This is a genomic window from Enterobacter sp. 725m/11, assembly GCF_011683705.1.
GTDB lineage: Bacteria > Pseudomonadota > Gammaproteobacteria > Enterobacterales > Enterobacteriaceae > Enterobacter > Enterobacter bugandensis.
Map to the genome: position 1 here is coordinate 1 of NZ_JAAQOK010000019.1, position 57671 is coordinate 57671.

Genomic DNA, 57671 nt, shown 5'->3' on the forward strand with positions numbered 1-57671 from the left:
GGTGGGTCGTGCAGGATTCGAACCTGCGACCAATTGATTAAAAGTCAACTGCTCTACCAACTGAGCTAACGACCCGAAATGGTGGGCGATGACGGGCTCGAACCGCCGACCCCCTCCGTGTAAAGGAGATGCTCTACCAACTGAGCTAATCGCCCAATCTCAATTCTTATCTACACTGCGAGTCTACCGAAGTAGATGGTGGGTGATGACGGGCTCGAACCGCCGACCCCCTCCGTGTAAAGGAGATGCTCTACCAACTGAGCTAATCACCCCCGCTGTGTGGAGTCGCATTATAGGGAGAGTTGAAAATGAGTCAACGCATTTTCTAAAGTTTTTATTCGTTCGTCGTAAAATTAAACAAAACGATCGCAAAACGGGCGGTGGCGCATGATTTCTAAACAAAAACTGCAAACTCCGCCACGATAAAGGGATCGACATTGAGGAATCCCCCCACAGTGATAGAATATTGCCCATCGTTTTTTCCCCGGGATTTGCCGATTGCCGGCATCTTTATAACGTAAGGCCATTTCATGAAAATCAAAACTCGCTTCGCGCCGAGCCCGACAGGCTATCTGCACGTCGGTGGTGCTCGTACTGCTCTCTATTCCTGGCTTTTTGCACGCCACAACCAAGGTGAGTTCGTGCTGCGTATAGAAGATACCGATCTTGAGCGCTCCACGCCGGAAGCAATTGAAGCCATTATGGATGGTATGAACTGGCTGAACCTGCAGTGGGACGAAGGCCCGTATTTCCAGACCAAACGTTTTGACCGCTATAACGCTGTTATTGATGAGATGCTGGTCGCGGGCACGGCGTATAAGTGCTACTGCTCCAAAGAGCGTCTGGATGCGCTGCGTGAAGAGCAGATGGCGAACGGTGAAAAACCGCGTTATGACGGCCGCTGCCGCCACGACCACAGCGAGCATGCCGCTGATGAGCCATGCGTGGTGCGTTTTGCTAACCCGCAGGATGGCTCGGTGATTTTCGACGACCAGATCCGTGGCCCGATCGAATTCAGCAACCAGGAGCTGGACGATCTGATCATACGCCGTACTGACGGTTCCCCAACCTATAACTTCTGCGTCGTGGTTGATGACTGGGATATGGAAATTACCCACGTTATCCGTGGTGAAGACCATATCAACAATACCCCACGCCAGATCAACATCCTGAAAGCGCTGAATGCACCTGTTCCGGTCTATGCGCACGTCTCCATGATCAACGGCGACGACGGTAAAAAGCTGTCTAAACGTCACGGTGCGGTCAGCGTCATGCAGTATCGCGACGACGGCTATCTGCCGGAAGCGCTGCTGAACTATCTGGTGCGTCTGGGCTGGGCTCACGGCGATCAGGAGATCTTCAGCCGCGAAGAGATGATCGAACTGTTCTCTCTGAGCTCTGTGAGCAAATCTGCCAGCGCATTCAACACCGACAAGCTGCTGTGGCTCAACCATCACTACATCAATACCATGCCGCCGGAATATGTGGCGACTTACCTGCAGTGGCACATTGAGCAGGCAAACATTGATACCCGCACTGGCCCTGAGCTGGCGGACCTGGTAAAACTGCTCGGCGAGCGCTGCAAAACGCTGAAAGAAATTGCCGAAAGCTGCCGCTACTTCTATGAAGAGTTTGATGAGTTCGACGCTGACGCCGCGAAGAAGCACCTCCGACCGGTTGCGCGTCAGCCGCTGGAAGTGGTGCGCGACAAGCTGGCTGCGCTCACCGAGTGGACCGCTGAGAATGTGCATCACGCCATTCAGGCGACCGCAGACGAACTGGAAGTGGGCATGGGCAAAGTCGGTATGCCGCTGCGCGTTGCGGTGACCGGCGCGGGTCAGTCTCCGGCGCTGGATGTGACTGTCCATGCCATCGGCAAGTCACGCAGCGTTGCGCGCATCAACAAGGCGCTGGATTTTATTGCAGAACGTGAAAATCAGCAGTAATTAAGCCATCTATAAGAAAAACGGCAGGGTATCCTGCCGTTTTTTTTGACTTTTATTCGGCAATACCCAGACGAGCAAGAAAACCGCGTATGCCTTCGCGCTTCAGTAAGGTATCCAGACGCTGCTGTTCAAGCTCAGTCATACTCTCCAGCGTTTCGATAATGCCCGGACGCAGACGTGAAGGCTGTTCATTGTAGGATGAGGCCACCTCAGCCAGATGATAAACCGCCTGGCGGTTACGGATAGCCGGGAGGCTCATAATATGTTCCTTCACGCGTGCATCAACGTGAATGAGCCGCGCCCGACCGCCTTTTACGCCATTGAGTCCTTCGGTTTTCCACCCCTGCTGCCGTATCCAGCGATTTACCGTTTGTCTGGCAACACCCAAATTCTCCGCCAGCTCTTCCGTGGTCATTTTGCTACGTAGTCTTTTCATATTAATTCTGGTCGCGAATCCCTAAACGTTGCAACAAACCGGTAATCCCTTCCCGCAATAGCAGCGATGTCATCTGCTTCTGCTCTTCCGGCGTCATTTCATTAGCCAGCGTCAGGAGTAGGGTATGCAGCGAACCGTCAGTGCTGATGCCGTCAGGCACAGCGGATGTTTCCGTTGCCCGGCGTGCGCTGCGGATAAAGTCACGCACCTTTTCGTTCACATGCACCAGGCGCGCTTTACCCCCCTGGACACCGGGCTTGGGCGACGTTATCCAACCCTCTTTGCGTACCCATTTATTGATGGTCTGTCGGCTATAGCCAGTGAGCAGGGCTAACTCTTCCGGCGTCATTCGTTCCTTGATCATACAATTTCCTGAATATTCGTGGGGTTAATTAACGGCTCATTTTATAGCACCGTTTTACGTGAAAACGTGACAGGCTTAACTCATGACTGCGAGCAGGCTCGCAAAGTGATTCATTTGCATGATTTTTCGGCGATTGAACCGCGGCTATTGATTTTGCCGTTGACACTCCGCGGCGGAATTCATATTATGCCGCCCGTCAACATGACAGCTTTACGATGGGGCTATAGCTCAGCTGGGAGAGCGCCTGCATGGCATGCAGGAGGTCAGCGGTTCGATCCCGCTTAGCTCCACCAAACTCTGAACCCAACAGAGTGTGGTTAGTAAAGTCACATGTGGGGCTATAGCTCAGCTGGGAGAGCGCTTGCATGGCATGCAAGAGGTCAGCGGTTCGATCCCGCTTAGCTCCACCAAAATTTTAAACCCTCGTCAAAAGACGAGGGTTTTTTTTATGTTTTTGTAACACCCCTAAACGTATTTTGTTGCCAAAATGGTTTTTTTCCATATCCCACCTCAACCGAAATCAATAAATCAGTCTATAAATAGACTTCAACTTGATTCGCGTAATTAATAAACCTATTATCCATGCGGTCAATGATATGAATGGATAATAATCTCCCCAAGCTTAATGAATAGAAAATCGTATAATAATGTAAAGATATTTATAATTGCTCTGGCGATCTGTCTGATTGCGGTTCCTGTTTCCCGTTATCTCTCCCCGCGTGCAATTGTTAATGAACACGACGTTTATTTAGCGTGGCTCCCGTTAAGCGTTATGCTGGCGATTATGCTGTTATTGGGGCGCCGCGGTATTCTGCCTATTCTGATAAGTTTTATGGTTGCTAATATATTTAACGTTAATTTAGCGCCGCTACAATATTCAGTATTACTGTTCTGTCAGACTTTCTCCGTATTCGCTGCCTGCGGTGTTCTGCGCCTTCTGCTGGGCCGGCGCTGGCGCTACTGTATGCCCAACAGGCACATTGGGTTACGCATATTTTGGCTCGGCTTTATGGTGCCGATAGGCATTAAAATGTCGATGTATCTCGCTGGCTATTTCTTTGATTTTCCGGTCACAATCTCAACTTTCTTCGGCGAAGGTACGGTAATTTATAACGTTGTTGATATTCAAAGCCTGATATGTGCGGCGATGATTTTTACCATGATGTTCTATTATCCGTTAAGAATGATTATTAATCCTCGTTATGCCATCAAGTTCTGGCGGCGAAGTGTGAAGCCCGTGTTTTTACACAAGAAATCATTATATATATTCGTCTGGCTGATGCTGTTAATCGCCATCATCGCAATTTTATGTGCGCCTTTTGAGTCGCCTGTTATTGCGGGCTATTTGATGCCGATAATTTTCATTCTCTTTACGTTAGCGATTAGCCGTCTGAGCTACGCGCTTATCTCTCTGCTGTGGGCCACCTCTGCGCTTCTGCTGTTGACCTACAACTACAACTTTCTAAACGGAGTGGAGTCGGGCCATTCGCTCTCCTTTATCCTGTCGGTACTGATCTCATTTGCTATCTGCCTGCTTTATATGTCGCGTATCTATCAGCGAAGCGAATGGTTGAAGCAGGGCTGGCAGGACAGAGCGCTCACCGATCCGCTGACCGGATTACCCAACATTCGTGCGCTGGAAGATTTTCTCCTCGACCACCCGGATGCCAAAGTGTGTTGCCTGAGAATGGATAATCTGGAGTTTTTGAGCCGCCATTACGGCATTCTCATGCGGGTGCACTGCAAACGAATGATCACGTCCTCTCTCCAGCCGCTGTTGCAAAAAGATGAGACGCTTTTCCAGCTGCCGGGAAGCGAGCTGGTGCTGGTATTGCTTGGGCAGGGAACGGCCGAGCGCCTCCAGCATATGGTTGATCGGCTGAACAGCCGTAAGATTTTCTGGAACAATACCGGGCTGGATATCGAATTTGGCGCGTCCTGGGGAATGGTCGAAAACGGTGAGAAACTGCACCACACGCTGGGGCAACTGAGCTGGCTGGCCGAGCAATCCTGCGGAGCGCACAACGTTCTTGCGCTGACGAATAGCCTGGAAGCTGCATCAGGACAAACAACGGAGCGTGTCCTGATGCTGGCGCGGATTAAGCACGCCCTGGAGGCGGGACAGTTCCATTTGTATGCGCAGCCGATCCAGAAGGCGGACGGTAGCGGGTACTACGAAATTCTGGCGCGTATGGAGAGCGAGGGCGAGATCATCACCCCTGACCGCTTTATTCCGCTGATTGCCCAGTTCAACCTCAGCCACCGGTTTGATATGTGCGTCATGGAAAAATTACTGCTGTGGCTGCGCGATCACCCAGCGACGCAGGCTGGCACCCGTTTCTCTGTCAATCTGATGCCGCTTACGCTGATGCAAAATGAGGTGGCGACTGAGATTTGTGCGCTCTTTGAACGGTACGGCGTTGCGCCTCAGGCTGTCGTGATTGAGATCACCGAAGAGCAGGCCTTCTCCAATTCCGGCTGCAGCATCCACAATATTCAACAACTGCGGGATTACGGTTTCAGGATTGCCATCGATGATTTTGGTACCGGCTACGCCAACTACGAGCGTCTGAGACGCCTGCAGGCAGACATCATTAAAATTGACGGCTGCTTCGTGAAAGATATTTGTACTGATGATATGGACGCAATGATCGTCCAGTCGATATGTAATCTGGCGAAGACGAAATCACTGTGCGTGGTGGCAGAATATGTTGAGACGCCAGCGCAGCGGGAGATGCTGCTACGCTTCGGCGTGGACTATCTCCAGGGCTACCTGATAGGCAAACCCAAACCGCTGGAAGAATTGCGGGCATAAAAAAACCGGGAGCAAGTCTCCCGGTTTTTTTTACGGTAAACGTTACAGAACCAGCGCAGCAATAGAAGCAGACAGGACGCTCACCAGGGTGGAGCCGTAAACCAGTTTCAGGCCAAAGCGAGAAACCACGTTACCCTGTTCTTCGTTCAGGCCTTTAATCGCACCGGCGATAATACCGATGGACGAGAAGTTCGCGAAGGAGACCAGGAATACGGACAGAATGCCTTCCGCACGTGGAGAGAGCGTGCTGGCGATTTTCTGCAGATCCATCATCGCAACGAATTCGTTAGAAACCAGCTTGGTCGCCATGATACTGCCCACCTGCAGCGCTTCGTGAGCTGGAACACCCATCACCCATGCGACAGGGTAGAAGATGTAGCCCAGGATGCCCTGGAAGGAGATGCCCAGCACTGCGGCGAACAGGGCGTTCAGTGCGGAGATCAGGGCGATAAAGCCGATCAGCATCGCGGCAACGATAATCGCCACTTTGAAACCGGCCAGGATGTATTCACCCAGCATTTCGAAGAAGCTCTGACCTTCGTGCAGGTTAGACATCTGGATGTTCTCTTCGCTGGCGTCAACACGATACGGGTTGATCAGCGACAGAACGATAAAGGTGCTGAACATATTCAGAACCAGCGCTGCAACCACATATTTTGGCTCCAGCATGGTCATATATGCGCCCACGATAGACATGGAAACGGTAGACATCGCGGTTGCCGCCATGGTGTACATGCGGTTACGGGACATTTTGCCGAGGATATCTTTATACGCGATGAAGTTCTCAGACTGACCGAGGATCAGGGAACTTACGGCGTTGAAAGATTCCAGCTTGCCCATGCCGTTTACTTTGGATAACAGGAAACCAATGCCACGAATAACGAACGGCAGAACGCGGATGTGCTGCAGAATACCGATCAGCGCGGAGATGAAGACGATTGGGCACAGTACCTTCAGGAAGAAGAATGCCAGACCTTCGTCGTTCATTTTACCGAAGACAAAGTTTGTCCCTTCGTTGGCGAATCCGAGCAGTTTTTCGAACATTTCGGAGAAGCCTTTCACGAAGCCGAGGCCTACGTTGGAGTTCAGGAAGAACCACGCAAGTAAAACTTCAATGACCAGCAGCTGGACAACATAACGAATACGAATTTTTTTGCGGTCTGTGCTGACCAGCAATGCGAGTGCAGTAACGACAACAAGTGCCAGGACAAAATGAAGGACGCGGTCCATATTTGCTCCAAATATGAGGCAGGTTTAATTTTCGTGCACATTCTATGTAACAAGCGAAAAGAAAACGAGATCAGGGACACACTATAGTTACATCCTGTGACGAGTCTCAAAATTAGTGATCCACAATACATTTTTGTTATGTTAGGTAAATGAGTGAAAAGTTAAGTTTGTGTGCTACGCTTCACAAATGACCGCGCATTTTCACATTCTGTGATGTCGCACCACCTGCCCGTCTATTGTTCTTAGCTATCAGAGAAATCATTTTAAACTCTCTAAATGATCTTGATAATCATTCTCATTTTGATAGCATTAAACATAGCAAAGGCTATATTTCCAGAGGCAGATAATGACAAACAGTCGCGTAGAGGGTAGCAGTGGTAGAGCCGCGCGCAAGTTGCGGTTCGCATTAATGGGACCTGCTTTTATTGCTGCCATCGGCTATATCGATCCGGGTAATTTTGCGACCAATATTCAGGCCGGGGCCAGTTTCGGCTATAAGCTGCTGTGGGTGGTCGTCTGGGCAAACCTGATGGCGATGCTGATTCAGATGCTCTCTGCAAAACTGGGGATTGCCACGGGTAAAAACCTGGCGGAGCAAATTCGCGACCATTATCCTCGTCCGGCGGTGTGGCTCTACTGGGTTCAGGCGGAAATTATCGCCATGGCAACCGATCTCGCTGAATTTATCGGGGCAGCGATCGGCTTTAAGCTGATTCTGGGCGTGTCGCTGTTACAGGGAGCGGTGCTGACCGGGATTGCCACATTCCTGATCCTGATGTTACAGCGTCGGGGGCAAAAACCGCTGGAGAAGGTCATTGGTGGCCTGCTGCTGTTTGTTGCTGCGGCGTACATCGTCGAGCTGATTTTCTCACAGCCGAATCTGGCGCAGCTCGCGAAAGGCATGGTGATCCCAAGCCTGCCAACCTCGGAAGCGGTTTTCCTGGCCGCCGGGGTACTTGGGGCGACCATTATGCCGCATGTCATTTATTTGCACTCCTCGTTGACCCAGCATCTGCACGGCGGGACGCGTAAAGAACGCTACTCGGCAACCAAATGGGATGTGGCAATCGCCATGACCATCGCGGGTTTTGTGAATCTGGCGATGATGGCCACCGCAGCCGCCGCTTTCCACTTTAACGGTCATACTGGCGTCGCCGATCTCGACCAGGCTTACCTCACGCTCGAGCCGTTACTGAGCCATGCTGCTGCCACGATATTTGGTCTGAGCCTGGTTGCCGCTGGTCTCTCCTCCACGGTGGTGGGGACGCTGGCAGGGCAGGTGGTGATGCAGGGATTTGTTCGCTTCCATATTCCATTGTGGGTGCGTCGTTTTATCACCATGCTTCCGTCGTTTATCGTGATTCTGATGGGGCTCGATCCAACGCGAATTCTGGTGATGAGCCAGGTGCTGCTGAGCTTTGGTATTGCGCTGGCGCTGGTGCCGCTGCTGATTTTCACCAGCAATAAAACTCTGATGGGTGAGCTGGTTAATACGACGCTGGTGAAACGGGCCGGGTGGGCCATCGTGGTGGTCGTCGTAGCGCTAAATCTGTGGCTGTTGATTGGCACCGCGCTGGGGCTATAAAAGAAAAAGGAGCCGGGAGGCTCCTTTTTGCATTAATGATGACCGTGACCGTGACCGTGACCACCGCGTCCTTTTCCGCCGTGACCCCAGCCGCCGCGGCGGTCGTCACGATCTTTCCAGCCTTCGCGGTAGCCGCGCTCATAAGCGTTGTTTTTATACCAGCCGCGATGCAGGCCGTTATCGTGCCTGCGCCAGCGGTCACCCCGCCATTCATAATGACGGTGCCAGTAATCACGGTCGCGCCAGTAGCCACCGTCCCAGTATCTGCCGTAGTCGTCACGATCGCCAATTTGTAATTTTACTGATGGCAACAGGGTGATTTCGCCCGCAGTGGCGACGAGCGGGGCCGAAGCCAGTAATACCGCTGCAAGAATCAGTGACCTGAACATACTCTTTCTCCTTCACGATCGGGGCCTTCGTGGGGCCTGTTAACGCAATATTACGAGTTGGTAAAGGCTCGTTTCATCGCCTCAACTCCGAATTCCCGAGGGAGAGCACTTTTTGCTAAAAGTGGTTTTATTTTGAACTGCTCAGGATCTGGTCGATTAGAGAAAGTTCTTCTGCGGTAAACTGGCGGTTTTCCAGCATACCCACGGCATCATCAATCTGAGCCGTTTTGCTGGCACCGATCAGTACCGACGTGACCTCCTCATGGCGTAACACCCAGGCAAGCGCCATCTGCGAGAGTTTCTGGCCGCGGCTTTCTGCCAGGGCGTTTAGCTGGCGCACCTTCTCAAGCTTCTCTTCGGTGATCTGTTCCGGGTTAAGGAATTGACTGCCGCTTGCCGCACGGGAATCGGCGGGAATACCGTTAAGATACCGGTTGGTCAACTGTCCCCCTGCCAGCGGCGAGAAGGGAATACAGCCGACCCCTTTTTCCTGCAGAACATCCAGCAAACCCTCTTCCGGCGAACGTTCGAACATCGAGTATTTCGGCTGGTGGATCAGGCAGGGCGTGCCCAGGTCATTCAGGATATCAATCGCTTTTCGCGCCAGCTCGGCAGGATAGTTGGATAACCCGACATACAGGGCTTTGCCCTGGCGCACCAGATGGTCAAGCGCTTTCATGGTTTCCTGCAGCGGCGTTTCCGGGTCAGGACGGTGATGATAGAAGATATCGACATATTCCAGCCCCATGCGCTTCAGGCTTTGATCGAGGCTTGCCAGCAGATATTTACGCGATCCCCAGTCGCCGTAAGGGCCGTCCCACATGGTATATCCCGCTTTCGTGGAGACGATCAGCTCGTCGCGCCAGGGCAGGAAATCCTCCTGCAAAATACGGCCGAAATTACGCTCGGCAGACCCCGGCGGGGGACCATAGTTATTGGCAAGGTCGAAATGCGTAATACCCAGATCGAACGCGCGCTGTAAAAGTTGACGGCTATTTTCGATGAGCGTGGCGTCACCAAAGTTATGCCACAGCCCCAGCGAGACCGCGGGCAACCTGAGTCCGCTTCGCCCACAGCGGCGATACTCCATTGTCTGATAACGATTTTTGTCCGGCTGATAACCCATTCGTATGACCTCTCGTGCTGAAGAGAAAAATCAGTGTATACGTTTACATTAACGTGAAAAAAAGCAGCATAGCCCAGCATTTTTTGTAAAGCATTCTTTCCATAGCCTTCTTATCACCAATTCTGGACAGCCATCACGCTTATTTAATACTCAAAGTGAGGTCAACATCAGAAGGATACCTGTTTATGCGTACCCCGTACTGCGTCGCCGATTACCTGCTGGACCGTCTTACAGATTGTGGAGCCGATCATCTGTTTGGCGTGCCGGGCGACTATAACCTGCAGTTTCTCGACCACGTAATAGACAGCCCGGATATCTGCTGGGTGGGCTGTGCCAACGAGTTAAACGCCTCTTATGCCGCTGACGGATATGCCCGCTGTAAGGGCTTCGCCGCGCTGCTGACGACGTTTGGCGTCGGCGAATTAAGTGCCATGAACGGCATTGCGGGCAGCTATGCCGAGCACGTTCCGGTGCTGCATATTGTTGGCGCGCCGGGTATGGCGTCTCAACAAAGGGGGGAACTGCTGCACCATACGCTGGGCGATGGTGAGTTCCGTCATTTTTACCAAATGAGCGAGCCGATCACCGTTGCACAGGCGATCCTGACCGAACAAAACGCCTGTTATGAAATCGACCGGGTACTGACGACGATGCTCCGGGAACGTCGCCCCGGCTATTTGATGTTACCTGCCGATGTGGCAAAAAAAGCCGCTACGCCGCCTGTAAACGCTCTCACGCTTCGGCATTCCCATGCCGATAGCGCCTGCCTGAAAGCGTTCCGGGATGCTGCGGAGCGTCAACTGGCAGCGAGTAAGCGTACCGCGCTGTTAGCGGATTTTCTTGTCCTGCGCCATGGGCTGAAGCACGCGCTGCAGAAGTGGGTGAAGGATGTGCCGATGGCGCATGCCACGATGCTGATGGGCAAAGGCATATTCGACGAACGTAACGCCGGTTTTTACGGCACCTACAGCGGTTCAGCCAGTGCCGGTCCGGTAAAAGAGGCGATAGAGGGAGCGGATACGGTGCTGTGCATCGGCACGCGTTTTACCGATACTCTGACGGCCGGGTTTACCCATCAGTTAACGCCTGCACAGACGATAGAAGTCCAGCCTCATGCCGCCCGCGTCGGCGATATCTGGTTTACCGGCATCCCGATGGCCCAGGCCATTGAAGCGCTGCTGGAGCTGTGCAAACAGCATATTCACGATAAGCCTGTTCCGGCATCGCACAGCGCGATGAATTTCCCTCAGCCGGACGGCTCACTTACGCAGGAGAATTTCTGGCAAACGCTGCAAACGTTTATTCGCCCGGGAGACATCATCCTGGCCGATCAGGGCACCTCGGCCTTCGGCGCGATTGACCTGCGTTTGCCTGCCGACGTGAATTTTATCGTCCAGCCGCTGTGGGGCTCGATCGGCTACACCCTGGCCGCGGCGTTCGGTGCGCAAACGGCATGCCCGAACCGGCGGGTGATTGTGCTGACGGGGGATGGCGCGGCACAGCTGACCATTCAGGAGCTCGGGTCAATGTTGCGTGATAAACAACACCCCATCATTCTGGTGCTCAACAACGAAGGATACACGGTTGAAAGGGCAATTCACGGGCCGGAACAGCGTTACAATGACATTGCGCTATGGAACTGGACGCAAATCCCGCAGGCCCTGAGCCTCGATCCTCAGGCTCAGTGCTGGCAAGTCAGTGAAGCGGAGCAGCTGGCGGACGTGCTGGAAAAAGTGGCGCACCACGAGCGGCTCTCGCTAATTGAGGTGATGCTGCCAAAAGCGGATATCCCGCCGCTGCTGGGGGCGATTACAAAAGCGCTGGAAGCGCGCAATAGCGCCTGATTATTTGTCGTTTCGCCAGGCCATCATCATCGGTTTGCCCGCCAGCAGGAGCCAGGCGGGCAACATCACGATGCAGAGCAGCGGGAACAGCGTCGAATCCGGCACCACCACCGCCGCCATAAACAGGCTCAGCCATGCATCGCGCGTCACCACCAGTACCAGCCCCAGAATAGAGCAGGATACGGTAATCGCCGCCGGAACCGCGTCGACATGCTCGTGCAGCATCAGCCCCAGCGCCACGCCGACAAACACCGCCGGGAAGATACGCCCGCCGCGGAAACCGCACGCTGCAGCAACGACAAGCGCCGCCAGCTTGATGACGGCAAACAACAGGTAATCGGACACGCTAAACACCTGGCTGAAGGCCAGCTGCTGCATCTCGTCCAGACCTTTGAACAGGGTCACCGTTCCGCCAATTGCCCCTAAAACACCGAGGATTAACCCACCTGTTCCCAGAATCAATACCGGATGTTTGAGTTTATGCACCAGCCGGTGCAGGCGCGGAAGACACCATACCGCCACCATGCCCAGCGCGATGGCGATCGCGACGACGATGGCGCCGCTGAATATATCTGCAATCCGCATCTCTCCGTAGTGCGGCAGAGAGAGGGAAAAATGGGGATGGAAAAACAGGCTTGTCGTCAGCGCGCCGGCAGCCGCGGCCATCAGTGGAGCGAACAGCTTATCCCAGAGCGGGACGTCGTTATCACTGGCCAACGTCTGAGAAAAGATCAGGGCAGCAGCGACAGGCGTGCCAAAAAGCGCCCCGATGGTGCCTGCGGAGGCGAGGATGGTCCAGTCCAGCGCGCCGACGCGAGGCAGAATGCGTGCGCCGAGGAACACCGCCAGGCCAATATTCACCGCCATAATCGGATGCTCGGGACCCAGGCTAACGCCGCCCGCCAGGCCCACGATCAACGCGACGATCAGCCCCGGCAGTGCAGAGGGGGGAACCGGAGCGCCAATCAGGGGTTCCAGCGCCGGGTCCGGTCCGGCGTGGCCGGGACTGAAACGGATCGCCAGACCCACCGCAATACCGGTTAACGTCAGCATCAGGATGATCCACGCCGAAGAATCCGCGGTGACCCCCAGTTTTGCCGGAAGCGCTGTCCATAAGAGAGTTTGCAGCACCGACGCGATTTTCATCACGACGATAAGGACCAGGCTTGAGGCCACGCCAATGATCAGCGCCGGAATTGCCAGCAACAGCATGGTTCTGGCTCGCGGGTGGAGCATGATGATTTCCTTGTACAAAATGCAATGACGTTACTTTGCATATTAAGCCTTATGGCAATAGTGCAAAAGGTGCTGAAACGGTAAAGTTATTCTGTGACGAAGATCGATAATCCACGGGCATTCACCTTCCGGTCGTTGTTGTTATCACGCCTTGAATTTACAGTGTCCGAAAGATTTATTCTGACTTTAGCGGAGCAGTAGAAGAATGACAAAGTATGCTTTGGTAGGCGATGTGGGCGGCACGAACGCGCGTCTCGCATTATGCGATGTAAGTAGCGGTGAAATTTCCCGGGCGAAAACCTACTCAGGGCTGGATTACCCAAGCCTTGAGGCCGTTGTTCGCGTCTATCTGGAAGAGCATCAGGTGAGCGTCGAAGACGGCTGCATCGCCATTGCCTGCCCGATAACCGGCGACTGGGTCGCAATGACCAACCATACCTGGGCATTCTCCATCGCAGAGATGAAAAAGAATCTCGGTTTTGCGCATCTGGAAATCATCAATGACTTCACCGCGGTGTCCATGGCGATCCCGATGCTGAAGCCGGAGCACCTGATTCAGTTTGGCGGCGCTGAACCGGTCGAAGGCAAGCCGATTGCGGTTTACGGCGCCGGTACCGGCCTGGGCGTGTCGCACCTGGTGCATGTTGCTCAGCGCTGGGTGAGCCTGCCGGGTGAAGGCGGCCATGTGGACTTTGCGCCAAACAGCGAAGAAGAGGGCATTATCCTCGAAGAGTTGCGCGCGGAGATCGGCCACGTTTCCGCCGAGCGCGTCCTGTCAGGACCGGGGCTGGTGAACCTGTATCGTGCGATTGTGAAATCGGACGGTCGTCTGCCGGAAAATCTGCAGCCGAAAGACGTCACTGAACGCGCGCTGGCGGACAGCTGCATCGACTGCCGTCGCGCTCTTTCGCTGTTCTGCGTCATTATGGGACGGTTCGGCGGCAACCTGGCGCTGACGCTGGGCACCTTTGGCGGGGTCTATATTGCGGGCGGGATCGTGCCGCGCTTCCTCGACTTCTTTAAAGCCTCCGGTTTCCGCGGCGGGTTTGAAGATAAAGGGCGTTTCAGAAGCTACGTACAGGACATTCCCGTTTATCTCATCGTGCATGATAACCCAGGCCTGCTGGGTTCGGGTGCCCATCTGCGTCAGGTTCTCGGCCAAATCCTCTGATGCATCATTACCCTCTCCTGCGGGAGAGGGCTCTTTTGTTACAGGTGCATCAGCTGGCGGAATTCTTTCACTTTGCTGCGGCTCACCGGCACCTGAAAATCCAAATCCTTCAGGCGCAAAATATAGGTGTTGTTAAACCACGGTTCGATCTCGCGGATCTTGTTTAAATTGACGCAAAACGAACGGTGGCAGCGGAAAAAGTGGGCTGCCGGAAGCTTGCTGCAGAATTCGGTAATGTTCATCGCCATGACATACGATTCCCGCCGCGTATAGACAAACGTCATCTTTTCGTGCGCTTCGGCGTAGTAGATATCGTTGACCGGGGTCACGATGATGCGCTCATCTTTGACCAGATTAATGGTGTCGTTTTCCCGTATCGTCGGGCTGGCGGTAGCCGGAGCGCTCTGTTGCTGCCATGCGGCCTCCAGCTTTTGCAGCATGCTGACAATTCGCGACTCCTGGTAAGGCTTCAGAATATAGTCAAATGCCTCCAGCTCGAAGGCTTCCACGGCATGCTCTTTCCATGCGGTAACGAACACAATAAACGGCTTATGGGCAAACTGATTGATATTTTGCGCCAGCAGCACGCCGTCCAGCGAGGGAATATTGATATCCAGAAAAATCGCGTCAACCCGGTTATGCTGCAGAAACTTCAGCACGTCCAGACCATCATCAAACGTACCCACAATCTCCATCTGGCTGTGGGTTTTGATAAGCCAGGTTAGTTCCTGTTGAGCCAGGAATTCATCTTCAACGATGATGACTTTCATATTACTCACCCTGAGGTAATAAAGATGTCGCCGCATGAACAGGGGAGCGCTCATTCGGGACGTAAAAAGCGATTTCAGTGCCTGGTTCAAGACGATGAATATGCAGCCCGTCGCCGTAGAGAAGCTTGACTCTGTGGTGCACGTTCAGCAGCCCGATTTTATTCCCGGGCATCTCGTTAGACTCCACGCGCTCAATGACTTTTGGGTCAATCCCGTGGCCGGTATCGCGTACCGCAATTCGCACCCGGTTGCCGCTTTCGGTGATGCTGATGGTGACCACCCCTTTGCCTTTACAGGGCTGAATACCGTGAACAATCGCGTTTTCAACCAGCGGCTGGATCAGCAGGCTCGGGATCACGCAGTTGACCTCTTCATCAATATCGTAAATCACCGTGAGCTTGTCGCCAAAGCGCGCCTGCTCAATCGCGATATAGTCTTTGATCTGATAAAGCTCTTTTTTAATGTCGATCTGCTCGTCATCTTTCAGTTCGATGTTGTAGCGCAGATAGCGCGACAGGTTAAAAATCAACTGGCGCGCGGTGTCCGGATTCAAACGAATGGAAGAGGAGATAGCGTTGAGCGCGTTAAACAGGAAATGGGGATTAATTTTGCTCTGCAGCGCGCGCAGCTCTGCCTTATTTGCCATCTCACGCAGCTGTTCTGCCCGGGAGACCTCAAGCTGAGTAGAGATAATCTGCGACAGGCCAATGGCCATCTCCTGCAGCGTGGAGGTGATCTGATGCGCGTGGCAGTAATAAATTTTCAGCGTGCCCGTCACAACGCCTTTTTCCCATAGCGGGATCACCAGCATCGAGTGAATTTCCGGCGTTCGGTGAGCTTCATCATTGTTTTTAATAATGATTTTGCCGTAGTTAATCGCCTGTCTGGTGGTCGGACTAATGGTGTCGTCTCTGTCGCGATAGTTGTGCTCCCCGACGCCTACGTAGGCCAGCACGTGGTCGATATTGGTGATGGCGACGGCGTCAGCGTGAATGTCGTGGCGGATGATCTCGCAGACCTGGCGCAGCGACTCCGCGTTAACGTGGCGAAAGAGCGGCAGCGTTTTGTTGGCAATATCCAGCGCCAGCTTGGCCTGACGGGCGGCGCTGGCTTCTTTTTCCCCTTCAACGCTCTGCACCAGCAGCACGATAAAACCGATGCAGACGCTGCCCAGGATCATGGGAATACCGATTTTCGAGACGATATCCAGCCCCAGCGCGGTGGTGGGGGCCCAGACGACGACCAGGATCATGGTCAGCGTTTCGCACACCATGCCCGCAGCAATCCCGGCGCGCCAGCGCTGTTTTTTGGGGATCTTGCGGCCGATCCAGCCGGAAAGCACCCCGGCGATAATGCTGGTGATAAAGCATGGCACTGCCGTTACGCCACCGATATCAATCAGGTAGCGATGGGTCCCGGCAATCACGCCGGTGATGACACCCACCCACGGGCCAAACAAAATTCCGCCGGACATGACGGCGATAATGCGCACGTTAACCAGCGAACCCTCTACCGGCACCCCGGACCAGGTGCTGAACAGTGCGAACAGGGAAAAGATGGCGGTAACCGCCAGCAGCTCTTTCGGCGAGTGTGCGGATTTATGCAAAAGCTCGCGAAACAGGCGAATGCGAATCAGGAAGAACAGGCAAATCAGCATTAATGCCGCACGGTCAAAAACCGCCAGCAGCATAGTGAATATCTCGTGCACGGAGCAGACCTGGGCAAACGGGAAAGAACCATGATAAAAAACCTGGGGCGTATTGACCAGCTATCCGTCGGGTTTATCAAATGAGGAAAAACCATAGTTTACAAAGGGGATTGTCAGGTGAGGATTGATGCTACCCGATTTTTTCTCAGCGCCAAATCACCAGGTAACTGTTTTGATATCATTGTGTTAAATAACGGCTAACGGAAAGCCAATATCAGAACCCTGCTTTAACTTTCATGTATTGCAGTGTTCCGGTTTTCACGCGGGCGCTTTTTTTTCATTTCCCTCTCGACAGCGTGATTTTTTTCAGGTTATTTTCTAAGCACGCCACATCGGTGGCAGCGTCGCTCGGACGGTCCGGGCGCTAACGTTAATCTGAGGAATCTATGGCTGAATTCAGTCCTGAACGCCGTTTTACGCGTATCGATCGTCTCCCCCCTTATGTTTTCAATATCACTGCTGAACTGAAGATGGCTGCGCGTCGGCGCGGCGAAGATATTATCGATTTCAGCATGGGTAACCCTGACGGCCCAACGCCACCGCATATCGTTGAAAAGCTCTGCACGGTTGCCCAGCGTCCGGATACGCACGGCTACTCAACCTCGCGCGGTATTCCCAGGTTACGTCGCGCGATCTCGCGCTGGTATCAGGATCGTTATCAGGTTGATATCGATCCTGAAAGTGAGGCGATTGTCACCATCGGCTCGAAAGAAGGGCTGGCACATCTGATGCTGGCCACGCTGGATCACGGTGATACGGTGCTGGTACCCAATCCAAGTTACCCAATCCATATCTACGGCGCGGTGATTGCCGGGGCGCAGGTGCGCTCTGTTCCGCTGGTGGAAGGTGTCGATTTCTTTAACGAACTGGAACGTGCCATTCGCGAAAGCTACCCGAAACCCAAGATGATGATCCTCGGTTTCCCGTCGAACCCAACGGCGCAGTGCGTGGAGCTTGATTTCTTCGAAAAAGTTGTCGCTCTGGCCAAGCGTTATGACGTGCTGGTGGTTCATGATTTAGCCTACGCCGATATCGTCTATGACGGCTGGAAAGCCCCGTCGATAATGCAGGTTCCGGGCGCGCGTGACGTGGCGGTGGAGTTCTTTACCCTGTCGAAAAGCTACAACATGGCGGGCTGGCGTATTGGCTTTATGGTGGGTAACAAAACGCTGGTAAGTGCACTGGCGCGCATCAAGAGTTACCACGATTACGGTACCTTCACGCCGCTGCAGGTTGCCGCTATTGCCGCTCTGGAGGGCGATCAGCAGTGCGTTCACGACATTGCTGCTCAGTATAAACGTCGCCGCGACGTACTCGTAAAAGGGTTACATGAGGCTGGCTGGATGGTGGAGATGCCGAAAGCGTCCATGTACGTCTGGGCGAAAATTCCGGAACCGTACGCAGCGATGGGTTCGCTGGAGTTTGCTAAAAAGCTGCTGCAGGACGCGAAGGTGTGTGTGTCCCCGGGCATCGGCTTTGGTGATTATGGCGACACCCACGTGCGCTTTGCTTTAATCGAAAACAGCGACCGTATTCGTCAGGCGGTGAGGGGCATCAAGAGTATGTTCCGTGCCGATGGCCTGCTCTCAGCAAAGAGCGTTGCTGAAAACCCCGTGTCCTCATGACAAAAAAACAGGAGCCAAATGGCTCCTGTTTTTTTGACTGCATGTTCTCACTAGATCATCAGGGCAAAGGTTCCGGCCCAGACTAAAACGATCACCGAAATGCCCATAAAGAAATATTTCACGTTTCATCGCTCCGCGTATCTTGTGGTACGCATTTAAAAACAGAGTCCAACTGATTATAGAGAACTGAAATCCCGGCTAAACAGAAATGAGAATTTTCCCGTTACGGCGATGACTCCCGCTCAGAATTCTGTGCTTTCCTGGTGCCAGACGGCGCTAATGTACGCTTAAAAATGAGGGGTGACAAGAGGGATTTTTTTAAATAATTTCCGCCACTTACGAGTGTCGTGGAACGGCGACAGTTTGATTTCACAGCGCAATAAATTCACTTTGGGCGACGCCATCAAAGACGGTTTTGCAGTGAGATGACAGGTGATTGAAAAGGCTAGTTTCTTAGCGAAACTAACCTTCATGCAGGGCTTAAATATAGAGGGAGGCTTCGCCAAGAGGACGCGTTTTGAAACGGCGATGCATCCAGAGATATTGCTCCGGTGCGCGCATGATTTCAGTTTCGATGACCTTATTGATAAACGCTGCCGCTTCACACTCGTTTTCCGGATAGTTAGCCATTTCCGGAGAGATGTGCAGACGGTAGCCTGACTTATCCGCTTTTCTCACCATCGTCACGGTCAGCATGGAGGCACCTGACAAACGCGAAATGACGAAAGTCCCGTTGGTCGTCGCTACATCCTTCACGGCAAAGAAGGGGGCAAAGCTGCTGCCTTTGCGTCCGTAATCCTGGTCAGGAGCGAACCAGACGGCCTCACCTTTCTTCAGGGCGCCAACCATACCGCGCAGGTTGTTACGGCTGATCATCGCTTTATTGGAACGCATGCGGCCTCGCGTCTGAACCCACTCCATCAGTGCACTATTGTGCGGTCTGTAGGTTGCCATCATTGGCTGACAAAGGCCCATCACGCGCCCGCCAAGCTCCAGGGACATAAAGTGCACGCCAACAACCATCACGCCGCGTTTTTGCAGCTGAGCGCGTTTAAGGTTGTCCAGTCCTTCTACATCAAACCATTTGCGGACGCGTTCATCCGGCCAGAACCAGGCCATGCCGGTTTCAAGCAGCGCCATGCCGATGGATTTAAAGTTTTCAGAGATCAGTTTTTCGCGCTCTTCAGCATTGTACTGAGGAAAGCAAAGCTCGATGTTTTTACGCGCGATAGATTCGCGACGCTTCAGGAAATAGCGGGATGCGCTGCCCAGTTTCGACCCCAGCATACGCAGCACAGGGTAGGGGAGTTGTACCAGCAGCCAGAGAACGCCAAGACCAAACCATGTAAACCAGTAACGCGGGTGTAAAAACGCGCGTTGAAATTTGGATTGAGACAAAATAGAGAAACCTATGTAGAGCCGGTGAAAGTAACGCTTAGTGCGATACCACGTGCCTATTAGACCGTAGTACAAGGTCATGGTTGCAGGCTTTACCGATCTTTACGGCGTTACCTGGCCATAGCTGACGTTGGGTGGGCGGTATAATGTAACACCGTTATACGATATGTGCTATTACTCGTTTTTGATTAAAAAAGCGACGATCCAGGAGGTGTTTGATTTTACAGATTTTATAAACAGCCGCATTGAGAGCATCCTTCCTTCTTGCGCGGCGAGCAGAAGCCTCTGCGCAAGGATAAAGTCAATTCACGAGCAAGCACGGTATTAATGATTGACGACTCGTTAAGTATCCGGAAATGAATTTTTTACTACATATAATAAATAAGAATTTTCATAAGGAAAAATCTTATATATTATTCATGCCATCAATAAAATATTCACTTTTCATAATTTTTCGTTTCTTCTTTTTTTGCGTTCCTCAATAGCTTCTTTCAGTTAATTCATGCTTTTTTGACAAAGTGTCGTGATGCAAATCAAAATAAGTTGTTTTTATTAGTATCTCACTGGTTGCGATCCTTTTAACGATATAAATATTTGGTTTGCGCGAAAAGAGTAGTTTCTTTTTCTGCCTTAGCAGGGCATTACACAATAATAGTTTAGCAGAAAATTCTTAAGAAATTTCTCATTTCGGGTTAATGATCTGCGTATTTGATTTTGTGTCGATCATTATTCTATGATTGCGCATCAACGCGATACCGTGAAGTTGGCATAGCAAAACCAAAGAGGGATGATGAGATGGCTGACAGTTTTCAGAATGAAGTGCCTAAGGCACGTATTAACCTAAAGCTTGACCTGCATACTGGCGGAGCAAGCAAGAAAATGGAATTACCATTGAAATTGCTTGTTGCGGGTGATTTTAGTAATGGGCAGGACACAGCGCCAATATTTGAGCGCGAAAAGGTTAATATCACGAAGAACAATTTTGATAGCGTTCTTTCCGAGTATTCCCCAAAAGTTAATCTGACCGTTAAAAATACGCTGGCTGATGATGGCGGTGAGGACAACATTCAGCTGACTTTCCAGAGCATGAAAGATTTCACGCCAGAGCAGGTGGCTGCTCAGATACCGCAACTGAAGGCGATGCTGGCGATGCGCAACTTGCTCCGTGATTTGAAAGCCAACCTTTTGGATAACCAGACTTTCCGAAAAGAGCTGGAAAAAATCGTTCTTGACCAGTCGCTTAGCGCTGAGTTGCGAAATGAATTATCCGCACTGGCGTCAAAAAAATCCTAACCATCAGGCTGTTTTAACGGATTAATCAAGGAATGCTCATGTCTGTACAAAATAATATTACTGGCGGTGAAAGCGTGGTGCTGGAGCGCCCAGCAGCGGGTGGGGTTTACGCTTCCCTGTTTGAGAAAATCAATCTGAGCCCGGTCTCTGAGCTGAGCGCGCTGGATATCTGGCAAGATGCGCAGGCGATGTCGGATGCCACCGCCGATGAACGTCTGACTGCAGGTATGCAGGTCTTTCTGGAGTGTCTGACCAAAGCAGGCTCGAAAGTCGAAAAACTGGATAAAAGCCTGATTGATCACCATATCGCTGAGCTTGATTTTCAGATCAGCCGCCAGCTGGACGCTGTAATGCACCATGATGAATTTCAGGCGGTTGAGAGCCTGTGGCGTGGGGTGAAGTCGCTGGTGGATAAAACCGATTTTCGCCAGAACGTGAAAATTGAGCTTCTGAGTATGTCTAAAGAAGACCTGCGCCAGGACTTTGAAGACTGTCCGGAGGTGATCCAGAGTGGTCTGTATAAACACACCTACATCGACGAATATGATACCCCGGGCGGCGAGCCGATTGCGGCGCTGATTTCCGCTTACGAGTTCGACGCTTCAGCGCAGGATGTCGCTCTGCTGCGCAATATCTCTAAAGTCTCTGCTGCGGCACATATGCCGTTTATTGGCTCGGCAGGCCCGAAATTCTTCCTCAAGGAGTCAATGGAAGATGTCGCGGCGATTAAAGATATTGGCAACTATTTCGATCGCGCGGAGTACATCAAGTGGAAATCGTTCCGTGATACCGACGACGCGCGCTACATCGGTCTGGTGATGCCCCGCGTACTGGGACGTTTGCCGTATGGCCCGGATACCGTTCCGGTTCGCAGCTTCAATTATGTCGAAGAGGTCAAAGGTCCGGATCACGACAAATACCTGTGGACCAACGCATCGTTTGCTTTTGCGTCCAACATGGTGCGCAGCTTTATCAATAATGGCTGGTGTGTACAGATCCGTGGGCCACAGGCTGGTGGTGCGGTTCAGGACCTGCCTATCCATCTGTACGATCTCGGTACTGGCAATCAGGTAAAAATCCCGAGCGAAGTGATGATTCCTGAAACCCGTGAATTCGAATTCGCGAATCTGGGCTTCATTCCTTTGTCCTACTACAAAAACCGCGACTACGCCTGCTTCTTCTCGGCTAACTCCACGCAGAAACCGGCGCTGTATGACACCGCAGATGCAACGGCGAACAGCCGCATCAATGCGCGTCTTCCGTACATCTTCCTGCTGTCGCGTATCGCCCACTACCTGAAGCTGATTCAGCGCGAAAACATTGGCACCACTAAGGATCGCCGACTGCTTGAGCTGGAACTGAATACCTGGGTCCGCAGTCTGGTGACCGAAATGACCGATCCGGGCGATGAACTTCAGGCGTCTCACCCACTGCGTGACGCGAAAGTGGTGGTGGAAGATATTGAGGATAACCCGGGCTTCTTCCGCGTGAAATTGTACGCTATCCCGCACTTCCAGGTGGAAGGGATGGACGTCAATTTGTCGCTTGTTTCACAGATGCCGAAAGCGAAAGCGTAAAAACAGGCAGGAAGCCGATGAAAACGGAACAACCGTTATGGGGTAGGGGCATTATGGTTTCTCCCCAGCATTTTCAGCAACAGGTCGCGTATGCGGCCTGGTCTGCCGAATGTATTGCCCGGCTGGGACTCATCTCACCCTGGGGGGTCATTGACGCCACTTTCGAACCGGAATCTCTCAAGCTTGGACGTCTCCAGGCCCGTCATCTGCATGTCCGTTTTCAGGACGGAACGCTGATTGATACAGACAATGCAGATTCTCTGCCGCCTGTGTTGTCGCTTGAAAGTGAATCGCAGGAGGTGACGGTGATGCTGGCGCTTCCGCTACTGCGGGCGAATGGCGGTAACTGCCTTAAACCCGATGAAGTGGCCGAGCGCCCGGTGCGTTATCGCCAGCGCTGGCGGGATGTGCGCAATGCGTATGGAGAAGACACCCGTCAGATTGCGGTAATGCAGCCGGAACTGACCCTGCGTTTTGCGCATCAGAACAACAGCGATTACCTGACTTGTCCAGTCGCCCGGCTGGAGCAAGATTCGCAGGGTGCATGGCAATTAGATGAGACGTTTCTCCCCCCTCTGTTGGCCATTCAAGGCAGCCGCTGGCTGGTGACGCAACTGGAACAGTTGATGACCCAGTTACGGGCCCGACTCTGTCGTCTGATGGCAATGCGGCGCGAAAGCAATGAGCGTATGGCTGACTTTGCCGTGGCTGATGTCTCTCTGTTCTGGCTGCTCAACGCGCTGAATAGCGCTGAGCCCGTACTGGGTCAGTTCCAGCGTAATCTGCAAAGCCCGCCGGAACGTCTGTATCCGGAGCTTTCTCGCCTGGCGGGGAGCTTGCTGACATTTTCTCTGGAGCACCAGGTGAACGCCATTCCGGTCTGGCATCATGAGCAACTCAACGCGGTATTTCCGCCGTTGTTTGATTTACTTAGCGATCTGCTTGAAGCCAGTCTGCCGTCCCGCGTGGTGGCTCTGACGCTCGACTATGACCCACGACTGCACTTCTGGCAGGCTCGCCTGCATGACCCGCGTCTGCGCGAAGGAGCGGATTACTATCTTTCTGTACGGTCGCCGATACCGGTGGCGCAGTTGCAGGAACAGTTCCCGCGCCAGTGTAAGGTCGGCAGTCCTGACCATGTGCGTGGGATCGTCAACTCATCCCGCGTGGGTGTACCGCTGATGCCGCTGCGTCATGTGCCAGCCGCCATTCCGCTGCGCCTGGAAAATCAGTATTTCAGTCTCGACCTCTCGCATCCTTTGGCAGCCGAAATGCTCCAGAGCGGGATATGCATGTTTTACGTCCCGGGCATGCTTGGTGAGCCTGAACTTGAACTCTTTGCGGTACTGAGAACATGAGTGAGCGTAAACGCGGCGTTGCCGTGCCTGTTGATATTGACGCACTGCTGCAGGATACCTGGCTTCAGGTCATCAGCCTTCGCCATGGCCCGCTGTTTCAGGAAGGTGAAGGTCGGGTCTTATGGGAACGCTGTATCGCTGATGTAGAGCGCGTTCAGCGTGAACTAAAAGCGAGTGAACTCGATGAAGCCAGCTGTAGGCATATCCTCACTGCACAATGTGCATTGCTTGATGAAGCGGTAAAAGGCCGCGGTGTAGAGGATGATGCCTGTGTGCAGTGGTATGACATTCCTTTGCAGGGACACTTCCTCGGCACGATGGACGCCGGTGACACCTTGTGTGACAGGATGCGCGATGTGCTGCGTGAACCTGCACCAGACAATGCCGTACTGACCTGCTTTCAGCGGGTAATGATGCTCGGTTTTCTGGGTAGTTACCGCTCGCTAAGCGATCCTGAGCGTCAGAAGCTGGTCAGCGCCCTCAATGAACGTGTTACGCCGTTCAGCTATCCGCAGACTCACCCTGTTCTGGCAGAGAGTCGCACCGGACGGGGGACGGGAGGCTGGCTGGCGTCATGGCCCGCTCGTATCGGCCTGAGCGTGATTGTTCTTGCCGCGCTCTGGTGGGGACTGGATCAATGGCTCGATCAGATGCTGCTGACCCTGTTGCCGGGAGTCATAAAATGAGTCCTGTACAACAGCGCGGGCTTGCGCTGTGGGCCGCCCTGCTGAGTGCTGTGGTATGCCTGGCTTTTTTGCCGTTATCCCGGCTGGCTTCAGTGCCCGTTCTGCTGGCGATGATCGGGGTTATCGTCGCGTTCTGGTATATCGCCAGACCTCGTGCGGAGCATGACGCCAGCCTGCGTCTGGATGACCTTCCTGAAACCACTTACCGTCAACCTGTGGTGCTGGTTTGTGGTGATATGCCTCTGACCTGGCCGCAACAGTCACCGGTACTGACCGTCACGCAGGGATGCTGGATCCGCGTTGAGGATCATCAGGATCTGGAGCAGGTTGCCCGTCAGGTACTGTTGCAGCGCCCGGACTGGGGGCGTCAGCTGTCGGTGATGGTCAGTGTCTGTCCGCAGAAACACGTCGACAGCGAAGCCCTGACAAGTCGTCTGTTGGCTTTGCGCTGGCAAATTAGTCAGTTGCGTAAAGAAACGGGACATTCTGTGCCATTGATTCTGAATGGTCAGATAGGCAGTGCGATGACGGATGACATGCTCTGGCAGGCCGCTATTCCGGGTGAAGGGTGGACTGTCTGGCGTGAGTCGAATGCGCCTTGTTCAATTGCCGCATGGGTCACCACCGGCGGTGCGCCTGTGATGCAGCAGCAGGTGCTGATGAATAGCCTGATGAGTTGGTTCCATCAGCATGTCCAGGCGGTATTCATCGATGATAATCCTGATGTTCCGGCCATTGCACCTGCAGCAATGCTGGGGGGAATGGGGCCGATTCTTGCCGGAAGCCTTGCGTCATCGGCCTGGACGGCGTGGTTGTCGCGTCATACCGCCATGCAGCAGGTGTCTGGCTGGCACCCGGTGGGAACGGACAGTACGGTGATCTCCCCACTTCCGGATTTCATCCTGCCACAGCTACCGGAAGGGGGAGGACTCACTCCCCGTGCCCGGACCTGGCGCTGCGTCCTTGGCATTTTCACCCTGGCTGCTATTACCGCGCTGCTTTGTAGTGGCTGGAATAATCGCCAGCTATTGCATCGCGTGAGCTTCGATATTGTCCGTTACGATCGCATTTCTATGGATGACTACGGTCCGAAAGCCGACGCCGTTGCCGTCCTGCACAAGGATGCGGCATTGCTGGATGACCAGGCGCGTAACGGCGTACCGGCCCGATTAGGCCTGGGGCTTTATCAGGGGGAGCGACTCCGGATGCCGGTGCTGGAGGCCATCCGTTCGTATGTTCCTCCGCCCCCCAAACCTCAGCCGCAGCCCAAACCAGTACCGAAAATTGTGCGCCTCGACAGCATGTCGCTGTTCGATACCGGCAGATACGACCTTAAACCCGGTTCGACGAAGCTGCTGGTCAATTCCCTGGTCGGTATCAAAGCAAAACCGGGCTGGCTGATTGTTGTGTCAGGGCATACCGATAACACCGGCAATCCACAACTGAACCAGACGCTGTCCCTGAAACGTGCCGAAGCGGTACGCAACTGGATGCGTGACACCGGCGACGTGCCGGAAAGCTGTTTTGCGGTACAGGGCTATGGCGAAAGCCGTCCTGCCGCAACCAACGACACTCCGGAAGGGCGGGCGCTCAACCGTCGTGTCGAAATCAGTCTGGTACCGCAGGCCAATGCCTGTCAGATACCCGGCAAACACCCGGCGTCATCGCAGGATGATGGCGTCTCAGAAAATAAAACGGAGTAATTAACATGGCAATTCCTGTTTATCTTTGGCTGAAGGACGACGGCGGCGCGGACATTAAAGGGTCTGTGGACGTTCAGGATCGTGAAGGCAGCATCGAAGTGGTGGCACAGCAGCACAACCTGTACATCCCTACCGATAACAACACCGGCAAGCTGACCGGGACCCGTATCCACACGCCGTTCCTGTTCACTAAGGAAATCGACTCCTCCAGCCCGTACCTGTACAAGGCGGTGACCACGGGTCAGACCCTGAAATCCGCTGAGTTCAAGTGGTACAAAATCAACGATGCGGGCCAGGAAGTGGAGTACTTCAACACCAAACTTGAAAACGTCAAGGTGGTGAAAGTGAACCCGGTAATGCACGACATCAAGGATCCTTCTTTCGAGAAGCATAACCACCTTGAGCAGATCGAGCTGCGTTACGAAAAAATCACCTGGACCTACAAAGACGGCAACATCATTCATTCCGATTCCTGGAACGAACGCGCCACCGCGTAATCCTGATGCGGGCAGTTTTTTCCTGCCCGCAGTTTTTTGCTGAGCGCCTGAGACGCGGGTGCTCAGCAAAGAAAACACAACCTGCCTGCCTGACCTTATGCGCTTTGGTGAACAGCGAGGGGCGGTAGCGTGTCCAGGAACCGACAAAGAGAGAATCTCATGGAAAATCCAGCCATCCTGTTACGTCGTCTGAACCCTTACTGCGCCCGCGCGATGGAAGGGGCGGCATCGCTCTGCCAGACCCGTGCCCATGCCGAAATTCTGCCGGAGCACTGGCTGCTGAAGCTGCTGGAGCAAGGCGAGGGGGATCTCACTGTGCTGGCACGCCGCTACGAGTGGGATATGGATGGCATCTGGCAGGATCTGCTCGGCTGGCTGGATAAACAACCTCGCTCCGTGCGCCATCGGCCCCAGCTCTCAGAAGACATCCAGACTCTGATGCAGCAAGCCTGGCTACTGGCCTCACTCAATGGTGAAGAGCACATTCGCAGCGTCCATCTGCTGATGGCGCTGGTGGAAAAACCAAAACTGGCTCGTTGTGACGGCCTCTGGCCGTTGTTAACGCTTGGCCAGAGCCAGCTGGAGCGCCTGAGACCGTTGCTGGATGCGCAATCGGATGAGCGTCCGGAAATACAGCGCGAAGCTGAGCTGGCACAGAACCACGGCGGTGAAGTGGAGTTTGTCGGGCGTCCGGCTGGTGAGGAAATGGAAGAGGGGGAACTGAGTCCTGCACTGCAGAACGCGCTGGACAAATTCACCCTCGATGTCACCGCCAAAGCGAAGGAAGGGAAGATCGATCCTGTGTTTGGCCGTGACACAGAAATCCGCCAGATGGTGGACATCCTTTCTCGTCGCCGCAAAAACAACCCGATTCTGGTCGGCGAGCCGGGCGTGGGGAAAACCGCACTGGTTGAAGGTCTGGCGCTGCGTATTGCCGAGGGCAATGTGCCTGAATCCCTGAAAACGGTCACTCTGCGTACCCTCGACCTGGGCCTGCTACAGGCCGGCGCGGGCGTGAAAGGCGAGTTCGAACAGCGGCTAAAAAACGTCATCGATGCGGTGCAGCAATCACCGTCCCCGGTCCTGCTGTTTATTGATGAAGCGCATACCATCATCGGCGCGGGCAATCAGGCGGGCGGCGCCGATGCAGCGAACCTGCTAAAACCGGCGCTGGCGCGTGGCGAACTGCGTACCATTGCGGCCACCACCTGGTCTGAATACAAACAATATTTCGAGCGCGACGCGGCCCTGGAGCGTCGTTTCCAGATGGTAAAAGTAGATGAGCCTGATGACGACACCGCCTGTCTGATGCTCCGTGGTCTGAAGTCCCGCTACGCCGAGCACCATAACGTGCACATTACCGACGATGCGGTACGCGCGGCAGTTACGCTTTCTCGCCGCTATCTGACGGGCCGCCAGCTGCCGGACAAGGCGGTTGACCTGCTCGACACCGCCGCAGCACGCGTCCGCATGAGCCTCGACACCGTGCCGGAGCAGCTGACCTGCATTCGCTCGCAGATCACCTCTCTTGAAATGGAGAAGCAGGCATTGCTGGAAGATATTGCTGTCGGCAATCAGAGCCATGGTGAACGCCTGACCGTCATTGAGCAGGAAGAGAACGATCTTATCGTTGCTCTCGACGAGCTTGAAACTCAATACGGGCAGGAACTGAAACTCACCGAACAACTGCTGGAAAGCCGCCAGGACATCTCCCGTCAGAGCGAGACGCACGCGCTGCAGCAGGAACTGCACGGCATGCAGCACAGCAACCCGCTGCTCTCGCTAGATGTGGATGTGCGCACCGTTGCCAATGTGATTGCTGACTGGACAGGCGTTCCGCTGTCATCGCTGATGAAAGATGAGCAGACCGAACTGCTTACCCTGGAAGATGAAATTGGCAAACGTGTGGTCGGGCAGGATGTGGCGCTCGCGGCCATCGCGCAGCGCCTGCGTGCGGCAAAAACGGGTCTTACATCTGAGAATGGCCCTCAGGGCGTATTTCTGCTGGTGGGCCCGAGTGGGGTGGGGAAAACCGAAACCGCCCTGGCTCTGGCGGACGTGATGTACGGCGGTGAAAAATCACTGATTACCATCAACTTGTCCGAGTACCAGGAGCCTCATACTGTTTCCCAGCTGAAGGGCTCCCCTCCGGGCTACGTTGGCTACGGTCAGGGCGGTATTCTCACCGAAGCCGTGCGTAAGCGACCGTACAGCGTGGTGCTGCTCGATGAAGTCGAAAAAGCGCACCGCGACGTGATGAACCTGTTCTACCAGGTGTTCGACCGTGGCTTTATGCGCGACGGTGAAGGTCGTGAAATCGACTTCCGCAACACCGTTATTCTGATGACCTCCAACCTCGGCAGCGACCATCTGATGCAGCTGCTGGACGAACAACCTGAATCCACCGAAGGCGATCTGCACGAACTACTGCGTCCGATCCTGCGTGACCACTTCCAGCCCGCGTTGCTGGCCCGCTTCCAGACCGTGATTTACCGTCCGCTGGCGGAAGCGGCCATGCGTACCATCGTGGAAATGAAGCTGTTACAGGTTAGCAAGCGCTTGCATCGCCACTACGGCCTGACCACGCAGATTAATGAGAGCCTGTATGACGCCCTGACCGCCGCCTGCCTGCTGCCGGATACCGGGGCGCGCAATATCGACAGCCTGCTGAGTCAACAAATTCTGCCGGTGCTGAGCCAGCAGTTGCTGACCCGTATGGCCGACAGACAAAAACCATGGTCGTTACATCTGAGCTGGAGCGAAGAAGAGGGCATTGGCCTGGAATTTGACGTTCAGGAGGGAGTGGACGCATGAGTAATAATCCTCCGTTAAGGTTCAGCCATAACCACCACCTGCTGGCGGTGAAAGGCTGTGAGTCCGCGCTCGACGTGCTGGCGTTTGAAGGCGATGAAGCCCTGAGCACGCCGTTCCGCTACCGTATTGAATTCACCAGCGGTGACCACGCCATCAGTAAAGAGATGATGCTGATGAAAGGGGCTTCCCTGACGCTGCAGGCCCCGGCAGACCAGGGTTACGGCATCAGAGTGCAGCAGGCCGTGCGCACCCTTCAGGGGGTGGTGACCGGCTTTGAACGCCTCGGCACATCAAAAGATGAAACCCGTTATGCCCTGACGCTCCGGCCACGCCTGGCGCTGCTCGACCGCTCGCACCAGAACGCCATTTACCAGGACATGTCGGTCCCGCAAATCGTGGAAAAAATCCTGCGCGAACGTCACGGCATGCGCGGCCAGGATTTTCTGTTCTCGCTCACTAAAGAGTATCCGCGCCGTGAGCAGGTGATGCAGTACGGCGAGAATGACCTGCACTTCATCACCCGCCTGCTGGGTGAGGTCGGTATCTGGTTCCGCTTCACCACCGATACGCGCCTTAACATCGACGTGGTGGAGTTTTACGACAGCCAGCAGGGGTACGAGAAAGGCCTGACGCTGCCGTCGGTGCCGCCGTCAGGCCAGCACTCGCAGGGCGTGGATTCGGTGTGGGGGATGGAGAGCCATCACAACGTGGTGCAGAAGCAGGTCAGCACCCGGGACTACAACTACCGTCAGGCCACGCAGGACATGAACACCGTGGTGGATGCGACCCGCGGGGATGTCACCACGTACGGGGATGCCTACCACTGGGCGGATAACTACCTGACGCCGGGCAGCGCGCATGAACGTAACCCGGCGCCCGAGTCCGGGGCGTTTTATGCCCGGATCCGGCACGAGCGCTACCTGAACGGCCAGACGCGGACCCGGGCCATCACCAGCAGTCCGGCGCTCTCTCCGGGGATGCTGCTCAATGTCACCGGCGGGTATGAAGTGGCGGAGGTGTTTGCGCAGGGCGTGGTCATCACGGCGATGCAGACCCACGCGCGGCGGGATGAAGACTTCAGCCTTCGCTTTGACGGTATTCCGGACAGCCCGGATTTCAGCTTCCGCCCCGAGCCGGGAGAACGTCCGGTGATGGCCGGTACGCTGCCGGCCCGCGTCACCAGTACCACTGAAAATGACACCTACGGGCATATTGATAAAGACGGCCGTTACCGCGTCAACATGCTGTTCGACCGTGATAACTGGGAGACCGGGTTCGAAAGCCTGTGGGTGCGCCAGTCCCGCCCGTACGCCGGCGACACGTATGGCCTGCACCTGCCGCTGCTGGCGGGCACAGAAGTGGCGATTGGCTTTGAGGACGGTAACCCGGACCGGCCGTACATTACCGGCGTGCTGCATGACTCGGCGCACGGCGACCACGTCACCATCCGGAACTACAAACGCAACGTCCTGCGCACCCCGGCGAACAACAAAATCCGCCTTGATGACGAGCGCGGAAAAGAGCACATCAAGGTCAGCACGGAATACGGCGGCAAGAGCCAGCTGAACCTCGGGCACCTGGTCGACAGCGGAAAACAGCAGCGCGGCGAGGGCTTTGAGCTCAGGACGGACAGCTGGGGGGCGATACGGGCGCAGAAAGGGATTTTTATCTCGGCGGACGGGCAGGCCAGGGCGCAGGGCCGGGTGCTTGAGATGCAGGCGGCGGTCAGCAATCTGGGGGATGCGCGGGCGCAGATGCAGGCGATATCGGATGATGCACAGACGGCGACGGCGAACCCGGCAGACCTTCAGGCGCAAATTACGCTGCTGGAGCAGCAGCTGACGGACCTGAAAAAATCGGTGCTGCTGATGAGCGCCCCGGACGGTGTGGCACTGACCAGCGGACAGCATCTTCAGGTATCGGCCGGCCAGAACCTGATTGCCACGGCCGGTAAAAATGCAGACGTCAGCGTGGTGAAAAATCTGTTCATCGGGGTGGGCAATGCCCTGAGCGTGTTTGTCCGCAAGCTGGGTATCAGGCTTATCGCGAACCAGGGGCCGGTGCAGGTACAGGCGCAGAACGATCTGATGGCACTGCTGGCACGCAAGGAAATCAGCATTGTCAGTACGGAAGATGAAATCAAAATCATCGCGAAGAAGAAGATCACGCTGAACGGTGGCGGGAGTTATATCACGCTGGATGCGAATGCGATTGAAGCGGCGACGCTCGGGGATTACCGGACACGGGCGGGATTTTATGACCGGCAGCAGAAGGCTTCAGCGAAACCTTCATTTTTAACGTTCCCCGTACTGGATGCGTCAGAGCCCGGCACAGACCACGGTAAATCAGATACAGACGAACAGGGAAGCGGAAAGGAACAGCCTGATAATCACCAACATCAACAACCCGAGGCTGGAAAACAAAGTTTGCGTTTTGCATTCCCTGGTGCCGATAGTGTAAGCCAAAGTATGGACTGGATGACAAATCAGCCGTACAACATTACTGACAGTAATGGGAAAATCCTGTCGACTGGCACGGTAGATAGTTCAGGTCGCTTCCCGAAAATAGTACTTCCTGAAAGCGATACATTAAATTTAATCATTGGGCGAGAAACCTGGAGTAAAGAAGACCTTTCTGTTTCATCAACTGAAGACGAAAGTATGGTTTTTTTGGGAGATGAAGAAACTGATGCCGATTTTTATTTAAGTGAAGTGGATTCTGAAGGTGATAGAGCATCAGCATTGACTGAATCAATGATTGCAACTTTATTAAATTTAACAAAGGCTAGTTGATAATGTTAAGTATGCTTAAGAAAATTATATTGAGTATGGCTATCTTATTTTATAACTCCGGTGCAAATGCTGCATGTCTGAAAGAGGGGGATAAGGTTGTACTCTCAGGAGTGATGAAAGAAGAGTTGTTTTACGGTCCCCCTAATTGGGGAGAAGATAGGGAACATGACGAAAAATTACTTTACTGGATCCTGCATTTAGATAGCCCGCTAAAGTGCGTGATTGATGCTAATACAGAGCAAAAAGGTTGGGACAGCAATGTTCAGCTCATTATTATCGGTGACGATTATAAAACCAAGCGCAATTTACTAAATCAGCATGTCACTGTAGATGGAAATGTTATGCTTGCTGTCACAGGCTATCACATGACTTCAGTTTTACTAAAAGACAGCAGTTTTAAACCAACGGAAAAAAATAAAAAGGATGATGTATGAGATTTGTAAAAGCGACATACCATCTTGAAACCAAGACGGTTGAGTACGAAGCTGGTGATGGAACACGTTTGCTAAAAACTGCAGGGACATTAAATTGGAGATTTAACAACCCCGGGAATATTATGGCATTACCTGATGCAGGTAAGCAAAAAGGGCGGATAGGTGCTGGGACTGTATATAACCCGAAAGAAAATACATTTGCGATTTTTTCTAGCATGGAAGTAGGGGAGCGTGAAAAATGTGCATTATTGAAGGGAAAATATCGAGACAATACTATATCAGAGATGATGTCGCAGTATGCACCAGAAGCTGCAGGCAATGATCCCGTAGCTTATGCCAATTTTATAAGCTCAGAGAGTGGAATTGCAAAAGATAAAAAAATATCTGATTTGAATGATAATGAATTCGGCAAAGTTGTGGATGCAATCAGTAAAAAAGAAGGTGGCCTGAAGCCCGGAACTGAAAAATGGGTGTATGTGACAAATGTGACTGTTTCTGATGGCTCCCGACCAGTTGCAGATGTGCCATTTAAAGTGACACTAGGAAGCACTACCTACGATTGGAAAACAGATGCTTATGGTAAGCTCAAGACAATCATCCATACGAAACAAGGAATGGCTATTGTCCTCAAATATACTAATTCTGCAGGAAAAGAGGATGTTGTTTATTCAGCTGTTGCTGGGGATGAAACGAAAAATATACTGCTCACAAGAAACTTTTCACAATTCGCTGCAAAAACACTAGCCGAAAGCCCAAAAGTTCCACGAGAGAAGAGTACTCAGGAGCCGATAGAGTACATAGTTATGTCAGGAGACACCCTCTCGAAAATTGCCGAACGTTATAAGACAAGTACTGATGAAATGGCTAAAAATAATAATATAAAAGATGTAAGTAAGATCTTCCCCGGCCAGCACTTGACGATTTATGGTGTCAATACTAGTGGCCCTTCAGTATATATAGTTTCACCGGGTGATACACTGGCAATAATAGCGGCGAAAAACGGTGTGAGTGTAGATGATATCGCACGACAGAATAATATATCGGACCCTAATAAAATATACCCGGGGCAATCCCTTTCTATTAGCACAAATGGCAGTAATGCTGCTGGTGAGACTGAGAAACCAGCAGTCAGTTCTCCAGCATCAAAATCAGTGAATAAAAGACGAAAAAATAGCGGTATAAATACCAATAAAAAAACGCTAGAATCGGTTGGGGGAAAGAATTCTGGAAATCCAATAGCTCTACTTCCTCATGACCAGAGAGAGGCTCCGTGGATGAATATTGCACTGAGTGAGGCCAGGAAATGGCATGGAACTAAAGAAGACTCTATTACCAGCAATTATCATGCATTAATAGGTCATAAATGGATAAAAAATCTAGTTGGGACATTAAATGCCTGGTGTTCGTCTTTTGTGAATTATTGTTTTCAAGAAAGTGGGTATCATAAAACAGTTCCAGATCCATATCGTGCCATTTCGTTTTTTAAAGATAGCAATAACTTTTTTGAAATCAAAAAACCTATCTATGGATGTGCCGCATCATCAGGACATCACGCAACCTTTGTATATGGTCAGTCTAAATCTGGAAAATTAATTTGTTTGGGTGGGAATCAGGGGGATACAATAAAATTTTCATCCTATAATGATTTGAGGTTTTTTTTACCGGTGGCATATAAAGGATATTACGAGTCAACTGTACAAAAAGAATTAGAGATCTTTGATGTAGATGAACTCAATGAAATGATTGGTATTAATTATAAAACAACTGGACGTGAGAGTACAAGATGATTCTAACAAACAAAATAAGACTAGCATTATTTCTGATAACTTTACCCGTAATTAATAGTTTTGCATCTACTTTTACCAAGGAGTTTGATCGAATTGATGGTGTCCATAAGGTGAGAATCGATATTCAAGAAGAAAATATTGGGGGCATTAAAAGTTCAAAAATAACCGCTTCGGAATATGTGAACAACAAAAAAATATGGAGTCTTGTAGATTATGTAAACAAATGCCAGCTTGATATAAATATGGCGTTGATTAAGGACTCATTCGAGATTAAGAAAATTAATGACTCATTAGATACAGTATTGTTTGCTTATACCATAGGTTGTGTGGGCGGCCTCGATCCAGTTGCTGTAAAATATTTTGCTTATGAAAATGGTGTGAAGCATTCTCTTCGAGGAGAAGAACGGATGATTACGCCTGTTGGGGTAATTGATGATAATGTTAGACCACTACCAGATACTAATTTGAAAAATAATATTCTATTGCATAAATACATGCTCAACAATTGGTGTAAAGCATCAACAGTTGTTCTGAAATAGATATGTTTTGATTAAATATTTAATAAATCTAGTGGGCCAAATGAAATTAGTGACAGTGGTGAAGTGGAAACTAATTGTTGCTTTTAAATTTGTATTATTCCAAACAGTTATGGGGTTTTATTTCCACAACTAAAGTAAATTAGAATCTTATTATTTCTAGCCTAAGTCTGCGAAAGATGAAGAAGGTGGGGCATGAACAATTTTAGAATTATAATTGTGTTACTGTTGCTGTCATCTTGAGTGCTTGCAGGGTACCCCGGTGGAATATCCTTACGTGAGAAAATGAATGTCATATACACTTAAACATCTGCCAGAACGCTATCCCAGACCTAATTCTCTGAATTTCTCTCGTTGGCTTATTGCTCTGGTTGCCATGCTTTCGGTCAGTGTTATCTTAATGCGTATATTTGGGCGTTATGTTGAAAATCTGTATTTTTGGAAATTGGCTATAGGTTTACCTGTTGCTTTATGGAGTGTCTTGTTTTTTTCTCGTTTGCTTCTTTGGGCTTTACAGGATAGTAAAGCAAACGCTTTTGACAAACAGCGAGAGCAGTGGATCCTCCAGGAAACCCGTAAGGCACGGCGTGTACTACAGGTGCTGAATGCAGCATTTATTACCGGCCACTCATCAGTTAATCAGAAAGATGCGGCTATTGCTATGCAAAACAACGATAGCATTATTGTTTCACAGGTCGACCGAGATGGTAATGAAAGCACAAGAATGAGCCAGGTTGCTTCCAGCCCACATGACTTGCCAGAATTCGTGATAACTAACATTTTTTCGCAGTTGATTGCTGACATTCCTTTTGCACAAATTCCTGAGAAAGTCCCACTGGTTGTTTTTTTTGATATAACAACATCTCTGCCCCTTGGGAATATTCGTCATTACTGGGACGAGGCCTGGCAAAAGAATAATATTCCCCATCCTGTTGAATATGGTGAAGGGAGTGGACTCAGCGTAATTGACCGCTGGTTGAATATACGTATTACAGATAATGCAATGCTATTGATTGTGGGGCTCCAGTTTAATCCTTCCGATTCTGACAATACAGCTGAGGCCGGTGTAGCACTGCTTTTGGGCAACCGCCTGACACAGGATGCACTCGACCCTCTCGCGTTGCTGCACCGTCCAGATGCTTCCCCTCCAGGTGAACTGAGCGAGGGGATGAACATGGCCGCCTGGAACGTCCCGCTCAAAGGAAATATCGTGAAAAATTTATGGCTTGCCGGGCTGACGGGTGGGCAGCATGCAGAAGTGATCGCGTGCCAGAATGCACATCCTGCGCAGTCTGTAGCGGACGACTCCGTCATTTCACTCGACAGGTCTATGGGACATGCCGGTGCCGCAGCCCCCTGGCTGGCCATCGCGGCCGCCACTGAAATAGCCCGACAGACACAGTCTCCACAGATGATTATCTGCGGTGATACGACACAGAATGTGCTGTGGAGCACGCTTATTACTCCGATTGCTTCCCGACAGGAGATGGATCCGTGAAGCTACCTTTTTCTTTTGCACCAAAGACTACGGAAGGCCGCTATCTTTCTGTCGTATTTATTCTCTTTTTACTTTTTGCCGTAATGACGTTTATGGTCTGGAAGCATCCAGATATGGCAGGGCTGGAAGACGGTAGCCAGCAGCAGATTTACTGGCTTATTGGCGGGGGCTGCACTACCGGATGCATATCTGCCATGCTGGTTTTACTCCTGTTGCAGGCTCTCAGTGGTGGCAAAAAGGAATTTGATGCTCTCATCAACAAAACTAAGGGTGATGACGAGAAGAAACGGGAGAGTGAAAAAGCTCCTGTATCTCCGGCAGTGCTGATGTCTGCCAGGATACGTGCTCATCTGCGTACGCGTATCGGTCTTTACTGGCGTGGCAAAGCCCACCTGTTGTTGATAACCGGCGACGAAGCCGCGATAGAGCAACTGGTTCCCGGCCTGCAGCAAAACCAGTGGCTTGAAGGCAACCGTACCGTTCTGATTTATGGCGGGAGCCTGACGACTGAACCGGACAAGGAAAAATACACCGCGTTGCGTAAGCTGCGTCGTGGACGCCCGCTGGACGCGATTGTCCGCATCATGCCGCCGTCGCTTAACCTGACCCCACAAATCAGTGACAACGATTTACGCGGGCTGGAAAAAATCAGCGAACTTCTCTGTTATTCCGTACCGGTCTGGCTGTGGCAACTCTGCGACAGCAAATGGTCACAGGCCACACGTCCTGAGCAGCCAGTGGGGGCAAGCTTTTCACTGCGCGCAAAAGAAGACGATGTTATCCGCCAGCTTGAGCTGATGCTGCCGGCCCTGCGGGCGCAGGGGATGAGTCAGGTCGCGGAAAACAACCGCCACGACTTCCTGCTGCGTCTGGGCCAGCATCTCAAAGACGGCGGTATCGCCCGCTGGGCTCAGCAACTGCTGCCATGGCTCTCTGTCTCTCAGCAGCGCGTTCCACTGCGGGGCCTGATGTTCAGCCTGCCGGGGAAGCAACCCGCGGAGACGTCAGAGGAAACTGCCGGAACGGAGAAATATATCCCGGAATCACAACGCCATACCCTGACCCTGCCGGTGACATGGCAGGGTATCGTTGACGACTGCACCCGTGTGCGTGGCCGCCGTGTCGGTATGGCGTGGGAAAGAACGCTCGCCTGGACGCTAATGGCGATGATTGGCGTCTGGGGGGCGGGAACGCTGCTGTCGTTTGCGGTTAACCGGTCACAGATAGTCTCAGTTGCGCAACAAGCCCGTGCCCTGGTGGAACACCCTTCCGTATCGGACTACCAACTGACGGCACTCCATGACCTGCGAAACGACGCCGGTCGCCTGCTGCATAATGTTGAGGAGGGCACGCCATGGTATCAGCGCTTCGGGATTGACCATAACCAGCAACTGCTCAGTGCGATGCTGCCCTGGTATGGTGTGGCGAACAACCGCCTGATACGCGACCCGGCGAACGCCGCCCTGGCGCAAAAGCTTACAGCGCTGGTCAGTTCAGCGCCAAACAGCGACCAGCGGGCGCAGCTGGCGAAACCGGGCTATGACCAGCTGAAAGCCTGGCTGATGATGGTTCGTCCGGATAAAGCCGACGGTGCATTTTACGCGCAAGCGATGAAAACCGTGCAGCCGACGCGTATGGGCATCTCAACCGGGCTATGGCAGAGTCTGTCGCCGGATTTATGGGCTTTCTACATTAACGAATTGCCAAAGCAGCCACAGTGGAAAATCACCCCGGACGCGCAGTTGGTCAGCCAGAGCCGTCAGGTGCTGTTGCAGCAAATTGGCCACCGCAATGCAGAAAGTACCCTGTATGAGAACATGCTCAAATCCGTACGCCGTAATTTCGCCGATGTGTCTTTGGAGGACATGACCAGCGGTACCGATGCCCGTCGGCTGTTCACCACCGAAGAAGTGGTGCCGGGTATGTTTACCCGACAGGCCTGGGAAGGCGGTATCCAGCAGGCCATTGAGAAGGCGGCAACCTCGCGCAAGGATGAAATTGACTGGGTATTGAGCGATTCCCGCAAAGCCGTATCGGCGGATCTCTCCCCGGAAGCGCTCAAAGCGCGCCTGACAGAGCGTTACTTTACTGACTTTGCCGGCAGCTGGCTGAACTTCCTCAACAGCCTGCGATTAAATCCAACAAACAATATTGCCGATGTCACCGACCAACTGACGCTGATGAGCGATGTCCGCCAGTCGCCGCTGATTGCCCTGATGAATACACTCGCCTGGCAGGGGCAGACCGGCCAGAAAAGCGAAGGCCTCTCAGACTCAATCATCAAATCGGCTAAAGACCTCGTAGGCGGGAAAGACAAACCTGCGATTGACCAGTCAGCGTCAGGCCCACAGGGACCTCTGGATGAAACCTTCGGCCCGCTGCTTCAGCTTCTGGGTAAAAACAACGGCAGTAACGTCATGTCGGCTGACAACTCTCTGAGCCTGCAGACCTATCTGACCCGTATCACCCGCGTGCGCCTGCGCCTGCAGCAGGTGGCCAGCGCCTCAGACCCGCAGGAGATGATGCAGACCCTGGCGCAAACCGTATTCCAGGGCAAAAGTGTGGATCTGACCGACACCCAGCAGTACGGCAGCCTCATTTCGGCAAGCCTTGGCGAAGAGTGGAGCGGTTTTGGCAGCACTATGTTTGTGCAGCCTTTGACCCAGGCCTGGGAGACCGTGCTTCAGCCGTCGGCAGCAAGTCTGAATGACAAATGGAGTCGCTCAGTTGTGGCTAACTGGCATACGGCATTTGACGGGCGCTTCCCGTTCGCCGCGAGCAAGAGTGATGCCTCTTTGCCCATGCTGGCCGAATTTATACGTAAGGACAGCGGGCGTATTGAACGCTTCCTGACGACTGAACTCAGCGGTGTGCTGCATAAAGAGGGCAGTCAGTGGGTGCCGGATAAGATTAACAGCCAGGGGTTGAGCTTTAACCCAACGTTCCTGCGGGCGATTAATCAACTGAGCGGGCTGTCAGACATTCTGTTTACCGATGGCAGTCAGGGCATTAGCTTCGAGCTGCAGGCGCGCCCGGCACCGCAGGTAGTGGAAACTCAGTTGACCATTGATGGTCAAAAGCTGCACTACTTTAACCAGATGGCCGACTGGCAGTCCTTCCGCTGGCCGGGAGACACATACAAACCAGGAACAATGCTGACCTGGACCTCGGTCAACGCCGGAGCGCGTCTGTTTGGGGATTACAGCGGGACCTGGGGCTTTATTCGCTGGCTGGATCAGGGCAAGCGGCAGCAGCTTGACCGCAGCCAGTGGATGGTAAGTTTCACCGCCCCGGATGGTCGTACTCTGCAATGGGTACTGCGTTCACAGCTGGGCAGCGGGCCGCTGGCATTACTGGCACTGCACGGCTTCACGCTGCCGGATCAGATCTTCAGCGTTGACAGCGCGGCCACGGCTCAGGCGCTGATGGCCAACACGGAAAATAGTGACATGGATGGAATCGAATAATGAGCACTCTTCAGAATCTGGTTGCCGCCTGTCAGGCGGACGAAATTGAACTACGACAGCAGGCGCAGGTACGAACAGAAAGCTGGCGGCCCTGGCTTGCCCCTGTCAGCGACACCAATCCTACAGGGGAAGATCCGGGTTATGACGATGATTTCCAGCGTATCAGAGAGGAGGTGAATAAACTCTCCGGCATCGATACCGGGCTGATTTGTACGCTTGCCGAAAAATTGCTGACCACTACCGCCAAAGATATCCGGATTGCCACCTATTACTGCTGGGCGCGTTTGCACCAGGACGGGGAAACCGGCTTTGCCGAAGGGCTTGAACTGCTGGCAGGATTGCTGCAGCGCTACGGAGTTCAGCTTCATCCGCAGCGGGAGCGAAGCCGTAAGCCGGCGCTGGAGTGGCTCGCAGGCTCTCGTCTGCTCGACAGCCTCTCCCTCTGGCCGGAAGTAGTGCGCAGCGATGCTCAGCGCACTGCCGGTGCGCTGTTGCTCATCCGCGACAGTCTGGAGACAGAGCCGGAAACGTCACGGCCAGAACTGAATGCGCTGTTCAGCGCGCTGGAATCCCGCCTGATGAAGGCTGGTGGCGTAGATGCTTTGGTTCCTCAGAACGCCAGTGACTCGTCTCAGCCACAGATCTTATCGCACGTGACAGAACCTGATGCGCCCGTCCTGAGCCGCATTACGTCCGGTCAGGATTTACTGGCCCAGGCCCGGACCCTGACGGGTTATCTGCGTGAGCAGCCCGATGGATGGCTTGCCGCACACCGGCTGATGAAAAGCCTGCGTCATGACACGCTGAGCGCTATCCCGGCTCCTGATGCAGAAGGGAAAACGCGCATCGAACCACCGCGGGCTGACCAGCGGACCATGCTCAAACGTCTGTACCTGCAGCAGAGCTGGCTGGAGATACTGGAGCACGCGGACAGCACTTTCTCCCGTGGCGCCAACCACCTCTGGCTGGATTTGCAGTGGTATATCCACCAGGCCCTGATGAAATTGGGGCAGGATGTACTGGCTGATATCATCGCCGCTGACCTGAAAGGATTGCTACGCCGCCTCACCGGGCTTGAAACGCTGGCCTTTAATGACGGTACGCCGTTTGCTGATGAGGTCACGCTGAACTGGATAAATCAGAGCGTGCTGGACGATATGTCCGGCTGGCGTGATGAGCGAGTCAGTACTGCCAGTGAGACGGACAACGATATTCTGACCCTCGAGCAGGAAGCGCTTGAGAAGGCGGACACGGATGGCCTGGATGCCACACTTCACTGGCTGCAGACTCTCCCGGGCAACGACTCCACGAAAGACAAATGGCTGCTGCGCTTGCTAATGGCCCGCGTGGCGGAGCAGAAGGGCAAAAATGAACTGGCCCTGCATCTGCTGGGGGAACTCGATGGCGCTGCACAGTCCATCACCCTCACGCAGTGGACCCCAGCGCTGCTATTTGAAGTCAAATCGCGCCGTCTCAGACTGCTGCGCATGAAAGCCACCCGCAGCGAAACCGATAAATCTCGGCTTCAGCCCGAGATGGATCAGCTTCTGGCCGGTCTGATTGCGCTTGACCCGGCAGGCAGTGCGGTGCTTTGCGGGTAACCAGGACTGAATTCAGCGAAAAGGAAAACGTATGCCAGTAAAAGGCTTTTATCTGGTGCAGGGTGACAAAACAACCTGTGGCGGGAGAATTATCACGGGCGCAGAAGATCACACTCTGTTTGGTAAACCTGTTGCCCGGGAACAGGACGGCGTGACCTGCGGTAAATTTGTAGGAATTTACAAGGTAGCCGGTGGCATCGATAACGATATCATTCACGGCAGACGAATGGCCGGGACTCTCGACAGCTACAGTTCATGCCCCTGTAAGGCAAAGTTTATTCCGTCGATGATGGATGATACGTACGAGAAGAGTTCGGCTGGTGCAATTTCAACTGCAGGAGGCGCTGGAAAGACATCGTATCTGGCTGGCTCACGGGCTGATACGATGTTTGCTCCTGGCAATGATAGTAGCCAGTCTGGTCAAAATGACCTTGCGGGAGTGTGTATTGCAGAACCGAATGAACTGAGTGATGGCGTTTTCCTCTGGACAGAAACCCAAGGTGCAGGACATGTTTTCGTTTCAATACACATTAATAATATGATCCATGTGTTCACCTATGGAAGATATGATCAGGAAGGATTTAGTCCTGTAGGTGAAGGCGTGTTGATTAAATATTCCGGCGAAAGAGCGGTAGGGTTTTACATAAAAGAACTTTATCGGATGAGGGCGTCAGTTTTTAAAATACTGGACGTCGATGAATCCAACACGCTATCAATATTTAATGCTTTATGGGCATCCAGCAGCGTTCACCCTGATGGAAAAAATACTAGTGCGGAAATAAAAGAAGATGGACGCGTTATTGATAGATATAACCTGGCAGTGAACAACTGTACTACAACATCAGTAACGGGACTTAAAAAAGCAGGTACAGGAATATTTGACGTGAGACTGCTATACTCTTTGGGTTATAGTGAAGACTTTGCGATTCCATCGTCTTTGAATGCTTATTTGGAGGATTTAGCTGTAAATCCAGCTGATATGCGAATAGTTAGAATGACTGACGAATTTATGGGCAACTATCATAACGCTTCAGATTATAAGGAAATTGAAGGTGCAGGCAGCGGTAATGAAACTGCCGGGGCAATAGGCAAAGGAAGTGGGCTCACAGGAAAAGGCTCGAGCGGTTATGCCCCCACAACATTCAGCCAATCCCAGGGAATTGAGAATGATTAAGCGTCTACTGCTAGCTTTTGTGCCTGTAGTTTTGTTTTTACTGGTCAGTACAACAATTCTTTCCCTTTCACTCATGGATATCAAATACACTTTTGAAACCGTGTTAATTGGAACAAGTTTGGATTATTTGGTTGACGAAACCTACTCCATGGTTTGGCTGTTTTATGGTTCTTCGAATATTGCTTTTGTTGTTATTTATATTATCTCTCTTATGGTGTTTAAGCGAGTAAGCAAGAAATATTAGTCGATACCATATCAATAAGTTGCAGGCTGTCATGGCTTCCCTTTATCCCTAACACTGTTAAACATTCAATCATATTGGTTATCTATGGACGACTTAACCCTGCGTTACTACGACGCTGAAATGCGCTACTTGCTGGAAGCCGGCGAAGAATTTGCCCGCGCTCACCCCGAGCAGGCAGCAATGCTCAACCTCGATAAAGCTGGCGCGCGCGACCCGTACGTGGAACGCCTTTTTGAGGGCTTTGCCTTCCTGATGGGGCGATTGCGTGAAAAGCTTGATGACGACCTGCCTGAACTGACAGAAGGGCTGGTCAGCCTGCTCTGGCCGCATTACCTGCGCACCATACCGTCGATGTCGGTGGTGGAGTTCACCCCTGAGTGGCGTGAGATGAAAGAGCAGATGCGCATCGTCAAAGGCTTTGAGGTGAACTCAAGGCCGATCGGTGAGAAGGGCACGCGCTGTCGGTATACCACAACTAAAGAGATTACTCTCCAGCCGTTGTCGCTTGAGCACGTCCGCCTGTCGACTGACCCTGACGGGCGTTCGGTTATTAGCCTGCGGTTTAACTGCAGCCATCTCGCCGACTGGAGCCGTATCGATCTCAGCCAGCTCCCGTTCTACTTCAACGCAGACGCACCACTAGCCTGCGCCATGCATGAAGCCTTTACCATGAATACGGCGCGCCTGTGGCTGCGGATGCCGGGTGATATAGACAGAAGACCGCTTGACGGCTATTTCGCCGTGCTGGGATTTGACGATGATGACGACCTTTGGCCGAAGGGGAGCAGTAGTTTTAGCGGCTATCAGCTGCTGCTGGAGTACTTCACCTTCCGTGAGAAATTCATGTTTACCGGCTTGCGTGGACTGGAGACCGTAGTCTTTCCGGCTGAACTCCCCTGGTTTGAAATCGACGTGGTGCTGGCAGAACGCTGGGAGCATGATTTCAGCTTTACCGAAAAGCATCTGCGCCTGAACTGTGTGCCGGTGATCAACCTGTTCCCGCTGGAATCTGACCCGCTGACGCTCAACTCCCTGCAGACCGAATACATGCTGCGACCGATGCGGGTGCAGGACGGCCATACTGAGATTTACTCTGTGGACTCGGTGATGTCATCCAGCCAGCATACCTACGTGCCATTCTCGAGCTTCCGTCACAAAGGCGGCATGATGCGTCATGAAGCCCCGGAATATTATTATCACACTCGTGTGCGGCGCGGCCCGTCAGGCCTGTACAACACCTGGCTTATTCTGGGCGGCGAAGCGTTTGATAACCACACGGTACCAGAAGATGAAAGCCTGTCCCTGACGCTCACGGGCACAAACGGCCAGCTCCCGCGGCGAGCGCTCCAGAGCACCGTGCTCGATACAGTGATGAAAACGACTTCAGCCAGTATTGCCGTGCGTAACCTGTGTGCGCCGACGCTGCCCTGTTATCCCCCGGCGCAGGATCGCTTTCACTGGCGTGTGCTGAGTCATCTTGGCAGCGGCTTCCTGTCGATGATGGACAATGCCGACGTGCTGCGCGGCACGCTGGCGCTGTACGAGTGGACTGACAGCGAGATGAACCGCCGTCGTCTGGAGGCGATTATCGACGTGAAGCACAGTGAAACGGAACGCTTTGAGCAGGGGTACCTGGTGCGCGGGGTGCAGATTGAGGTGACGTTGGACAGCTACGGCTTTGCCGGGCGTGGCGACATCTGTCTCTTCGGCGAGATGCTAAGCCGCTTCTTCGCGCTCTACACCGATATCTATCTGTTTAACCGCCTGATTATCATTCTGCAACCGACCGGAGAACGCCTGGAATGGCAAGAGAAGCACAACCGCCGTATTCCCGGCTGAGCCCACGGCTGGAGGCGGATCTTCACCGCATTAACTTTTACCGTTTCTGTCAACTGCTGGAGAAGCGCAATCCAGGTAAGCCGTTGATGGGCTCGACCAGCCATCCCGCAGATGACCCGGTACGTTTTGCACCGCACTCGGGGATGGGATTCCCATCCAGTGAGCTAAAGGCTGTCGAGTATGCCGAGGATGATGACAGCAGACCACCGCTCATCCGCACAACCTTTATGGGGATGTACGGTGTCGACTCACCTCAGCCGACAGCCTATCTCGATGATATCACTCAGCGTCGTGAAGGGTATGAAGCGCTGCAGGGTTTTCTGGATATCTTCAGCCATCGCATCCTGACGCAGTTTTACCGCATCTGGCGCAAATACTCCTATCCCGCAACGTTTGAGCCGGGGGGAACGGACAGCATTTCACAGTCGCTGCTGGGGCTGGTAGGGCTGGGCATACCGGGAACCGCAAACCACATTGCCACCCCGGTTTCCCGCTTTCTGGCGTTACTCGGGGTTCTGCAGCAGCCGGGCAAAACCCAGGAGGGGATGCAGGCCCTGGTGACACTGCTGGCCCCGGATACTCTCGTGAAGGTCAGTCCATACTGCCTTCGACCGGTGGAGGTCAGTCAGCAACTGGGCTTCTACGGTGATGACGATTTTCAACTGGACGGCAATACCCCGCTGGGTGACGAAGCAATGGATGCCAGCAGCCAGTTGCTGGTTGCGCTCGCGACGGAAAACGAACAGGAGGCGCAGGGCTGGAAGCCGGACGGCCAGCTGTATCAGGATTTCCTGGTCATGCTCCGGGTGTACCTGGGCTGGCGGTTCAAGGCCAGAATTACATTGACCACTTCAGTCCGGCTGCTGGCCGTTCCACCGCTGGGCGAAAGCCCTTTCTGGCTGGGAATGAACGGTGTGCTGGGAGTAGAGGGTGATACTCTTTCGGATGAAATACCCGATACCTTTACGACAGAACTGGGTGATTACCGCGGGCTGGAGCCTGCGAAACCGCAACAAGGAAATCGACGTGTTACCTACAAGTTTAATTAAGACCATGCGCTGGATTATACCTTTTATGGCGATTAGCCTGACAGGCTGCGGCGTGGCGCAGAGCGTCACCGACGGCACCAAATCGGCGTTTAATTCTGTGTTCTATAAAAAGATTAAAATACTGCATCTGGATTTCACTGCACGTGAGGCGCTGAACATTGATGCCCGAGAAAGTAATCCGCTTTCTGAACCAGTCGTGGTGCGGGTTTACCAGCTTAAAGATCGAAAAATCTTTGATAAGACGGTTTATATGCAACTGCTTCAGGATGATAGCAGCATTCTGAAAGGCGATATGCTAGCGAGCCGTGATGTCGTGGTAAAACCAGGCGGTGATGCAAGCCTTGATATGCCGATGGAAGAAGCTGCGCAGTTTGTGGCTGTGGTGGGGCTGTTCCGCCATCCGGATGAGGTCAACAGCACCTGGAAGCAGGTTATTAAACGCAGCGACCTGGATCCGGATAAACCGCGTACTCTGGAAGCTGGCGAGAATCATCTGACGCTGCAACCGCTTAAGGACAACTGATGCCCCACGGACATAACACGCCTTCACTGTATGAAATGCTAACCGGAAACTTTTCCGGTGGCCTCAACCTCAACCAGGTGAGTGAAGAAAATCAGGTCATCCTCTCAGTGTTGGATAATATGCAGCGCGTTCTCAACTGTCGCGCCGGCACGCTCGCGCATCTCCCTGACTTCGGCTTGCCCGATATGACGAAAATCCTTCAGGGTATGCCTGGGACGGCCCATGAACTTATGAGCACGCTGTCGACTGTCTTGCTCAAATATGAACCTCGACTGAAGAAGATAGATGTTGTTCTGCTGGACCAAAAAGTTCCAGGCGAACTGCGCTATGCCATTGACGCTGAACTCAAGGGGATTGGCCTGGTGCGCTATGGCACTGAGTTTATGCCCGAAGGACGGGTTCTGTTGAGGCACCTCAGGCAACAGCAGTACCTCGATACCACAGCCCGTATTTAAGGCCAGGAAACACTATGTCAGTAAAATCACAATTCATAAAAAAACTGCAGGCCAGTCAACCTTCACCCGTTCCTCCAGTCAGTAAAACTCAGGCAGATATTGCAGCGTTTCGCCTGCGAATGGAGCAACTTCAGCAGCAGATGGATGAGTGGCTCACAGGTACCGGACTGAATGTGAGCACTGTCTCTGCTTCCGTTTCGGACCTGCTGGTGGAGGGAGGGGCTTTTGAGATTTCCGGTATTGTTCTTCGTTATGACAGTCGGGCGGTAAAGTTTATGCCGATCTTTCTGTATGGACAGGGCGTCGCCGGTTGTGTCGAGGTGACTTTCTGTTCCGGAGAAAATGTTATTTCTCAAGGGCGGCTCTTTATGCGGGTAGGGGGGGGAAGTGACTGGATCTTCACTCCCCCTGATACACCATCTCGGTCAGGACAATTATTTGATGAAGGTATTTTTTTCGGTCTGATTTTAGCGCTGTTGCCATAGCGATAACATTATTTCATCAACTGACGAAATCAACTGACACGAATATGCAGGCCCTCCAGAATGACTATAGATATAACGTTAAAAACCGGCGGCGACCCGCGCACGCTTCCGGATTATGCCGCCCTTCGCGATGAACTGAGTAAATTAAGCCATCCCGCTCGACCGGACGTGAACTGGGTATACGTTGAAAAACGCTGCCTTTCATTATTCGAGCAAAACGGTGTCGAGTTGCAGACTGCAGCCTGGTACACCCTCGCCCGTACGCAGCAGTCTGGAGTCGCTGGCCTGAATGAGGGGCTGGCGATCCTGGAGGCTCTGATTAGCCACCAGTGGGAGGTTTTCTGGCCGCATTCGCAACACGTGCGAATGGAAATCCTTAGCAGCCTGAGCCAGCGCCTGCAGCAACTCATGCGTATGCTCACTTTGGATGACAGCAATCTGAGTGAGCTATATAACGCTGAAGCGTTGCTTTCCAGGCTGGGGGCGGTGCTCCAGACCCTTGAGCTTAAACACCTTAGCCAGTTCGAGACATTACGAACGGTGATACATTCTAATGCGGCAAGACTGGAAAAAAATCATGGAATGACAGATTCGCATGAGATGAAGCCCGACAGGGAAGCGCCTTTGGAAAAGGATGAACCGATCCAGGCGGTGAAAAGGGTATATGTTGTCCAGCAGAAAAATGAGCCGAACGGTGAGGAACCTGTGATGCCCTCCCGGATTGCCGGGCAGTGGAAGCCCTTTGTCGCCGGGATGTGTTCTGCGCTGGTGGCCTGCGTCGCCGTAGCGTGGGGAGGGGGCTTTCTGTCCAGACCCGATCCCTTAACGACTCAGGCCATTGCCTCACTGGCGCCGTTACCTGAAGTGCTTACACCTGTTCAGCAAGACGCGTTAACGCAGCGAGGAACGTTACCGTCTACGTTTATCTCAGATACGCAGCAGCAGCTTACACGGCTGGATAAACTTTCTCCTGACTGGAATATTTCCTACAGCCTACAGCTGTTAAAGCAGCTCCAGACATTACGGCCCGAAGAGGCTAACGCGCTGATAATACAGTGGCAAAAAAAGTTTAACGCGACGGCGTTGCCTGTAGACGCAATGAACAGCTGGTATCAGGGGATGATGACGCTTCAGCAACTGAGTGATCGGCTGAGTAGTCTTGATGAGCAAAAAGGAAAATATATAACCGTGAGTGAGCTTAAATCCGTGGTTTTTTCGACTATACAGTCATTTAACCATGCGATACCCGCTGAAGAGCAGCTCAGGCGCCTGTCGCAGTATCCTGCAGGAAGTGCGCTCCCTGAAGCAGAAAAGACCCAACTTGAGCTTCACCTAAAGCAACTGGCAACGCGTTATGCTCAAATAAAGCAGGATGCTTCTGCTCAATGAGTTTTTGCAGCGAACAGACTAATTTGGGTTAAAAACAGAGGAAGATAAAAGTGTCCCCTGCAGGAATCGAACCTGCAACTAGCCCTTAGGAGGGGCTCGTTATATCCATTTAACTAAGGGGACGAGGCGGCACGAGTATAGCGTTATTTACACTTTGCGTTAAGCGCGTTGCCGCCTGACTGCTCAAAGAGTCACCATTCAGGTTGATTTTTTTGCTGCTTTATCCTTTTCTGCCTGCGCCTTAAGCTCGGCTTTGCGTTTATTCGACATGTCGTTACGGATTTGGGCATGGCTTAACAGCGCGAAGATAAACGTTCCGCCGCAGATATTCCCCGCCAGCGTCGGAATGGCGAACGGCCAGAAAAAATCGCTCCAGTGAAGCGTGCCATTAAAGACCAGGTAAAGTATCTCAACGGTACCGACCACGATATGCGTGGTATCCGCCAGCGCAATTAGCCAGGTCATCAGTATGATCACCACGATTTTAGCGCTACCGGCAGAAGGGAACATCCACACCATTGTGGCGATAATCCACCCAGAGATGATGGCATTTGAAAACATTTCGACCGGCGTGTTTTTCATCACATCCATACCGATCTTCACAAATGCGTCCCGGGTGGGTTCATCAAATATCGGCATATATTCAAATGCCCAGGCCGCGATGCCCGTGCCGATGATATTTCCCAGCAGAACCACGCTCCAGAGCCTCATCAATAAACCAAAATTGCCGAGGGTAGGGTTTTGCATCACCGGCAGTACGGCGGTCACCGTGTTCTCAGTAAATAGCTGCTGGCGGGCCATGATGACGATAATAAAGCCGAAGGTGTAGCCGAGGTTCTCCAGTAAAAATCCGCCGGGCACGCCCTCCAGCTGCACATGAAATATCCCTTTAGCAAGCAGCGAGGCGCCCATTGACAGTCCAGCCGCGATAGCTGACCAGAAGAGGGCCATAGCATCGCGCTCCATCTCCTTTTCCCCGTCCTGGCGTATATGTTCGTGAATTGCCATCGCGCGGGAGGGGAGGCGATCCTCATCAATCTCTATCTCCTCCCCGCGCGCTTTCTCCTCGCTTTCAATTTCATGTTCCTCATTACTTTCGCCAATTTTGTCTTCACCCACTTCTTTCATATCTGCTCCCGGAGGTTGATCTTTCTTTTAAGCGTAGCGGCTTTTATCGGGATGCCTGTGGGGATGCTCTTAAATTGGCGGGAATGACAACAAAGGTGATACATCTTGTTCAAAGACATTATAAAATTGCCAGCGAAACGAATTCCAAAAGTCAGGCTATGCTGAGATCAGAGTCACGGTGATTACTGCCCGTAACTGTACTCATAGACATCGGTAAACGTGCTGTTACAATCACTTGCACGTTTTCAGACGGAGCGCCAGATGCTCCGTTACGGATGGCAATCAACGATAGCCATACTGAACAGGGAGATATTTATGAAACTTCGGCTGTCGGCGCTTGCGCTGGGCGCGACGATGCTTGTGGGCTGCGCCAGCTCCGGGGAGCAAACGGGACGCTCCGATCCTCTCGAAGGATTTAACCGCTCTATGTATAGCTTCAACTACAACGTGCTGGACCCGTATGTGGTTCGCCCGGTGGCAGTAGCATGGCGCGATTACGTTCCACAGCCCGCGCGTAACGGGTTAAGCAATTTTACCAGCAACCTCGAAGAGCCTGCGGTGATGGTCAACTATTTCCTGCAGGGCGATCCGTATCAGGGGATGGTGCACTTTACGCGCTTCTTCCTGAACTCCCTGCTGGGTATGGGTGGTTTTATCGATGTTGCAGGTATGGCAAACCCGAAACTGCAGCGTGAACAGCCGCACCGTTTCGGCAGTACGCTGGGGCATTATGGTGTCGGTTACGGTCCTTACGTCCATCTGCCGTTCTATGGCAGCTTCACCGTGCGTGATGATGGCGGCGATATGGTCGATACGCTGTATCCGGTTCTGTCGTGGCTGACCTGGCCGCTGTCGGTGGGTAAATGGACGGTGGAAGGGATTGAAACCCGTGCGCAACTGCTTGATTCAGACGGTTTGCTGCGCCAGTCGTCCGATCCGTACATTATGGTGCGTGAAGCGTACTTCCAGAATCATGACTTTATCGCCAACGGCGGCAAGCTGAAGCCGGAAGATAATCCAAACGCGAAGGCTATTGAAAACGAACTCAAAGATATTGATTCGGAATAAATAAAAAAGGTGAGCAACGCTCACCTTTTTTGATCCCTGCGCGATTAGAACGCGTAGTTGAAGTTAGTACCGAACAGCCAGGCTTTACCTTCAGAGGTAAATTCGTACGGGCCTTCCTTGAAGGTCACTTTCTGGCCATGCATATAAGATACGCCCGCATCGACAGAAGCATTCTCGTTGAACGCGTAGGTTGCACCAGCACTCACCCAGAAGCGGTCCTGATCCGGAATGGAAATGGAGCGCTTATCAGCCGGTACCGGGCTGTCATCGAATGCGATACCGGTACGGAATGTCCAGTTATCATCCATATAATAGGTGGTACCCAACGCAATGCGATAGGCGTCGTGGAAGCTCTCGTCCTTATAGAACAGCGTTTGACCGTTGGTGCCGGTCGCTTTCAGCTCCTGGAACTGGCTCCAGCTGGTATAGGCCAGGCTATAGTGAATAGCCCACTGTGGCGCTACGCGGTTGTAACCGGAGACTTCCCACATTTCTGGCAGATGCAGTGACAGTGAGCCAGGGACAGTTTGACCGGAAGTCCCCCACGGGATAGTGGTACCCGCACCAGGGACCAGGCTATTGACCGGCGTCAGGATGCCGCTCTTGTAATCACCGTCGAAGTCAATTTTTACTTCGGAACGATAGGTCAGGCCCCAGCGGTTGTTTTTGTCCAGCTCGTACAGAATACCGGCGTTCCAGCCATAGCCCCACTCATCGCCCTTCAGGCTGGCAATTTTGTTGCTGTTTTTCGGCAGGCGAGCCGTTTGTTCACCGGCGTAACGCTCAATTTTTGCATCGGCGTAGACGGCATCAAAGCCCAGACCGAAGCTCCAGCTGTCGTTCAGACGATAAGCACCGCTCAGGTTCAGGTTTAGCGTTGTCAGGTCTGTTTTACCGCCGTATTCGCCTGCCGGGTAGTTGTTATTGAACTCGGTAGCAAGGCCATAGTTAGACGTGACGGATGCGCCCCAGCCAAATTGTTCATTGATTGGTGCAACGAAGTGCAGGTTAGGTACCCACGCCGTTGGCGCAATGTTATCTGCTTTCAGGCTCGCACCAGAAGGTGACGTGCCGGAAATGTTGACATCAGGATCGATATACACCGCACCAGCAGAGAAGGTCGGGCGATCGAACATCATGATTAATGCAGGGTTACGGCTTGCGTTACCAGCATCATCAGCGATTGCACCTTCCCCTGAATACGCGCGGCCAAGGCCAGAGGAAGAAAATTCGTTTAGCTGAAAGCCCGCTGACCAGGCGGAAGTAGAGACGATTGCCACTGCGACTGCCAGCGCAGTCTTGTTGAACAGGGTTTTCTGGCTCATGACCATAACCTCATTGAGTTATTTTTATTCAATAATTGTTACATACCGTAACAGGAGCGCGAAGTGTAGGGTCTGAGGTATGACAGACAAATCAGACCAGTGGCCAGAGTATAGGTCCGACCAGCCTGAATGTTGCAAGTTTGTTTATTAATATTTTCAAACATGTTTCTTGAAACGAGATCTGGTTGGCAAAATTGTGACCATCGCGGCTCACCCAAAAGTGTGGTTTTTGTTTTAGATCATTTTTTAGTGTGATATCGGTCACTTATCCGATTTTGCGCCATTAACGGCTGGAGAGAGCCAGCGCTGGGGCGTAAAATATCAGCATCGTGTTTATCTCGCGCGCTGCGCGAATACAGAGGAAATTGAGCTATGAGTAAATGCAGTGCTGATGAAACCCCGGTTTGCTGCTGTATGGATGTTGGCACCATCATGGACAACACCGATTGCACCGCGTCTTACAGCCGTGTGTTCACCAACCGCGCCGAAGCCGAAGAAACGCTGGCCGCGCTGAGCAAGCGCGCGCGTGATGTGGAGTCCGATCCGTGTGAAATCAAATCTACCTTCACAGAAGTGGACGGCGGCGTGAAGCTGGATATCGATTTTGTGTTTGCCTGCGAAGCTGAAACGCTGATTTTCCAGCTCGGTCTGCGTTAATCCTTTTTGCCCGGTGGCGCTTCGCTTGCACGGGCCTACGATCGTGTAGGCCGGGTAAGGCACCGTCGCTACCCGGCAACAAACCGCACAATTGCCTCTGCCATGCAGGGGCATTTTCTTTTTTTTCTCTGTGTTTTACCTCGCATTTTTAAGCTTCCCCGATTGGCTGAATGTAAAAAAATGGTTAAGACTGTTATCAGGTCAGACCACTTTATAGTCATGTAAAATTTTTCACAGGGGAAGGTTATGAGTCAGGCATTACCGTTAATCACCCGACAAGGTGACCGCATTGCCATTGTCAGCGGTCTGCGTACGCCGTTTGCACGTCAGGCGACGGCGTTTCACGGTATACCGGCTGTCGATCTGGGGAAAATGGTAGTGGGGGAGATGCTGGCTCGCAGCGAAATTCCGCCTGAGGTAATCGAACAGCTGGTCTTCGGCCAGGTGGTGCAGATGCCTGAAGCCCCTAACATTGCGCGGGAGATTGTTCTCGGTACAGGCATGAACGTTCATACCGATGCCTACAGCGTCAGCCGCGCGTGCGCGACCAGCTTCCAGGCGGTAGCAAACGTGGCGGAAAGTCTGATGGCGGGCACCATTCGCGCCGGGATCGCAGGTGGCGCCGATTCTTCCTCCGTACTGCCGATTGGAGTCAGTAAAAAGCTGGCCCGCATTCTGGTGGATGCTAATAAAGCCCGCACCACCGGTGCGAAGCTCAAACTCTTCTCGCGTTTACGCCTGCGCGATCTCTTGCCCGTGCCACCTGCCGTCGCGGAATATTCGACTGGCCTGCGAATGGGCGATACCGCCGAGCAGATGGCAAAAACCTACGGCATCACCCGCGAGCAGCAGGATGCGCTGGCGCATCGCTCGCATCAGCTGGCAGCGAAAGCCTGGTCGGAGGGCAAACTCACCGACGAGGTCATGACCGCCTACACGCCTCCTTATCGAGAGCCTCTTACTGAAGACAACAATATTCGTGGCACCTCGACGCTGGCGGATTACGCCAAACTGCGCCCGGCGTTTGACCGCAAGCACGGCACCGTGACGGCGGCCAACAGTACGCCGCTGACCGATGGTGCTGCTGCGGTGATCCTGATGACGGAGTCGCGTGCAAAAGAGCTGGGCATCACGCCGCTGGGCTATTTGCGCAGCTATGCCTTTACCGCCATTGATGTCTGGCAGGACATGCTGTTAGGTCCGGCGTGGTCCACGCCGCTGGCGCTGGATCGTGCGGGGCTAACGCTGGCGGATTTAACCCTGATTGATATGCACGAAGCCTTTGCCGCGCAAACCCTGGCAAACGTGCAGCTGCTGGCAAGCGAGCGTTTTGCACGCGACGTGCTGGGCCGCGCCCATGCCACCGGCGAAGTGGATCAGAGCAAATTCAACGTGCTGGGTGGGTCGATCGCCTACGGCCATCCGTTTGCGGCCACGGGCGCGCGAATGATCACCCAGACACTACACGAACTCCGTCGCCGCGGCGGTGGATTTGGTCTCGTCACCGCCTGCGCGGCGGGCGGCCTTGGCGCAGCAATGGTTCTGGAGGCTGAATAATGGATATGCCATCTGCATTTAATCTGACGGTTCGCCTCGATAACGTCGCGGTTATCACTATTGATGTGCCTGATGAAAAGATGAATACCCTGAAGGCTGAATTCGGCACTCAGGTTCACGCCATGCTTAAGCAGATCCGCGAAAATAAAGCGATTCGTGGTCTGGTCTTTATCTCGGCTAAGCCGGATAACTTTATTGCCGGGGCCGATATCAACATGATCGCCCGAGCGAAAAGCGCGCAGGAAGCTGAAGATCTGGCGCGTCAGGGACAGCAGGTGATGGCTGAAATCAATGCTCTGCCGATTCCGGTTATTGCCGCGATCCACGGTGCCTGCCTGGGCGGCGGGCTGGAGCTGGCGCTGGCCTGTCACAGCCGTATCTGCACTGACGATCCGAAAACCGTTTTAGGGTTGCCAGAAGTGCAGTTAGGCCTGCTGCCGGGATCGGGTGGAACACAGCGTTTGCCGCGTCTGGTTGGGGTTAGCACCGCCCTGGAGATGATCTTAACCGGCAAGCAGCTACGCCCCCGTCAGGCACTGAAAGTGGGGTTGGTTGACGACGTCGTTCCGCACACCATTTTACTGGACGCTGCCGTTGAGCTGGCGCTGAAGGGACGTCAGACAAAACGTCCTCTCCCCGTACGCGAGCGCGTGCTGGCAGGGCCACTGGGGCGCGCGCTCCTGTTCAACATGGTAGGCAAAAAAACCGAGCAAAAAACCAAAGGCAACTACCCGGCGGCAAAGCGCATTCTGGAAGTGATGGAAACCGGGTTGTCGCAGGGCAGCAGCAGCGGCTATGCCGCTGAAGCCAAAGCCTTTGGCGAACTGGCGATGACGCCGCAGTCGCAGGCGCTGCGCAGCATCTTCTTCGCCAGTACTGAGGTGAAAAAAGATCCGGGCAGCGAGGCAGAGCCTGCTCCGCTGCGCGCCGTTGGCGTGCTGGGCGGTGGGCTCATGGGCGGCGGAATCGCGTTTGTTACCGCCAGCAAAGGCAAATTGCCCGTGCGTATCAAAGACATCAGCGCAAAGGGCATCAACCACGCGCTGCAGTACAGCTGGCAGAACCTTGATCGGAAGGTCAAACGCCGCCATATCAAGGCAAGCGAACGTGATAAAACCCTGGCGACGATCTCCGGCACGACGGATTACAGCGGTTTTGCGCACCGGGACCTGGTGATTGAAGCCGTATTTGAAGACCTGGCGCTTAAGCAGCAGATGGTGGCTGACGTGGAGCAGCACTGCGCGCCGCACACTATTTTTGCCTCAAACACCTCGTCTTTACCGATTGGCGATATCGCGGCGAAAGCTGCTCGTCCGGAGCAGGTCATTGGTCTGCACTTTTTCAGTCCGGTCGAAAAAATGCCGCTGGTGGAGGTGATCCCGCACGCCACGACCAGCCCGCAGACCATCGCCACCGTGGTGAAGCTGGCGAAAAAACAGGGTAAAACCCCTATTGTGGTCGCGGACAAGGCTGGCTTCTACGTCAACCGTATTCTGGCACCCTATATCAACGAAGCGATGCGGCTGCTGACGGAAGGGGAGAAAATCGAGCACGTCGACGAGGCGCTCGTAAAGTTTGGCTTCCCCGTCGGTCCAATCCAACTTTTGGATGAGGTGGGAATAGACACCGGCACTAAAATTATACCTGTGCTGGAAGCGGCTTATGGCGATCGTTTTACCCCGCCTGCAAACATTGTTTCTGCAATTTTGAAGGACGATCGCAAAGGCAGAAAAAATGAACGCGGTTTCTATCTTTACGGCGCGAAAGGGCGTAAAAGCAAGAAACAGGTCGACCCTTCGGTTTATGGGCTTATTTCGGCCACCGGTCAGGGAAGACTGTCTGCCGTTCAGTGCGCAGAACGTTGCGTGATGATGATGCTCAATGAAGCGGCGCGCTGCTTTGGTGAACAGGTGATCAAGAGCGCACGCGATGGCGACATCGGCGCGGTATTTGGTATTGGTTTCCCGCCGTTCCTTGGCGGCCCGTTCCGTTACATGGATACGCTCGGTGCGGGTGAAGTGGTTGTCATTTTGCAACGTCTGGCCTCGCAATACGGTCCGCGGTTTACACCGTGTGACGAATTATTGCAGATGGCGGAGCGGGGCCAGACATTCTGGCCTGCAAGGGAAACTGATTTCGTAAACTGAAGTCAAAGAAGGGTAAATCCTGAGGTGAATGAACCTGTTCTGGCGATTTTGTAAACAGAGATTGACTATACTTACGCCATTGAGGTAAAAAACAGCGTTTCATTCACCGAATGGATCAGGCACAATGCCCGGCCATCGGGTTTTCTACCTCAGAGCATTAATCGCGGGTAGTTAACGCCGGTGATTCTGGTTAACAAAAGCGGTGCAATATGCAAGTTTTTATCATGCGTCACGGCGACGCGGCACTCGATGCCGCCAGTGACTCAGTACGTCCTTTAACCGTCTGTGGCTGTGACGAATCCCGTCAAATGGCGACGTGGCTTAAAGGTCAAAAAGTGGACATTGAACGTGTTCTGGTGAGTCCGTTCCTGCGTGCAGAACAGACGCTGGACGTGGTAGGGGAGTGTATGAACCTGCCATCCAGCGTGGACGTTCTCCCTGAGCTGACGCCATGCGGCGATGTCGGTCTTGTCAGCGCTTACCTTCAGGCGCTGTGCAATGAAGGTGTCGCTTCCGCTCTGGTCATTTCCCACCTGCCGCTGGTCGGCTATCTGGTATCTGAGCTGTGCCCGGGCGAAACGCCGCCAATGTTCACCACTTCCGCCATTGCCAACGTCACTCTCGACGAAACCGGCAAAGGGGTCTTCAACTGGCAAATGAGCCCGTGCAACCTGAAGATGGCAAAAGCCATCTGACGTGACGTGTGACAGGGCGGGGTACTACGTGTTTCCCGCCCTTCTGTCAGGGCAATTCTGGCGGCTGCCACTCCTCAACTTCAATCAACACCAGCAATGCGGCATCGCCGCCGTACTCTTTCGGTGCCTGATGAAACGCCATCACGTGCGGGTGCTGAGCCAGCCACAGCGGCGTCTGTTGCTTCAGAATGTGTTTACCGTGGCCGTGCATCACGCAGGCGCAAAAAACATGTTCGCGGCGACAGGCGGC

The 57671-nt window shown here is 53.2% G+C and carries 46 protein-coding genes and 6 tRNA genes (1 of these 52 running past the window's edge); 35 read left to right on the forward strand and 17 right to left on the reverse strand.

The features are described from left to right. Window positions 1-2 precede the first annotated feature (2 nt). From HBA26_RS10170 to HBA26_RS10180, 3 genes are all read right to left on the reverse strand, one after another. Window positions 3-75: transfer RNA gene (locus HBA26_RS10170), tRNA-Lys, on the reverse strand. 4 nt (window positions 76-79) lie between these two features. Further along, window positions 80-155, reverse strand: a tRNA-Val gene (locus tag HBA26_RS10175). Window positions 156-196: 41 nt separating this feature from the next. Beyond that, window positions 197-272 (reverse strand) — tRNA-Val (locus HBA26_RS10180). A gap of 258 nt (window positions 273-530) precedes the next feature. On the opposite strand from HBA26_RS10180, the gene gltX reads away from it, so the two are divergent. Continuing rightward, the gene (gene gltX, locus HBA26_RS10185; protein ID WP_045631029.1) at window positions 531-1946 is read left to right on the forward strand and encodes a glutamate--tRNA ligase; all 1416 of its coding nucleotides are present in this window, start codon (window positions 531-533) and stop codon (window positions 1944-1946) included. A gap of 52 nt (window positions 1947-1998) precedes the next feature. Here the strand turns inward: gltX and HBA26_RS10190 are convergent, their stop codons facing one another. Continuing rightward, window positions 1999-2382, reverse strand: a complete 384-nt coding sequence (locus HBA26_RS10190; protein WP_032644902.1) for a YfeC-like transcriptional regulator — start codon at window positions 2380-2382, stop codon at window positions 1999-2001. Window position 2383: 1 nt separating this feature from the next. After that, on the reverse strand, window positions 2384-2746 hold the full coding sequence (locus HBA26_RS10195; RefSeq protein ID WP_047364140.1) for a YfeC-like transcriptional regulator: 363 nt from the start codon (window positions 2744-2746) through the stop codon (window positions 2384-2386). 217 nt (window positions 2747-2963) lie between these two features. Between HBA26_RS10195 and HBA26_RS10200 the strand changes: the two genes are divergently transcribed. The 3 genes from HBA26_RS10200 (at window position 2964) to HBA26_RS10210 (ending at window position 5561) form a co-directional block, all read left to right on the forward strand. After that, window positions 2964-3039: transfer RNA gene (locus HBA26_RS10200), tRNA-Ala, on the forward strand. A gap of 41 nt (window positions 3040-3080) precedes the next feature. Beyond that, window positions 3081-3156, forward strand: a tRNA-Ala gene (locus tag HBA26_RS10205). A gap of 215 nt (window positions 3157-3371) precedes the next feature. Continuing rightward, entirely contained in the window at window positions 3372-5561 is a 2190-nt protein-coding gene (locus HBA26_RS10210) for an EAL domain-containing protein (protein ID WP_049000949.1), read from the forward strand. Between the two features lie 42 nt (window positions 5562-5603). Here the strand turns inward: HBA26_RS10210 and HBA26_RS10215 are convergent, their stop codons facing one another. After that, complete coding sequence (locus HBA26_RS10215; RefSeq protein ID WP_008501591.1) at window positions 5604-6791, reverse strand: NupC/NupG family nucleoside CNT transporter; 1188 nt, start codon at window positions 6789-6791, stop codon at window positions 5604-5606. A 346-nt stretch (window positions 6792-7137) separates the two neighbouring features. Here HBA26_RS10215 and HBA26_RS10220 point away from each other — a divergent pair, with 346 nt between their 5' ends. Then, on the forward strand, window positions 7138-8376 hold the full coding sequence (locus HBA26_RS10220) for an Nramp family divalent metal transporter (protein WP_028013986.1): 1239 nt from the start codon (window positions 7138-7140) through the stop codon (window positions 8374-8376). Between the two features lie 32 nt (window positions 8377-8408). On the opposite strand, the gene HBA26_RS10225 is transcribed toward HBA26_RS10220, so the two are convergent. Both HBA26_RS10225 and mgrA read right to left on the reverse strand, forming a co-directional pair. Further along, window positions 8409-8765, reverse strand: coding sequence for a DUF2502 domain-containing protein (locus HBA26_RS10225; RefSeq protein ID WP_049138779.1), 357 nt, complete (start codon window positions 8763-8765; stop codon window positions 8409-8411). Between the two features lie 127 nt (window positions 8766-8892). Further along, complete coding sequence (mgrA, locus tag HBA26_RS10230) at window positions 8893-9891, reverse strand: L-glyceraldehyde 3-phosphate reductase (RefSeq protein WP_126345384.1); 999 nt, start codon at window positions 9889-9891, stop codon at window positions 8893-8895. A 185-nt stretch (window positions 9892-10076) separates the two neighbouring features. Between mgrA and ipdC the strand changes: the two genes are divergently transcribed. After that, complete coding sequence (gene ipdC / locus HBA26_RS10235; protein ID WP_126345383.1) at window positions 10077-11735, forward strand: indolepyruvate decarboxylase; 1659 nt, start codon at window positions 10077-10079, stop codon at window positions 11733-11735. Here ipdC and HBA26_RS10240 read toward each other — a convergent pair whose 3' ends face one another. Further along, window positions 11736-12971, reverse strand: coding sequence for an ion channel protein (locus HBA26_RS10240; protein WP_041908826.1), 1236 nt, complete (start codon window positions 12969-12971; stop codon window positions 11736-11738). A 205-nt stretch (window positions 12972-13176) separates the two neighbouring features. Here HBA26_RS10240 and glk point away from each other — a divergent pair, with 205 nt between their 5' ends. Further along, window positions 13177-14142 (forward strand): glucokinase, encoded by a 966-nt coding sequence (gene glk, locus HBA26_RS10245; protein WP_028013981.1) that lies wholly within the window; start codon window positions 13177-13179, stop codon window positions 14140-14142. A gap of 38 nt (window positions 14143-14180) precedes the next feature. Here glk and HBA26_RS10250 read toward each other — a convergent pair whose 3' ends face one another. Together HBA26_RS10250 and HBA26_RS10255 are read right to left on the reverse strand one after the other, a co-directional pair. After that, window positions 14181-14912, reverse strand: a complete 732-nt coding sequence (locus tag HBA26_RS10250; RefSeq protein ID WP_028013980.1) for a LytTR family DNA-binding domain-containing protein — start codon at window positions 14910-14912, stop codon at window positions 14181-14183. Between the two features lies 1 nt (window position 14913). Then, the gene (locus tag HBA26_RS10255; protein WP_048959743.1) at window positions 14914-16620 is read right to left on the reverse strand and encodes a sensor histidine kinase; all 1707 of its coding nucleotides are present in this window, start codon (window positions 16618-16620) and stop codon (window positions 14914-14916) included. 386 nt (window positions 16621-17006) lie between these two features. On the opposite strand from HBA26_RS10255, the gene alaC reads away from it, so the two are divergent. Further along, a complete protein-coding gene (alaC, locus tag HBA26_RS10260; protein WP_028013978.1) occupies window positions 17007-18245 on the forward strand; it encodes an alanine transaminase in 1239 nt (412 codons plus the stop codon). 50 nt (window positions 18246-18295) lie between these two features. On the opposite strand, the gene ypdK is transcribed toward alaC, so the two are convergent. Together ypdK and lpxP are read right to left on the reverse strand one after the other, a co-directional pair. Then, the gene (ypdK, locus tag HBA26_RS23115; RefSeq protein WP_099458937.1) at window positions 18296-18367 is read right to left on the reverse strand and encodes a membrane protein YpdK; all 72 of its coding nucleotides are present in this window, start codon (window positions 18365-18367) and stop codon (window positions 18296-18298) included. A gap of 358 nt (window positions 18368-18725) precedes the next feature. Then, entirely contained in the window at window positions 18726-19646 is a 921-nt protein-coding gene (gene lpxP, locus HBA26_RS10270) for a kdo(2)-lipid IV(A) palmitoleoyltransferase (RefSeq protein ID WP_028013977.1), read from the reverse strand. A gap of 792 nt (window positions 19647-20438) precedes the next feature. Here lpxP and tssB point away from each other — a divergent pair. The 22 genes from tssB to HBA26_RS10380 all read left to right on the forward strand — a co-directional run bounded on the left by tssB (window position 20439) and on the right by HBA26_RS10380 (window position 48844). Next, window positions 20439-20936: a type VI secretion system contractile sheath small subunit gene (gene tssB, locus HBA26_RS10275; RefSeq protein ID WP_041908834.1), complete on the forward strand. Its 498-nt coding sequence runs from the start codon at window positions 20439-20441 to the stop codon at window positions 20934-20936. Between the two features lie 32 nt (window positions 20937-20968). Continuing rightward, window positions 20969-22513, forward strand: coding sequence for a type VI secretion system contractile sheath large subunit (tssC, locus tag HBA26_RS10280; protein WP_047368046.1), 1545 nt, complete (start codon window positions 20969-20971; stop codon window positions 22511-22513). 17 nt (window positions 22514-22530) lie between these two features. After that, window positions 22531-23871 (forward strand): type VI secretion system baseplate subunit TssK, encoded by a 1341-nt coding sequence (gene tssK, locus HBA26_RS10285; protein WP_126345381.1) that lies wholly within the window; start codon window positions 22531-22533, stop codon window positions 23869-23871. Further along, window positions 23868-24557 (forward strand): type VI secretion system protein TssL, short form, encoded by a 690-nt coding sequence (gene tssL, locus HBA26_RS10290; protein WP_126345380.1) that lies wholly within the window; start codon window positions 23868-23870, stop codon window positions 24555-24557. Before tssK ends, tssL begins: the two co-directional genes overlap by 4 nt. Beyond that, window positions 24554-26260 (forward strand): OmpA family protein, encoded by a 1707-nt coding sequence (locus tag HBA26_RS10295; protein WP_126345379.1) that lies wholly within the window; start codon window positions 24554-24556, stop codon window positions 26258-26260. Before tssL ends, HBA26_RS10295 begins: the two co-directional genes overlap by 4 nt. Window positions 26261-26265: 5 nt before the next feature. Beyond that, a complete protein-coding gene (gene hcp / locus HBA26_RS10300; RefSeq protein ID WP_028019678.1) occupies window positions 26266-26757 on the forward strand; it encodes a type VI secretion system effector Hcp in 492 nt (163 codons plus the stop codon). A gap of 159 nt (window positions 26758-26916) precedes the next feature. Beyond that, complete coding sequence (gene tssH / locus HBA26_RS10305) at window positions 26917-29571, forward strand: type VI secretion system ATPase TssH (RefSeq protein WP_100169912.1); 2655 nt, start codon at window positions 26917-26919, stop codon at window positions 29569-29571. Next, window positions 29568-32363, forward strand: a complete 2796-nt coding sequence (vgrG, locus tag HBA26_RS10310) for a type VI secretion system tip protein VgrG (RefSeq protein WP_126345378.1) — start codon at window positions 29568-29570, stop codon at window positions 32361-32363. Before tssH ends, vgrG begins: the two co-directional genes overlap by 4 nt. Before the next feature lie 2 nt (window positions 32364-32365). Continuing rightward, complete coding sequence (locus HBA26_RS10315) at window positions 32366-32797, forward strand: DUF4431 domain-containing protein (protein ID WP_049137229.1); 432 nt, start codon at window positions 32366-32368, stop codon at window positions 32795-32797. After that, entirely contained in the window at window positions 32794-34584 is a 1791-nt protein-coding gene (locus tag HBA26_RS10320) for a TIGR02594 family protein (protein WP_166720899.1), read from the forward strand. The genes HBA26_RS10315 and HBA26_RS10320 overlap by 4 nt, the downstream gene beginning before the upstream one ends. After that, window positions 34581-35123, forward strand: a complete 543-nt coding sequence (locus tag HBA26_RS10325; protein ID WP_126345376.1) for a hypothetical protein — start codon at window positions 34581-34583, stop codon at window positions 35121-35123. The genes HBA26_RS10320 and HBA26_RS10325 overlap by 4 nt, the downstream gene beginning before the upstream one ends. Before the next feature lie 286 nt (window positions 35124-35409). Continuing rightward, complete coding sequence (locus HBA26_RS10330) at window positions 35410-36618, forward strand: hypothetical protein (protein ID WP_126345375.1); 1209 nt, start codon at window positions 35410-35412, stop codon at window positions 36616-36618. After that, window positions 36615-40085, forward strand: coding sequence for an ImcF-related family protein (locus HBA26_RS10335; protein WP_126345374.1), 3471 nt, complete (start codon window positions 36615-36617; stop codon window positions 40083-40085). The genes HBA26_RS10330 and HBA26_RS10335 overlap by 4 nt, the downstream gene beginning before the upstream one ends. Beyond that, window positions 40085-41686 carry a type VI secretion system protein TssA gene (tssA, locus tag HBA26_RS10340; RefSeq protein ID WP_063437047.1) on the forward strand — a complete coding sequence of 534 codons (1602 nt, stop codon included), beginning with the start codon at window positions 40085-40087 and terminating at the stop codon, window positions 41684-41686. Before HBA26_RS10335 ends, tssA begins: the two co-directional genes overlap by 1 nt. A gap of 31 nt (window positions 41687-41717) precedes the next feature. Continuing rightward, window positions 41718-42860 carry a PAAR domain-containing protein gene (locus HBA26_RS22895; RefSeq protein ID WP_241235449.1) on the forward strand — a complete coding sequence of 381 codons (1143 nt, stop codon included), beginning with the start codon at window positions 41718-41720 and terminating at the stop codon, window positions 42858-42860. After that, complete coding sequence (locus HBA26_RS10350) at window positions 42853-43104, forward strand: hypothetical protein (protein WP_100169918.1); 252 nt, start codon at window positions 42853-42855, stop codon at window positions 43102-43104. Before HBA26_RS22895 ends, HBA26_RS10350 begins: the two co-directional genes overlap by 8 nt. Window positions 43105-43188: 84 nt before the next feature. Continuing rightward, window positions 43189-44943, forward strand: a complete 1755-nt coding sequence (gene tssF, locus HBA26_RS10355) for a type VI secretion system baseplate subunit TssF (protein WP_048959657.1) — start codon at window positions 43189-43191, stop codon at window positions 44941-44943. Beyond that, complete coding sequence (gene tssG / locus HBA26_RS10360) at window positions 44907-45992, forward strand: type VI secretion system baseplate subunit TssG (protein ID WP_126345373.1); 1086 nt, start codon at window positions 44907-44909, stop codon at window positions 45990-45992. The genes tssF and tssG overlap by 37 nt, the downstream gene beginning before the upstream one ends. Further along, window positions 45970-46515, forward strand: coding sequence for a type VI secretion system lipoprotein TssJ (tssJ, locus tag HBA26_RS10365; protein ID WP_126345372.1), 546 nt, complete (start codon window positions 45970-45972; stop codon window positions 46513-46515). Before tssG ends, tssJ begins: the two co-directional genes overlap by 23 nt. Continuing rightward, on the forward strand, window positions 46515-46970 hold the full coding sequence (tssE, locus tag HBA26_RS10370; RefSeq protein ID WP_041908863.1) for a type VI secretion system baseplate subunit TssE: 456 nt from the start codon (window positions 46515-46517) through the stop codon (window positions 46968-46970). The genes tssJ and tssE overlap by 1 nt, the downstream gene beginning before the upstream one ends. Window positions 46971-46984: 14 nt before the next feature. Further along, entirely contained in the window at window positions 46985-47455 is a 471-nt protein-coding gene (locus HBA26_RS10375) for a hypothetical protein (RefSeq protein WP_041908865.1), read from the forward strand. A 60-nt stretch (window positions 47456-47515) separates the two neighbouring features. Continuing rightward, window positions 47516-48844: a VasL domain-containing protein gene (locus HBA26_RS10380; protein ID WP_126345371.1), complete on the forward strand. Its 1329-nt coding sequence runs from the start codon at window positions 47516-47518 to the stop codon at window positions 48842-48844. A gap of 51 nt (window positions 48845-48895) precedes the next feature. On the opposite strand, the gene HBA26_RS10385 is transcribed toward HBA26_RS10380, so the two are convergent. Together HBA26_RS10385 and HBA26_RS10390 are read right to left on the reverse strand one after the other, a co-directional pair. Then, window positions 48896-48967 (reverse strand) — tRNA-Arg (locus HBA26_RS10385). A 75-nt stretch (window positions 48968-49042) separates the two neighbouring features. Further along, window positions 49043-49972 carry a formate/nitrite transporter family protein gene (locus HBA26_RS10390; RefSeq protein ID WP_041908869.1) on the reverse strand — a complete coding sequence of 310 codons (930 nt, stop codon included), beginning with the start codon at window positions 49970-49972 and terminating at the stop codon, window positions 49043-49045. Window positions 49973-50287: 315 nt separating this feature from the next. Here HBA26_RS10390 and mlaA point away from each other — a divergent pair, with 315 nt between their 5' ends. Next, window positions 50288-51040: a phospholipid-binding lipoprotein MlaA gene (mlaA, locus tag HBA26_RS10395; protein WP_041908870.1), complete on the forward strand. Its 753-nt coding sequence runs from the start codon at window positions 50288-50290 to the stop codon at window positions 51038-51040. Window positions 51041-51084: 44 nt separating this feature from the next. Here the strand turns inward: mlaA and fadL are convergent, their stop codons facing one another. Next, window positions 51085-52365: a long-chain fatty acid transporter FadL gene (gene fadL / locus HBA26_RS10400; RefSeq protein ID WP_041908871.1), complete on the reverse strand. Its 1281-nt coding sequence runs from the start codon at window positions 52363-52365 to the stop codon at window positions 51085-51087. 372 nt (window positions 52366-52737) lie between these two features. On the opposite strand from fadL, the gene HBA26_RS10405 reads away from it, so the two are divergent. The 4 genes from HBA26_RS10405 (at window position 52738) to sixA (ending at window position 57421) form a co-directional block, all read left to right on the forward strand. Then, entirely contained in the window at window positions 52738-53022 is a 285-nt protein-coding gene (locus tag HBA26_RS10405; protein ID WP_028013973.1) for a YfcZ/YiiS family protein, read from the forward strand. Window positions 53023-53268: 246 nt separating this feature from the next. Next, the gene (gene fadI / locus HBA26_RS10410; protein ID WP_126345370.1) at window positions 53269-54579 is read left to right on the forward strand and encodes an acetyl-CoA C-acyltransferase FadI; all 1311 of its coding nucleotides are present in this window, start codon (window positions 53269-53271) and stop codon (window positions 54577-54579) included. After that, on the forward strand, window positions 54579-56726 hold the full coding sequence (fadJ, locus tag HBA26_RS10415) for a fatty acid oxidation complex subunit alpha FadJ (RefSeq protein ID WP_063155682.1): 2148 nt from the start codon (window positions 54579-54581) through the stop codon (window positions 56724-56726). The genes fadI and fadJ overlap by 1 nt, the downstream gene beginning before the upstream one ends. 209 nt (window positions 56727-56935) lie before the next feature. Continuing rightward, window positions 56936-57421, forward strand: coding sequence for a phosphohistidine phosphatase SixA (gene sixA / locus HBA26_RS10420; RefSeq protein WP_003861375.1), 486 nt, complete (start codon window positions 56936-56938; stop codon window positions 57419-57421). A 46-nt stretch (window positions 57422-57467) separates the two neighbouring features. Here sixA and smrB read toward each other — a convergent pair whose 3' ends face one another. Next, on the reverse strand, window positions 57468-57671 hold the 3' portion of the coding sequence (smrB, locus tag HBA26_RS10425; RefSeq protein WP_008502613.1) for an endonuclease SmrB. It continues 348 nt past the right edge of the window; 204 of the gene's 552 nt are visible here — the last part of the coding sequence; the start codon falls outside the window, past its right edge; its stop codon occupies window positions 57468-57470.

Coding starts and splice junctions, on each gene's coding strand:
- gltX (WP_045631029.1), top strand. CDS start 531: ATGAAAATCAAAACTCGCTTCGCGCCGAGCCCGACAGGCTATCTGCAC.
- HBA26_RS10190 (WP_032644902.1), bottom strand. CDS start 2,382: ATGAAAAGACTACGTAGCAAAATGACCACGGAAGAGCTGGCGGAGAAT.
- HBA26_RS10195 (WP_047364140.1), bottom strand. CDS start 2,746: ATGATCAAGGAACGAATGACGCCGGAAGAGTTAGCCCTGCTCACTGGC.
- HBA26_RS10210 (WP_049000949.1), top strand. CDS start 3,372: ATGAATAGAAAATCGTATAATAATGTAAAGATATTTATAATTGCTCTG.
- HBA26_RS10215 (WP_008501591.1), bottom strand. CDS start 6,791: ATGGACCGCGTCCTTCATTTTGTCCTGGCACTTGTTGTCGTTACTGCA.
- HBA26_RS10220 (WP_028013986.1), top strand. CDS start 7,138: ATGACAAACAGTCGCGTAGAGGGTAGCAGTGGTAGAGCCGCGCGCAAG.
- HBA26_RS10225 (WP_049138779.1), bottom strand. CDS start 8,765: ATGTTCAGGTCACTGATTCTTGCAGCGGTATTACTGGCTTCGGCCCCG.
- mgrA (WP_126345384.1), bottom strand. CDS start 9,891: ATGGGTTATCAGCCGGACAAAAATCGTTATCAGACAATGGAGTATCGC.
- ipdC (WP_126345383.1), top strand. CDS start 10,077: ATGCGTACCCCGTACTGCGTCGCCGATTACCTGCTGGACCGTCTTACA.
- HBA26_RS10240 (WP_041908826.1), bottom strand. CDS start 12,971: ATGCTCCACCCGCGAGCCAGAACCATGCTGTTGCTGGCAATTCCGGCG.
- glk (WP_028013981.1), top strand. CDS start 13,177: ATGACAAAGTATGCTTTGGTAGGCGATGTGGGCGGCACGAACGCGCGT.
- HBA26_RS10250 (WP_028013980.1), bottom strand. CDS start 14,912: ATGAAAGTCATCATCGTTGAAGATGAATTCCTGGCTCAACAGGAACTA.
- alaC (WP_028013978.1), top strand. CDS start 17,007: ATGGCTGAATTCAGTCCTGAACGCCGTTTTACGCGTATCGATCGTCTC.
- tssB (WP_041908834.1), top strand. CDS start 20,439: ATGGCTGACAGTTTTCAGAATGAAGTGCCTAAGGCACGTATTAACCTA.
- tssC (WP_047368046.1), top strand. CDS start 20,969: ATGCTCATGTCTGTACAAAATAATATTACTGGCGGTGAAAGCGTGGTG.
- tssK (WP_126345381.1), top strand. CDS start 22,531: ATGAAAACGGAACAACCGTTATGGGGTAGGGGCATTATGGTTTCTCCC.
- tssL (WP_126345380.1), top strand. CDS start 23,868: ATGAGTGAGCGTAAACGCGGCGTTGCCGTGCCTGTTGATATTGACGCA.
- HBA26_RS10295 (WP_126345379.1), top strand. CDS start 24,554: ATGAGTCCTGTACAACAGCGCGGGCTTGCGCTGTGGGCCGCCCTGCTG.
- hcp (WP_028019678.1), top strand. CDS start 26,266: ATGGCAATTCCTGTTTATCTTTGGCTGAAGGACGACGGCGGCGCGGAC.
- tssH (WP_100169912.1), top strand. CDS start 26,917: ATGGAAAATCCAGCCATCCTGTTACGTCGTCTGAACCCTTACTGCGCC.
- vgrG (WP_126345378.1), top strand. CDS start 29,568: ATGAGTAATAATCCTCCGTTAAGGTTCAGCCATAACCACCACCTGCTG.
- HBA26_RS10315 (WP_049137229.1), top strand. CDS start 32,366: ATGTTAAGTATGCTTAAGAAAATTATATTGAGTATGGCTATCTTATTT.
- HBA26_RS10320 (WP_166720899.1), top strand. CDS start 32,794: ATGAGATTTGTAAAAGCGACATACCATCTTGAAACCAAGACGGTTGAG.
- HBA26_RS10325 (WP_126345376.1), top strand. CDS start 34,581: ATGATTCTAACAAACAAAATAAGACTAGCATTATTTCTGATAACTTTA.
- HBA26_RS10330 (WP_126345375.1), top strand. CDS start 35,410: ATGTCATATACACTTAAACATCTGCCAGAACGCTATCCCAGACCTAAT.
- tssA (WP_063437047.1), top strand. CDS start 40,085: ATGAGCACTCTTCAGAATCTGGTTGCCGCCTGTCAGGCGGACGAAATT.
- HBA26_RS22895 (WP_241235449.1), top strand. CDS start 41,718: ATGCCAGTAAAAGGCTTTTATCTGGTGCAGGGTGACAAAACAACCTGT.
- HBA26_RS10350 (WP_100169918.1), top strand. CDS start 42,853: ATGATTAAGCGTCTACTGCTAGCTTTTGTGCCTGTAGTTTTGTTTTTA.
- tssF (WP_048959657.1), top strand. CDS start 43,189: ATGGACGACTTAACCCTGCGTTACTACGACGCTGAAATGCGCTACTTG.
- tssG (WP_126345373.1), top strand. CDS start 44,907: ATGGCAAGAGAAGCACAACCGCCGTATTCCCGGCTGAGCCCACGGCTG.
- tssE (WP_041908863.1), top strand. CDS start 46,515: ATGCCCCACGGACATAACACGCCTTCACTGTATGAAATGCTAACCGGA.
- HBA26_RS10375 (WP_041908865.1), top strand. CDS start 46,985: ATGTCAGTAAAATCACAATTCATAAAAAAACTGCAGGCCAGTCAACCT.
- HBA26_RS10380 (WP_126345371.1), top strand. CDS start 47,516: ATGACTATAGATATAACGTTAAAAACCGGCGGCGACCCGCGCACGCTT.
- HBA26_RS10390 (WP_041908869.1), bottom strand. CDS start 49,972: ATGAAAGAAGTGGGTGAAGACAAAATTGGCGAAAGTAATGAGGAACAT.
- mlaA (WP_041908870.1), top strand. CDS start 50,288: ATGAAACTTCGGCTGTCGGCGCTTGCGCTGGGCGCGACGATGCTTGTG.
- fadL (WP_041908871.1), bottom strand. CDS start 52,365: ATGAGCCAGAAAACCCTGTTCAACAAGACTGCGCTGGCAGTCGCAGTG.
- HBA26_RS10405 (WP_028013973.1), top strand. CDS start 52,738: ATGAGTAAATGCAGTGCTGATGAAACCCCGGTTTGCTGCTGTATGGAT.
- fadI (WP_126345370.1), top strand. CDS start 53,269: ATGAGTCAGGCATTACCGTTAATCACCCGACAAGGTGACCGCATTGCC.
- fadJ (WP_063155682.1), top strand. CDS start 54,579: ATGGATATGCCATCTGCATTTAATCTGACGGTTCGCCTCGATAACGTC.
- sixA (WP_003861375.1), top strand. CDS start 56,936: ATGCAAGTTTTTATCATGCGTCACGGCGACGCGGCACTCGATGCCGCC.